The following is a 56937-nucleotide window of genomic DNA, read 5'->3' on the forward strand; positions in this document are numbered from 1 at the left end:
GGCCAATATGCAGCTGCTGACCTCGGGCACGCTGTATGTTGCCAGGTTCAATGAAGAGGGAAGCGGCGACTGGCTGCCGCTGATCTTCGGGCAGAATGGCCTGGATAAAAGCCACGGTTTTGAAAACCAGGGCGATCTGCTGATTAAAACCCGCCTGGCGGCTGACGTGGTGGGGGCGACGAAAATGGATCGCCCGGAGTGGATAGCCGTCGATCCGCACGCCAGCGGCAGCGTCTACTGTACGCTCACCAACAACAGCGATCGCGGGAAAGAGGGGAAAGCGCCGGTCGATGCCGCCAACCCGCGTGCTAATAACGTGTTTGGTCATATTATGCACTGGCACGAAGAGGGGGCCGATCCTGCCGCCGCACGCTTTAAATGGGATATTCTGGTCATGGGCGGGCGCACGGACAGCGACGATCCGAAGGCCAAAGGCTCTATGCAGGGTGCGGCATTCGGCAGCCCGGATGGTCTGTCGTTCGATCATCAGGGCGTTCTGTGGATCCAGACCGACGTCTCTTCCAGCACGATCAACAAAAAAGCGTATGAGGGGATGGGCAATAACCAGATGGTGGCCACCATTCCGGGCAGCAATGAGTTTCGTCGTTTCCTGACGGGCCCGCGTGGGTGTGAAATCACCGGTATTGCGTTTACGCCGGACAACCGGACGCTGTTTATCAATATTCAGCATCCGGGAGAGGGCGGGGATGACATTACCGACCCGGCCAATCCGCGTGCTGTCTCTAACTGGCCAGACGCCAGCCCGAACGGACGCCCGCGTTCGTCAACGGTGGTGATCGTCAAAGCGGACGGCGGGATCATCGGGTCGTGACGTTAATCCGCCGGGCGCATGCGCTGGCCCGGCGTTAAACTTGCTACCACCAGCATGAAGTGTTAAAACGTGCCCCTTCTAAAAAAGAGACAGGGGTAGGGCGTGAAAGACGCGTCATCCGCTTCAGGCCATGGTAGCGCTGAAGCCTCGTCGGATCAGAATCCGACGCTACAACGTGGTTTGCAAAATCGACATATTCAGTTAATTGCCCTCGGCGGCGCGATTGGTACCGGGTTGTTTCTCGGCATCGGCCCCGCCATTCAAATGGCTGGCCCTGCAGTACTGCTGGGATACGGCATCGCCGGGATTATCGCCTTCCTGATCATGCGCCAGCTCGGCGAAATGGTCGTTGAAGAGCCGGTGTCAGGCTCCTTCGCACACTTTGCTTACAAATACTGGGGCCCGTTTGCAGGCTTCCTCTCCGGCTGGAACTACTGGGTGATGTTCGTGCTGGTGGGGATGGCCGAACTGACCGCCGCAGGCATCTACATGCAGTACTGGCTCCCGGATGTCCCGACGTGGATCTGGGCGGCGGCATTTTTCATCATCATTAATGCCGTTAACCTCGTCAATGTGCGCCTGTATGGCGAAACCGAGTTCTGGTTTGCGCTGATCAAGGTACTGGCGATTATCGGGATGATCGGCTTTGGCCTGTGGCTGCTGTTCTCTGGTCACGGCGGCGAGCGGGCGACCATTGATAACCTCTGGCAGCACGGCGGCTTTCTGGCAACCGGCTGGAAAGGACTGGTTCTCTCTTTGGCGGTGATCATGTTCTCCTTCGGCGGGCTGGAGCTGATTGGTATTACCGCTGCCGAAGCGCGCGACCCGCATAAAAGTATCCCAAAAGCGGTCAACCAGGTGGTGTACCGTATTCTGCTGTTTTACATCGGCTCGCTGGTGGTTCTGCTGGCGCTCTATCCATGGGTGGAAGTGAAATCTGACAGCAGTCCGTTCGTGATGATTTTCCACGATCTGAACAGCAATGTGGTGGCGTCGGCGCTGAACTTCGTCATTCTGGTGGCGTCGCTTTCGGTCTATAACAGTGGCGTTTACTCCAACAGCCGTATGCTGTTTGGCCTTTCCGTACAGGGGAACGCGCCGAAGTTCCTGACCCGCGTCAGCCGTCGCGGTGTGCCGATTAATTCCTTGTTCCTTTCCGGCGCGATTACGTCATTAGTGGTGCTGATCAACTACCTGCTGCCGAAAGCGGCATTTGGCCTGCTGATGGCGCTGGTTGTCGCCACGCTGCTGCTGAACTGGATCATGATCTGCCTGGCGCACCTGCGCTTCCGTGCAGCGATGCGACGCAAGGGACGCGAGACGCAGTTTAAAGCGCTGCTCTACCCGGCAGGAAACTATATCTGTATCGCGTTCCTGGGGCTGATTCTGGTGCTGATGTGCACGATGGATGAGATGCGTCTCTCAGCGATGCTGCTGCCAGTGTGGGTGGTGTTCCTGTTTATTGCGTTTAAATTATCCCGTAAAAAGTAGCACGTTTTTCGCCCGGTGGCGCTTCGCTTACCGGGCCTACATGTCCGGGGCCATTATTATTTTGTAGGCCGGGTCAGGCGAAGCCGCCACCCGGCTTTGAATGTGCGATATCAAATCTGAAACGCTATTCGTTTCCCATTCGGTAACGTCACATCAATGCTCATTTCACCGCCGAGCGCACTGACATAGCGTTTGAGTGTTGAAAGCCGGGGATCGTTTCCCGGCTGTTCGATTTTTGCCACAGTTGGTTGTTTTACCCCCATTGCCGCGGCCAGTTCTGTCTGCGAAATATTGAGCTCTTCCCGCAGTTGGTTCAGGGCAACAATTCTGCGTATTACATCAACTTTAGCCGCAATACGCTCCTGACTTTCCGCGCTCTGTTGTGCCATGAGTTCTTTTAGCGTTGCCATATGGCCTCCTTATCCGCCAGATGTCTGCTGTACTCAACGTCAGCCAGCGTAATCATTTCGTTATAAAACCGTTTTTGATTGCAACCGGTTTTGTCTCCAGCACAGAGCACAATTGCCTTACGGTCAGGATCAAAAGCAAAAAAAGCTCTGATGGGATTTCCCGCATGTTGAATCCGTAATTCCTTCATGTTCGCATAGGCTGAAGCCTTCACGGTATCTACGTATGGCCGCCCAAGCGTTGGGCCAAACTCAGCAAGAATATGCATCATCGCTAGCACATCTTCTTTTAATGCTGTTGTTTGTTCGAAGTACCATTGATCAAATATGTCCGTTGTCTCGACATTCCACATCGTTTCTCCTTTAGCTTCCTCGCTATATTATTTTATAGCCTTTAGGCTATAGTGACAATCAGAACGCCTCGTTTTGTCATACATCGACCTTTATCGTGACCCCCCTCCCAATTCTGTTTCGATCCACAGGATCTTTGTTTTGTAATCGATTACTTTTTATTTGCTGTCATTTGTAATCGATTACTTTTTCCGGGTGAGGCTTATCATGGTGTCAACTGAAAGTAGTGAAAAGGCGATAACACAGCACCGGCTGCTGGTGCCGCGTCTGTCGTTGATGATGTTTCTGCAGTTTTTCATCTGGGGTAGCTGGTCAGTCACGCTTGGCCTGGTGATGACCCGGCACAACATGTCTCTGTTAATTGGCGATGCGTTCTCCGCCGGGCCCATCGCCTCCATTCTCTCGCCGTTTGTGCTCGGCATGCTGGTGGATCGTTTCTTTGCCTCGCAGAAGGTGATGGCGGTGATGCACCTGGCGGGCGCGGCAATTCTCTGGTTCGTGCCGGGGGCGCTGATTGCCGAAAACGGCGCGCTGCTGATTGGCCTGCTGTTTGGTTACACGCTCTGCTATATGCCAACGCTGGCGCTGACCAACAACATCGCATTTCACAGCCTGGCGAACGTTGATAAAACTTTCCCGGTGGTGCGCGTGTTCGGCACCATCGGCTGGATCGTGGCGGGAATTTTCATCGGCGTGACCGGCGTGGCGTCCAGCGTCACCATCTTCCAGGTGGCGGCAGCCAGCTCCCTGCTGCTCGCACTCTACAGCCTGACGCTGCCGCACACGCCAGCGCCAGCGAAAGGGCTACCGGTGCAGGTGCGCGATCTCTTTTGTGCCGATGCCTTTGCGCTACTCAAAACCCGCCATTTCTTTGTCTTCTCCGTCTGCGCGATGCTGATCTCCGTCCCGCTTGGCACCTATTACGCCTATACCGCCTCGTATCTGGCGGATGCCGGTATTGCAGACGTCAGCACCGCCATGTCCTTCGGGCAGATGTCAGAGATCTTCTTCATGCTGGTCATTCCGCTGCTGTTCCGCCGTCTGGGGGTGAAAGTCATGCTGCTGATCGGCATGCTGGCGTGGTTCGTGCGTTATGCCATGTTCGCGCTGGGCGTCAGCGAGGAAGGACGCATCCTGTTGTACCTGGGGATCCTGCTGCACGGCGTCTGCTACGATTTCTTCTTCGTCGTCGGCTTTATCTACACCGACCGCGTGGCGGGTGAAAAGGTGAAAGGACAGGCGCAAAGCATGATTGTCATGTTCACCTACGGCATCGGCATGCTGCTGGGCTCTCAGATTTCCGGCGCGCTTTATAACCGTCTGGTGGCCGGGCAGACCGTGCCGCAGGCATGGGTGACATTCTGGTGGATCCCGGCGGTGGCTGCCGCGGCGATCGCGCTGATTTTCCTTCTCACGTTCAGGTATGACGATGACAAGGCGTAATGTTCAGGAGGGGTTATGAGGACGATGAAAGGACCGGGCATTTTTCTGTCGCAATTTATTGGCGAGAAAGCGCCGTTCAACACGCTCGACGGACTGGCAGGCTGGGCGGCGGCGAAGGGTTACAAAGCGGTGCAGATCCCCTGCAACCATCCGCCTGTTTTTGATGTGGAAAAAGCCGCTGAGAGTCAGGCCTACTGCGATGAGGTCATCGATAAGCTGGCCAGGCATGGGCTTGCGATCAGCGAGCTCTCGACTCATCTGGAAGGCCAGCTTGTGGCGGTGAACCCTGTTTACAGCGAGGCGTTTGACCACTTCGCCCCCGCCGCTGTGCGCGGTAATGATACGGCTCGTCGGGCATGGGCAAAGGAAAAGCTAAAGCAGGCGGCAGTCGCCTCGGCCAGACTCGGCCTGAAAGCGCACGCCACCTTCTCCGGCTCGCTGGCGTGGCCGTTTTTCTATCCATGGCCGCCGCATAACGAGCAGCGTTTTCAGGCGGCATTCGAGGAGCTGGCAAATCGCTGGCGACCGATTCTGGATACCTTTGACGAACAGGGCGTGGACGTCTGTTTTGAGTTGCATCCGGGCGAAGACTTGCACGACGGCGTGAGCTTCGAGCGTTTTCTGGCGCTTCTGGATAATCACCCGCGCTGCAATATCCTTTACGACCCGAGCCACATGCTGTTACAGCAGATGGATTACCTGACCTTCATCGACATTTACCACGCGCGCATCAAAGCCTTCCACGTCAAAGATGCCGAGTTCCGTCCTAATGGGCGCAGCGGCGTGTACGGTGGTTACCAGCCGTGGATCAACCGCGCCGGGCGCTTCCGTTCGCTCGGCGACGGACAGATCGACTTCAAAGGCATTTTCAGCAAGCTGACCCAGTACGATTATGACGGCTGGGCGGTGCTGGAGTGGGAGTGCTGCCTGAAAGACGGTGATACCGGCGCAAGTGAGGGAAGCGAGTTTATCCGCCGCCACATCATCCCGGTATCCGGGCGTGCGTTTGATGACTTCGCGGCAGGGGGCAGCCATGATTAACGTCGGGATTGTCGGCAGCGGGTTTATCGGCCCGGCGCATATCGAGGCGCTGCGGCGTCTCGGGTTTGTGCAGGTGGTGGCGCTCTGCGACGGCACGCTTGCCAACGCGCAGGAAAAAGCACGCCAGCTTAACGTGCCCCACGCCTGCGCCAGCGTGGCGGAACTCCTCGCACTTCCTGACCTGCACGTGGTGCACAACTGCACGCCCAATCATCTGCATGCGGAGATTAACCGTCAGATCCTGCGCGCGGGAAAACATGTCTTTTCTGAAAAACCGCTCTGCATGACGTCGGACGAGGCGCGTGACCTGGTGGCGCGGGCGGAGCAGGCTGGCGTGGTGCACGGCGTGAGCTTTGTCTATCGCCAGTTTGCGATGGTGCGCCAGGCGGAAAGCATGATGCGCGCGGGTAGCCTCGGGCGGCTATTCGCCTCACACGGCAGTTATTTACAGGACTGGATGCTGCTGGAAACCGACTACAACTGGCGGGTGGATGCCGCGCTTGGCGGGGCTTCGCGCGCGGTGGCGGATATCGGCTCCCACTGGTGCGATACGGTGCAATTTGTGACCGGCAGGCGCATTACCGAGGTCATGGCCGATCTCTCCATCGTCTGGCCGACGCGTAAGGCCAGCATGGGCGGTCATCAGACTTTCTCCCACGATGAGGCGGCGGCGTATACCAACACACCGGTCAGTACCGAAGACTTTGGCTCAGTGCTGTTCCGCTTTGACGATGGCAGCAAAGGTTGCTTTAGCGTCTCGCAGGTGAGCGCCGGGCGTAAAAATCGCCTGACGTTTGAGATTAACGGCAGCGAGCAGTCAGTGGCGTGGGATCAGGAGGTGCCGCAACAGCTGTGGATCGGCCATCGCGCGCTGGCAAATCAGACGCTCACCGACGATCCAGGCTTGATGAACCCTGACGTGGCCAGCAGCGCACACTTCCCCGGCGGGCACATCGAAGGCTGGCCTGATGCCTTTAAAAATATGATGATGCAGTTCTACCGCGCCGTGCAGGCGGGAGCGATGCCGGAGGCACCGCAGTTTGCGACCTTCCACGATGGCGCAAACGTGATGTATATCATTGATGCCATAGTGAAAAGTCATCAGCAGCAGCGTTGGGTACGCGTGGCGCAATGACGTGTTGCCCGGTTCGCCGGGCAACAAATTTATGGTAGCCTGCACAAAACGCTAACCGCAGGATGTGTCGTCGCTATGTCAATTCAGAAAATCGCTCAGCTGGCCGGGGTCTCCGTGGCGACGGTCTCCCGCGTGCTTAATAACAGCGACACCGTGAAGGCAAAAAACCGCGAGCGCGTCCTGCAGGCCATCAAAGAGAGCAACTACCAGCCTAATTTACTGGCCCGTCAGTTACGTACTGCCCGGAGCTATATGATCCTGGTGATGGTCTCAAACATTGCCAACCCGTTCTGCGCCGAAGTGGTGAAGGGCATTGAAGAAGAGGCGGAGAAAAACGGCTATCGGATCCTGCTGTGTAACTCCGGGTCGGACATCGAACGTTCCCGTTCGGGCTTAAGCCTGCTGTCGGGCAAAATCGTCGACGGCATTATCACCATGGACGCTTTCTCAAAGCTGCCGGAACTGGCCGCGCTGATTGGCTCCGCACCGTGGGTGCAGTGTGCCGAATATGCCGATGCCGGCGCGGTTTCCTGCGTGGGGATTAACGACGTTGATGCGTCGCAGCATGCCGTCAGCCAGCTTGCCGACGGTGGACGCAAACGCATCGCGATGATCAACCACGACCTGAGCTATAAATATGCCCGTCTGCGCGAGCGCGGCTATAAGAGCGTGATCCACCTGAAAGATCTGGAGTATCAGGCGGTTGAATACGCCAGCGATCTCAGCTTCCGCGCGGGGATGGTGGCGATGCAAAATCTGTTGCAGGATAATCCACCGGATGCGGTGTTTGCCGTCTCCGATACGCTGGCGGCGGGCGCACTGCGCGCCATTCAGCAGGCCGGGCTGCGGGTGCCGGAGGATATTGCTGTTGTGGGATTTGACGGCACCGAGCTGGCGGACATGATTTCGCTGACCACCATCGAACAGCCGTCGCGGGATATCGGGCGCAAGGCGGTCGACCTGCTCTTAAATAAAATCGACAACCCCGAGGCGCCCACGGAAAGAGTGATGATGGACTGGCGCTTTATTTCCCGCGCCAGTACCTGATTATTGCGCTATAACCCCTGCCAGGGAGCGAATATCGTTCCCGGTAGGTGACTGATGAATACGCAGACCAAACTCCTCCACCACCGCAAAAATATGATCGAAGATGTCAGCCTGAATCTCCTCATATTCTGCCCAGATCACCGTGTTGGTGAAAGCGTATATTTCAATCGGCAGGCCGTTGGCATCCGGTGCCAGCTGACGCACCATTAACGTCATATCTTTGCGAATGCGCGGGTGGTTACGCAGATATTCATTCAGGTAGGCGCGGAAGGTACCAATATTGGTCATTTTGCGCAGGTCTAATACCGATTCACCTTCGCCATTTTTCCGATTCCACAGGCTAATTTCCTCATGTCGTGCGGCCAGATACGGCTTGAGCAGTTTCGCCTGAATCAGCTTCTGCTGCTCCTGCTCGTCCAGGAAGTGAATGCTGGTGGTATCGATATTCAGGCTGCGCTTAATGCGTCGGCCGCCGGAGGCCGACATGCCGCTCCAGTTGATAAAGGCGTCAGAGACCAGCGCCCACGTTGGGATCGTGGTGATGGTGTTATCGAAGTTGCGCACTTTAACGGTGGTCAGGCCGATGTCCGTAACCGTGCCGTTGGCACCGTATTTCGGCATCTCCAGCCAGTCGCCAAGCTTGAGCATGTCGTTGGCGGAAAGCTGGATCCCGGCGACCAGTCCCAGTATCGGGTCTTTAAAGACCAGCATCAGAACGGCGGCCATAGCACCCAGGCCGCTAATCAAAATGGCCGGTGACTGACCGATCAGCAGAGAGATAATTAAGATCCCCACCAGAATCGCGCTCACCAGCTTGATGCCCTGGAAGATCCCTTTCAGCGGCAGCTGTGAGGCGGTCGCCATTTTCTGCGACAGATTGAATATGACGTCCAGCAGCGAGAAGAAGGAGAGCAGGGCATACACCATCACCCACAGCTTCGCGCAGGTGGTGAGCATTTCTGCAGCTTCGCTCCCTTTTTGCAGCCAGAGAACGGCCTGAACGTTGACGATTATCCCCTGAAGGGTAAATGCCAGACGGTGAAATAATTTATTCTGGGTAATGATCTGCAACCATAAATGGCTGCTGGCCCGGGCGCGTTTCTCGAATGCGCGCAGCACGACTTTGTGCAGAATAAAATGAACGATGATGGCAGTAAGAAAAATAATACCAAAGATAATCACTAAAGAGGTGGTGTGATTAATTTCAATGCCTAACTCTTCAACCTGAGCAATTAATTCCTGCATAACGTCTCCTGTATTGATGCAGCCCCATAATGGCGGCTGCGGATCTATTATGCAAATACCTCAGGCTTATTTGCTGGCCTGGCAGACCTTCACGACGGGTAAACACAGCCGATGACGGATGCGCAGCGTTGCCAGCGCCAGGATGACCATCAGGCCGGTTTCCACCGTCAGGAAAAGGTTAATCGCCTGGGCGTAATCCCCGTGATGATGTTGCAGCCCGTGCAGCAAAATCGCCCCGAAAATGGCCGGGCCAAGCCCCAGCGCGGCCTGCTGCAGGGTGCTTAAGATGGCGCTGGCGGCCCCTGCGTCATCAGGCTGAATATCGCGCATCCCGATGCGGTAGAAGCTGTTCACAATCAGCGCCTGACCGTAGCCTACCAGCCCGGTGGCTGGCGCCAGCGTCAGCGCCGTATTTTGCACTCCCCAGTAGCGGAACGTGGCGATCAGCGCCAGCAGGCCGATTATCTGGATTGCCAGGCCGGTGAGCAGAATCGTGCTGGTGCTGTAGCGCGCAATCAGCCGCGGCGCGAACCACGCGGAGATAAAATAGGTCACCCCGAGGGCGATAAAACTGTTCCCGGACTGCCACGGCGCCATCCCCAGACCCGTTTGCATGGTCAGCGCCATACAGAACATAAACCCGGACCAGACGCTGAAAAAGAGCAGCGCAATCACGATGCCAAAGCGAACGCTGCGGAGCTGAAGCAGACGCGGTGGGATCAGCGGATGGGCATTTCCACGCTCTTTTTTGCGCGCATTCTGTGCCATCAGCCATGCCAGCGGAATAATGGCGAGAAGCATAACCTTTAGCGACCACGGCCAGTGCCACTGTGGGCCGAGCGCCATCGGGAACAGCAGACAGCAGAGCATGATGGCCAGCAAGACGGTCCCTGCCCAGTCGATGCGCGACGGCGTTTCACGGCGGGTTTCCGGCACGTAGCGACGGCTCAGCGCCAGCACCACCAGGCAGATAGGGACGTTAATAAAGAAGGCGTTACGCCAGCCCAGTCCGGCGATATCCGCCGATACCAGCCAGCCGCCGCCCATCTGGCCGACGATAAACGCAATCCCCCCAATGCCGCCGAACAGGCTAATCGCCTTCGCGTGGGCGGTGCCTTTTAACGTGACGTGCAGCGTGGCAAGAATTTGCGGCATGATCAGGGCGGCACCCGCCCCCTGAACAATACGCGCGGCCAGCAGTTGTTCAATGTTCCCCGCCATTCCGCACAGCAGCGAGGCCAGGCCAAAGATTGCCACACCCCACATAAACAGGCGACGGCGGCCAAGATTATCTCCCAGCTTGCTGCCAAGTGCGAGGCAGACGGCAAACGCCACGCCATAAAGCGCGACAATCAGCTCCAGCTCGGTGGCGGTAGCGTGCAGTGAATGGGTAATGGCGTCCAGCGCCACGTTAGTGATTGAGGTATCAATCATGGGTAGCATCTGGCCGGTTAAAAGCAATATCAGGCCTGCGCGACCCGGTGAAACAACTGACGTATTCATGGTAACTCCATTGCGTCATTCATCAGATGGTCGTAGCATCAACCATCTGATAAACGGGTACCAGTTCTTGCTTATACTGGTACTGGTACTGGCACTACCATGCAGGGGGATTTATGGCGTTGATGTCTGAACCCGTCGCCTCACTTCAGGATGACACGCGAAAACAGCTGGGCGCATTTTTACGCGCCCGGCGTGAAAGCCTCGATCCGCAGCGTCTCGGTTTGCCGCGCAGCGGACGCCGCCGCACGCCGGGTCTGCGCCGCGAAGAGGTGGCGATGCTCGCCGACGTGGGTGTGACCTGGTATACCTGGCTTGAGCAGGGCAGGGACGTCAATCCGTCCAGCGCGGTGATGGCAGCCATAGCGAAAGCCCTGCAGTGTACTCCGACCGAAGCCCGGCATCTTTTCGTGCTCGCCGGTTTGCCGCCGGGCGAAGCACCGCAGGCGGTCTGCTGCGAGGGGATCAGCGAAGGCACGCGTCGCCTGCTGGATACGCTGATGCCAAAACCTGCCAGCATCCAGAAACCCAATTTCGATATCGTGGCGTGGAACGACAGTTTTGGGCATCTGATGGGCGTTGATTTCAATGAAATCCCGCCGGAGGACCGCAACTGTATTTACCTGTTTCTCACCCATCCCGCGTGGCGCGCGCGGCTCGGCAGACGCGATGATGTGCTGCCGATTTTTGTCTCCTATTTCCGCGCGGCGATGGCCGAGCACCGGGGCGACCCGCTGTGGGAAGCTAAACTGGCGCGCTTCTTTGCGGTGTCTGAGGAGTTCAAAACGCTGTGGCACCAGCGCAACGACGTGCGCGGCGTGGAGAACCAGCTCAAGCTGTTTACCCATCCCGAGCTGGGGGATTTTACGCTGCAGCAGATGTACTGGTACTCCGCACCGCGAAACGGGTCGCGGCTGCTGGTCTATTTACCGGTGGACGAGGCGGGGGAGAGGGCGATGGCATGGCTGGCGGAACAGGCTAAATAATTTTTTTGCGAGACGTTTTCAGGGAATCAGCACGGATCCTGCCGTGTCGGTTCACATTGCGTAAGATAAGGTCTGAATGAGACCAACCTGCTGAATCTACATCATTTAGATGAGTAGTGAAGTGGACTATACTTACGCGATGAGAAACCACCGATGTCGCCACTGATGATTGATTCCGCAGAATTTAGCCAAAAACTTGGGCTTATCACTCAAAACGTTGAACATACTGAAGCGTTTCTGTTGCGGGGCACGGTGGATTTTCATCTGCCAGGTTTTTTGTTGCCTGTGGGGTATCGGCTTCTGAAGTCGCGCTATAGCGATGAATACCGTCTCGTGACCACCGACGACGGTAAGCCTTATACGGCATATGCCGTGAAGCTGACGTTTCATAAAGAAATTACCTTTCCTCACGGTGCCGCCACGCAAGTGATGGTCTGGCGTACGCCCCGCGCGGTCCATCAATCCGTTATCAGCGGGTTGCCACAACTTTTCTTTCAGTGGGTGCTCAGCGAATACGATATCGTGGTCTCAGACAGCGAGCAAACGGGAGACGGGCAGCGGTTTTGGTTGCGGATGATAGACTGGGCGTTCAGCATGAATTACCAGATAAGCGTGGCGGACGGTACGGTAGGCGCAGAGTGGGAATTAACACCAGTGAGTTCATACGCTGAACTGGAAGAACGCTGGATTGCTTTTGCCTGGGGAAACGATCGTGATGTTCATCCGCATCGCAGACTGGTCATCAGTAAAACGTAACGGGCCGCGCGCGGCGGCCCGTCGGGATTAGCACTCGGTCACAATCGTGCTCAGCGGCAGGCGAGACTTCGGCAGCGTGGCGTTGAAATCTTCCACGCTGTGATGGCCAACCGGCACCACCACTACGCTGGTGAAGCCTTTCTCTTTCAGGCCAAACTCTTCGTCGAGGATCGCGGCATCGAAACCTTCGATTGGCACTGCATCCAGACCCATGGCACCCACGCCCAGCAGGAAATTACCGACGTTCAGGTAAACCTGTTTCGCCATCCACTGGTCATCATCTTTCAGATCCACACGGTGCATATCGGCGAAGTAAGTCCGGCCCTTATGGTTCGCGGCTTTGGCTTCTGGCGTGTTAAAACGACCATCGGCTTCTTCCTGATCCACGACGCGCTCAAGCCAGGCATCGTCCATCGCGGTTTTCGCGCAGAACACCACCACGTGAGAGGCGTCCAGCATTTTGCGTTCGTTGAACACATAGGTCCCTGCGGCGGATTTCGCCACGCGCGCTTTACCTTCCTCGGTGCTGGCCACAATAAAGTGCCACGGCTGGGAGTTGGTGCTGGACGGGCTGTACTGCAGCAGGGTTTTGATTTTTTCTGCTTCTTCAGCGGTCAGTTTTTTAGTCGGGTCGAACGCCTTCGTGGAGTGGCGTTTCAGGGCGACAGAAATGATATCCATAACTACTCCTGGTAATGAAATTCGCCCGTACGCGGGCGCGAAAGGAGAGCAGATTACCGCGCAAAGCGGCAAAAGATAAGTGCATTTCGAGCGCTTAATCTGTTCGTCTCAGACGAACAATCAGGCGGGGCGTATCCACTTCTGGTCTTTCTTAGGCAGTTTATCAACGACCAGATTCCAGGAATCTGCAATCAGGTCGGCAACCAGTTCCGGGGTGATGTCCTCGGTGCCGTAAAGGGAAATCCAGTGTTTTTTATTCAGATGGTAACCAGGCTCAACGCCCCGGTAGATCTGCTGATTTAACAGCGACGTTTCCGGATCGGATTTCAGGCTAACGTGCGGCCGTCCGTGTGCGGTTGCCATCAGCATGAAAATTTTCCCGCCGACCTTGAAGACGTCGTACTCCGGGCCGAACGGCCAGCAGTGTTCGGTAAAAGGCATCTCCAGCGCGACGCGCTTCGCGTGTTCCTGCAAGGATTTACTGTCCATCGCTCTCCTCCTGAGCCAGTCCGCGCCACATCACCTCAAAACCCAGGGCTTTAAAATCGACGGCGCGGGACGGATCGCGGGTGGCAAATTCCATTGTGCTTTCGGCCAGCGATAAAAACAGCGCATCGCCAAACGTTTTGAATTCATCCGACATAAACACCGGGCGCACCGAACGACGGCACAGTTCATGCAGTTCCGGGAACATCTCTTTTACCGCCATTTCCGTTTCGGCGCTCAGCTTTTCACTGACCCCAATCTGGCGAATAGCCGCATGCGCCACGGGGTTACGAATCCCCCAGTCCACATAGCTGTTCCAGATATTGCGGGTATGTTCTTTCGGCAGCGTGATGGTGCGATCGAGGTTCGCCAGCATGGTCTGGCAGAGATCCTGCTTCAGGTGCAGATAGAGGGCATTCAGCAGATCGTCTTTGGTAGCAAAGTAGCGGAACAGGGTGCCTTCGGCGACACCCGCCTTACGGGCAATGAGCGCCGTTGAGGCGGCAATACCTGACTGTGCAAATGCCGCCGTTGCGGCGTCCAGTAAGGCCTGTTTTTTATCTTCACTCTTCGGACGTGCCACTAAATTTTTCCCCCTTTCACTGATAAAAACCCCGATTGAAACACGTGCTTTGACACGCTGCAACGCGGAATGTCAAAGATCGAAAACGTCTTGACGACTTTCTCATCATATCTATAATGAGTGCTTACTCACTCATAATCAAGTTTACCCCACGCAAACCATCGGATGGCTCGCGTTTTCGGGTCAGGATATGAAAAAAACTCTCTTCATCTGCGTGGTGTTCGTCATGATTATTGCTTCAGCTGCGAGTTTACCGTTTGTTCTGAATGCCGGTTTTGGCCAGCCACCGCAGGGTGCGCAGCTCACGGAAGTGGAAGCGTCTCCGCACTACTACGAGGGGAAATTCCACAATACGCTCCCGACGCCTGGCTTTACCGGCCAACAAAATATGCTGGTGGCGTGGTGGCAATTTCTGACCCGTAAAACCGAAAACGCCCGCCCGGCTCAGCCGCTGCCGCTGGTGAAAACCGATCTGGCGAGCCTGCCGCTGGAGCAGGACACGCTGGTGTGGCTCGGCCACTCCTCCTGGTATCTGCAGCTGGCGGGAAAACGCATCCTGATCGACCCGGTCCTTGGTAACTATGCCGCGCCGTTTTCGTTTCTCAATAAAGCCTTTGCGGGGGAGTATCCGTGGCGCGCGGCGAACATGCCGGAGATCGACCTGCTGATTATCTCTCACGATCACTACGACCACCTGGATTACGCCACCATCAGGGCGTTATTGCCGAAGGTGAAACGCGTGGTGACGCCGCTCGGGGTAGGGTCACACCTGCGCTACTGGGGGATGAAGCCAGAGATTATCGACGAACGCGACTGGAACCAGTCGGTGCACATCAGCGATGCGCTGACGGTTCACCTGTTGCCCGCGCGTCACTTCTCCGGGCGAGGCATTAAACGTGACCAGACGCTGTGGGGCAGCTTTATGTTTGTCACCCCAGAGCAGAAGATCTACTACAGCGGAGATTCTGGCTACGGCCCGCACTTTAAGGCAATCGGCGAGCAGTTTGGTGATGTGGATTTAGCCATCATGGAAAACGGCCAGTATGACCAGGACTGGAAGTACATCCACATGCTGCCAGAGGAGACGGCTCAGGCGTCGGTCGACCTGAATGCAAAGGCGGTGGTGCCGGGGCATAACGGTCGTTTTGTGCTGGCGAAACACACCTGGAACGACCCACTGATCCAGCTGGCAAAAGCCAGCAAGGATAAAAACTATCGACTGCTCACGCCGGAACTGGGCGAGCCCGTTCGGGTGAGTGATACCACACAAACTTTTCGTCAGTGGTGGGAATAATGTTTAAGCAAGAAGCAGAAGGGGAGAGCAGTATGACCATTTCCGCTCAAGTCATTGATACGATCGTCGAATGGATCGACGACAACCTGCACCAGCCGTTACGCATTGAAGACATTGCCCGCCATGCGGGTTACTCCAAATGGCATTTGCAGCGGCTGTTTATGCAGTATAAAGGTGAAAGCCTGGGGCGCTATATTCGCGAACGCAAGCTGTTGCTGGCGGCGCGGGATCTGCGTGAATCGGACGAGCGCGTTTATGAGATCTGCCTGCGCTACGGGTTTGAATCGCAGCAGACGTTCACGCGCATCTTTACCCGCACCTTCCATCAGCCGCCAGGGGCGTACCGCAAGGAAAACCACAGTCGGACGCACTGAAACTGACAACACACAGGCCGGGTAAGGCGAAGCTGCTACCCGGCTTTTTTATGCATTCATGACGCCAGTGAAAACCAGCGGCGCCAGACGAAACGCAGCACGACGAATTCGATAGCGCCAAGCAGTAAAAACCACACGCAAAACAAAATGGTGTAAAGCTGGTTCAGATCGACCATGTGAAAGGTCGTCATCAGCTTTTGCGCCAGCACCAGGCCCAGCGACGGCGCGGGCAACAGCAGGCAAGAGATCAGCGCCAGTAATAAAATGCCCCCGGCAGTCAGCAGCGATTCTAACGGATGTTTCATCGTAATGTTAATCGTCAGTTAAAAATGTCATTGTCCGGCATCCTTTAACGTAAAGCAATATCAACCTGCCTGGGCTTTTTTAATGAAATAATCACCTTCTCCGGCAAATAAAGCGCGTAAGGAGAATGATTTAATCGTGGTAATTAAATTAATATTGTGCCATGTAAATAAATGTCTGCATCATGAAAATAATTTTACAAAACTATATGTGCTATATCCAATTAACGTCGCAATAACAATGGCTGCGACAATGTATAACGCCAGGCGTCGTTCGCGATAAATACCAAACATGCTTCCCCCTCGTTTAGCATTGGTTTAGAAATATTTTGTAAAAATCAGCTTGTCGAAATAATCGTAATTAATTTTGAATAACCCAGCGGTAAATATATTGCGGTAGATCAATTTTAGCCGCAAGACTTAAAAATGAATAAATTAAAGCCCGAAAGGAATTCAGGCTTCTGTTCACCGGATATTGAAGGAAAAATACGATGACCGAAAAAAAATTATCCCCAAACATGCCGCCTTCCGGCGGGCTGGCATACCAGCAGACTTTAGAGCAGGTGCTGGCTCATACGCAGAGCCAGGTGAGCGGTCTGGACCGCGCAGAGGCGCAGGCGCGTCTGCAAAAACATGGCCCGAATGCATTGCCGGAGAAAAAAGGCAAGCCGGGCTGGCTGCGCTTTCTCGCGCATTTTAACGATGTACTGATTTACGTCCTGCTTGCCGCCGCGGTATTAACGGCGGTCATGGGGCATTGGGTTGATACGCTGGTTATTTTAGGCGTGGCGGTTATCAATGCCTTAATTGGTCATATTCAGGAAAGCAACGCGGAAAAATCCCTGAAGAGTATTCGTAACATGCTCTCCAGCGAAGCGCGCGTCATTCGTAATGGCAATCATGAAACGCTCCCCACAACTGAAATAGTCCCGGGCGATATTATTGTATTACGCGCCGGGGATCGTATTCCGGCGGATATGCGTTTAATTGAGGCGCATAATTTACGCGTGGAAGAGGCGATTCTGACCGGTGAATCCACCGTGGTGGATAAACATACTCAGCCGCTGAACGGTGAGCTGCCGCTGGGCGATCGCACCAACCTGGTCTTCTCCGGCACTACCGTGAGCGCGGGCGGTGGCGTGGGCGTGGTTATTGCCACCGGGCAGGAGACCGAGCTTGGCCATATCAATCAGATGATGGCGGGCATTGAAAAACACCGCACGCCGCTGCTGGTGCAGATGGACAAGCTGGGTAAGGCGATCTTCGCCATTATTCTGGCGATGATGGCCGCGCTGTTTGTCTTCAGCCTGGCATTCCGCGAGATCCCAATGGGCGAGCTGCTGCTCTCCCTCATCAGCCTGGCGGTCGCCTCCGTACCGGAAGGTCTGCCTGCAATTATCTCCATTATCCTTTCCCTGGGCGTGCAGGCGATGGCGCGCAAGCGGGCGATCATCCGCAAGCTGCCGACGGTTGAAACTCTGGGCGCGATGACCGTGGTCTGCTCGGATAAAACCGGCACCCTGACCATGAACGAGATGACGGTCAAAGCCATCATCACCGCCGACACCTGCTACCGCGTGGACGGCAACAGCTATGAGCCGGTGGGCAACATTTATCTGGAAGGCAGCGATGAGCCAGTGCAGATCCAGCCGGGCACCGTGCTGGAGCAGTACCTGCGCACTATTGACCTCTGTAACGACAGCCAGCTGATTCAGGACGAGCGCGGCCTGTGGGGCATCACCGGGGGGCCAACCGAGGGCGCGCTGAAGGTGCTGGCGGCGAAAGCCAACCTCGCGCCGGTAACAACGACGCTGGTTAACAAGATCCCGTTTGACTCGCAGTACAAGTACATGAGCACCCACTATCAGATTGGCTGCGAGGAGCAGATCCTGATCACCGGCGCGCCGGACGTCATTTTCGCCCTGTGCGCGCAGCAGCAAACCCGCCACGGTGCAGACGCTTTCAACCGCGCGTACTGGGAAAACGAGATGGAGCGCTATGCGCGTCAGGGACTGCGCATGGTTGCGGCGGCGTTTAAGCCAGCCAATGGCGAAACGGCGCTCACGCACGACGATCTGAGCCACGGGCTGATCTTCCTCGGCATTGCCGGAATGATGGATCCGCCGCGCCCGGAGGCGATTGATGCCATTAACGCCTGTCAGCAGGCGGGGATCCGCGTGAAGATGATCACCGGGGATCACCCGCAGACGGCGATGAGCATCGGCCAGATGCTGGGGATCACCAACAGCGAGCAGGCGGTGACCGGCTATCAGCTTGAGAAGATGAACGATGCCGAGCTGGCGGATGCGGCGGTGACCTATGACATCTTTGCCCGTACCAGCCCGGAGCATAAGCTGCGCCTGGTGAAAGCGCTGCAGGAGAAAGGTGAAATCGTCGGTATGACCGGCGACGGCGTGAACGATGCCCCGGCGCTGCGTCAGGCGGATGTCGGCATCGCAATGGGCATCAAAGGCACGGAAGTGACCAAAGAGGCGGCGGACATGGTCCTGACGGACGATAACTTCGCCACCATCGCCAGCGCGGTGAAAGAGGGGCGTCGCGTTTACGACAACCTGAAGAAGACCATCCTGTTCATCATGCCGACCAACCTGGCGCAGGGGCTATTGATTGTGATTGCGCTGCTGGCGGGGAACATCATTCCGCTGACGCCGGTGCTGATTCTGTGGATGAACATGGCGACCTCCGCCACGCTCTCCTTCGGTCTGGCCTTTGAAGCCGCCGAGCGCAATATCATGCGCCGTCCACCACGTCAGACCGGGCAGCACGTGATGGACGCCTACGCGGTGTGGCGCGTGGCCTTTGTCGGCACCATGATTGCCATTGCCGCCTTTGCGCTGGAGGCCTGGCTGGCCCCGCGCGGCCACAGCGCGGAGTTCATCCGCACCGTGCTGCTGCAGATGCTGGTCTGCGCCCAGTGGGTGTACATGATTAACTGCCGCAACACTGAAGGGTTCTCCCTGAACCGTGGTCTGCTGGCGAATAAAGGCATCTGGCTGGTCACGGGCGTGTTGTTCCTGCTCCAGGCCGCCATCATCTACCTGCCGTTTATGCAGATGCTGTTTGGCACCGAAGCGCTGCCGCTCCGCTACTGGTTTGTGACGCTGGCGGTTGCAATGGGAATGTTCTTCGTCGTCGAAATCGAGAAGCGACTGACCCGCAGGTTCCGTAAGGCTGCATAACAAAACCTTACCCCTCACCCTAACCCTCTCCCACAGGGAGAGGGAACTCTGACCTCCCTCGCCCTGTGGGAGAGGGCGGGGTGAGGGGGAAATCACGCTGAGGTACTTCCATGAAATTCCCACTCCTGTTCGCACTCCTTGCCTGCACCCTGCAACCCGTCTTCGCCGCCATTCCCGTGCGCGTCGCCAACGTGGAGCAGACCGCCCACGCCGCCGAGCGTCAGATCCCGGGGCGCATTGAAGCCATCCACACCGTTGAGCTGCGCGCCCGCACGGAAGGTGTTATCACTAAAATCCACTTTCGCGACGGGCAGTATGTGAAAAAAGGGGATGTGCTGTTTGAGCTGGACGATGCCGAGCCGCGTGCCGCCGTGCGTCTGGCGCAGGCCGAAGTCAACAGCGCTGAAGCCACGCTGCGCCAGGCGCAGCAGCAGCTTTCCCGCTTTGAAAGCCTGGGCAGCAGCAAGGCCATCAGCCGTCATGACGTGGACAACGCGCGTATGCAGCGCGACGTCGCCCGCGCCGCGCTGGAGCAGGCCAAAGCCCGGCTCGACGCACGCAACGTCACCCTGAACTACACCCGCATCACCTCGCCGATTGACGGTCGCGTGGGGCACATCAACTTCCACGCAGGTAGCCTGGTCAACCCCGCAAGCGGCGTGCTGGTGGAGGTAGTACAGCTTGATCCGATCCGCATCGCTTTTGCGCTGGAAGAGGGCGCCTTTGCCACCAAAGCCGGACAGCATGCAGATATCAGCGCCATGAAACAGGCGTGGCAGGTATTCATTGACAGCAACGGACAGCGTATCCGCGGTGAACTGACCTCGGTGGATAACCGCATCGACCCGCGCACCGCTAGCGTGATGCTGCGCGCCGGGTTTGCGAACCCGCGCCATCAGCTGTTGCCCGGCGGCAACGTAAATGTGACGCTGCGCCCGGCCAGCGAGCAGCCGGTACTGACGCTCCCTGCCGCTGCGGTCCAGCAGAATGGCGATGGATTCTTTGCCTGGGTGGTGAGTGCCGACGGAAACGCCGAAAAACGCCCGCTAAAAATTGCCGGGCAGGTTGGGCAGCTGTTCCAGATTGCTTCCGGTGTTAAGCCTGGTGAGCGAGCGATCACTGACGGTGCACAGCGTGTACAGCCCGGTGCTGCCGTCCAGATACTGAATTAAGGAGCCATCATGCTGACGTTTTTCATCAAACGCCCGCGCTTTGCGATGGTGATAGCGCTGGTCATTACCCTGCTGGGGGCCATCGCGCTGAAGATTATCCCGGTGGAGCAGTATCCGCAGATCACGCCGCCGGTGGTGAATGTCTCTGCCAGCTGGCCGGGGGCCAGTTCGGCTGACGTGGCGGAGGCCATCGCCACGCCGCTGGAGACGCAGCTTAACGGCGTGGATCACATGCTGTACATGGAGTCCACGAGTTCGGATGAAGGCACCTACAGCCTTAACATCACCTTTGCCGCGGGGACCGATCCGGATTTAGCCGCCATCGACGTGCAAAACCGCGTGGCGCAGGCCGTGGCGCAACTGCCAGCGGAGGCGCAGCAAAACGGCGTGCAGGTGCGCAAACGCGCCACCAATCTGATGATGGGGGTAAGTCTTTACTCACCTGACAATACCCACACGCCGCTGTTCGTCAGTAACTACGCTAGCACCCAGGTGCGCGAGGCGCTGTCGCGCCTGCCGGGCGTCGGTCAGGTGCAGATGTTTGGCGCGCGCGACTACAGCATGCGCATCTGGCTGCGTCCGGACCGCATGAACGCCCTGAACGTTACCACGGACGACGTGGCGCAGGCGCTGCGCGAGCAGAACGTGCAGGGAGCGGCGGGCCAGGTCGGCACGCCGCCGGTGTTTAACGGCCAGCAGCAGACCCTGACCATCAACGGGCTGGGGCGCCTGAACCAGGCTGATGATTTTGCTGACATCATTATCCGTGCCGGCGAGATGGGCCAGCTGGTGCGCCTGAAGGACGTCGCCACCATCGAGCTTGGCTCGCGTAGCTACAGCTCCGGCGCGCAGCTGAACGGACACGACTCCGCCTACCTCGGCATCTACCCGACACCGTCCGCCAACGCCCTGCGCGTGGCCGACGCGGTGCGCGCCGAGCTGGAGCGCCTCGCGTCGCGCTTCCCGGACGACCTGGTCTACGAGGTGAAATTCGATACCACCACCTTCGTTGCGGCCACCATCAAGGAGATCGGCGTCTCGCTGGCGCTGACGATGCTGGCGGTCGTTGTTGTTGTATCCCTGTTCCTGCAAAGCTGGCGTGCGACGCTGATTGTTGCGCTCGCCATTCCGGTGTCGCTGGTGGGCACGTTTGCGGTGCTGTACACGCTGGGCTACTCCGCCAACACGCTCAGCCTGTTCGCCATCATTCTGGCGCTGACGATGGTGGTGGATGATGCCATCGTGGTGGTGGAGAGCGTCGAAACGCTGATGGAGGAAGGGCAGAGCCGCACGGCGGCGACCGCGCTGGCGCTGCGCCAGATTGCCGGGCCGGTGATAGCCACGACGCTAGTGCTGCTGGCGGTATTTGTGCCGGTGGCGCTGCTGCCGGGGATTGTCGGTGAGCTTTACCGCCAGTTCGCGGTCACGCTTTCCACGGCGGTCACGCTCTCAAGCCTGGTGGCGCTGACCCTGACGCCCGCGCTCTGTGCAATGCTGCTGCGCCCGCGTCCGGCACAGCCCGCTGCGATTTTTCGCGGATTCAACCGCGGGCTGGATGCCACGCGCAATCGCTATACCCGGATCGTAAGCGTATTCACCCTGCGCCCGTGGCTGGCGCTGCTGGCCACCGCAGGCGCGGCGGCCGTGGTGGCGTTCAGCTTTACGTCGATGCCAAAAGGCTTCCTGCCACAGGAGGACCAGGGCTACTTCTTTGCCAGCGTTCAGCTGCCGGAAGCCGCCTCGCTGGAGCGCACCGAAGCGGTAATGACTACCGCACGCGAATTAATCGCTAAAAATCCGGCGGTGGAAGACGTGATTCAGGTCTCCGGCTTTAACATTCTTAACGGCACCAGCGCCTCCAACGGCGGGTTTATCTCCATCATGCTCAAAGACTGGAGCGAGCGCCCGCCGCTGGACGAGGTGATGGCTACCCTGCAGCGTCAGCTGCTGGCCCTGCCGGAAGCGACCATCATGACCTTCGCGCCGCCGACCCTGCCGGGGCTGGGCAACGCCTCCGGCTTCGATCTGCGCATACAGGCGCAGGCGGGGCAAAGCCCGGCGGAGCTGGAGCGCGTGACGCGCGGGGTGCTGATGAAAGCCAATCAGCACCCGCAGCTAAGCCGCGTGTTCACCACCTGGAGCAGCAACGTCCCGCAGCTGACGCTGACCGTCGATCGCGAGCGTGCGGCCCGTCTCGACGTGCCGGTATCGCGCATCTTCAGTAGCCTGCAAACCGCCTTTGGCGGCACGCGCGCCGGGGATTTCAGCATCAACAACCGCGTCTACCACGTTGTCATGCAGAACGAAATGCAGTGGCGCGAGCGCGCTGAGCAAATCAGCGAGCTGTTTGTGCGCAGCAACAGCGGCGAGCGGGTGCGCCTGAGCAACCTCGTCACCATCACGCCGGGCGTTGGCGCGCCGTTCCTGCAGCAGTACAACCAGTTTCCGTCCGTGTCGGTGAGCGGCTCGGCGGCGGAAGGGGTGAGCAGCAGCACCGCGATGGCGGTGATGAGCGAAATTCTGGCAGAGAGCCTGCCTGCCGGATACGACTACGCCTGGAGCGGCATGTCGTATCAGGAGCAGCAGACCGGCAATCAGGCGATATGGATTGTGCTGGCAGCAGTGGTGATGGCGTGGCTGTTTCTCGTCGCCCAGTATGAGAGCTGGACGCTCCCGGCGAGCGTGATGCTCTCGGTGCTCTTCGCCCTCGGCGGGGCGCTGGTCTGGCTGTGGATGGCGGGCTACGCCAACGATGTCTACGTGCAAATTGGTCTGGTATTGCTGATCGCGCTGGCGGCCAAAAACGCGATTCTTATCGTGGAGTTCGCCCGCGCCCGGCGCATGGACGGAATGACGATTGTCGATGCGGCGAGGGAAGGGGCATCGCGCCGCTTCCGCGCGGTGATGATGACCGCCGTGTCGTTTATTATCGGCGTCATGCCAATGATGCTGGCGACCGGGGCGGGTGCCCAGAGCCGTCGCATCATTGGCACCACGGTGTTCAGCGGTATGCTGGTGGCGACCGTCGTGGGGATCGTGTTCATCCCCGCGCTGTTCGTGCTATTCCAGCGTCTGCGTGAGTGGGGCCACGGCCTTACGGACTCGTCGCCCACAGCTCGCAGTGCTTCTGAACCAGAGAAATAAGCGAGCCGCCGTCGGCAATAAAGTCCCGCATGCGCTGCGCCTCGCTCTTGCCCTGCTTTAACAGCAGGGCAATTTCAGTGATTGCGCTTGTCGCGCCGAGCTTCTCGGCCGATGGCGCAACCTGTTCCAGCAGCCAGGCGATATCTTCCGCCACGGTTTTCTGTTCGCCGGTATGCACGTCCGTCAGAATCCCCTCCAGCCCGTAGCGACAGGCCTGAAAACGGTTAAATCGGTACAGCAGAAAATCCTTCTCCTGATGCTTATATGGCCGCGTGGTCAGCAGCCAGTGGGAGGTTGCCTGGATCAGCCCGGCAATGTTTATCGCGTGGCCGAGTGTCAGCGGCGTATCCATCACCCGGACTTCCACCGTACCAAAGTGCGGGCTGGGGCGAATGTCCCAGTGCAGGTCTTTAATGCTGTCGATCATGCTGGTGGCGCTCAGGCGGCGGAACAGCCCCTCGAACGCCTGCCAGTTGTTGACCCACGGCATCTGGCCGTTATCCGGAAATCCCGAAAAAATATTCAGACGCGATGAGGCGAACTTCGTGTCCGTGCCCTGCATGTAGGGTGACGCGGCGGCGAGGGCGATAAAGTGCGGCACAAAGCGCGACAGACCGTGCAGCAGGTAAATGGCATCGTCCCCGGTTCGACAGCCGACGTGTACGTGCTGGCCGAACACCGTGGCCTGCAAAATCAGGTAGCCAAAGCGCTCCAGCGTGACGTTATAGCGCTCGTCATCGCACACCTCCTGGCGCTGCCATTTCTGGAACGGATGCGTCCCGCCGCCGCAGATCTGGATATGCTGCTCCGCCGCCGCGCGCAGAATACTCTGCTGCATCACCGAGAACTGCGCCGCTGCCTGGTCGATGGTCTGGCATACGCCGGTGGCGATTTCGAGCATGCTTTCGGTGATGTCGTGCTTCACTTCTCCGCCTTTGATGTCGTCTTTGACGGCGGCGATCAGCGCGGAAGAGTCCTGGCTCAGATCGTACCCGGGCGGATTAACCACCTGCAGTTCGAGTTCGATGCCGAGGGTGAACGGTTCAGAGGACGTGAAATCGGGTAAAGGCATGGCGCACTCCGTTGTCAGTTGTGTGTTGAGTATAGACAACGACGTGGCGCTCACTTTTCAGGGTGGTATAACTGTTAGCAGGCTTAGCGAAAAGGGGAGTTAATCATGTCTGACAATCCAGTGATTGCGCTGATAGGTCCCGGTGCGATTGGGACCACCATTGCCGCGGTGCTGCATGATGTGGGCCGCACGCCGCTGTTGTGCGGACGTACCGCACATCCGGAATTACGCCTGCGTTATGACGAGGGCGAAACGATGGTACCCGGTCCGGTCTTAACCGATCCTGCCGTCATTACGCGTCCCGCCGATCTGGTTTTTATCGCGGTAAAAACGACGCAAAATGCCGACAGCGCCGGATGGCTGCGCGCGCTGTGCGATGAAAACACCGTGGTCTGCGCCCTGCAAAACGGCGTGGAGCAGAAAGCCCAGCTTGAGCCGTGGGTCAACGGCGCAACGGTGCTGCCGTCGGTGGTCTGGTTCCCGGCACAGCGCGAGCCGGATGCCTCCGTGTGGCTGCGTGCCAAACCGCGCCTGACGCTGCCGGAGGTGCCGCAGGCGCAGCGGGTGGTGGATGCGCTTCGCGGTACGCGCTGTGAAGTGGAACTCTCGGCAGATTTCGCCACGGTCGCCTGGCGCAAGCTGCTGCAAAACGCGGTCGCCGGGCTGATGGTGCTGGCTAACCGCCGCGCCGGAATGTTCAGGCGTGAGGATATCAGTGAACTTGCGCTGGCCTATCTGCGCGAGGGGCTTACCGTTGCCCGCGCCGAGGGGGAGAAGCTTGACGATGCGGTGGCCGGGGAGATCCTGGCGAACTTTCAGCGTGCGCCTGAAGACCTGGGCACGTCGATCCTGGCCGATCGTCAGGCCAACCGTCCAATGGAGTGGGATATCCGCAACGGCGTGATTCCGCGCTATGGCCGTAAACACGGGATTGCGGTGCCCATCAGCGACGTGGTGGTGCCGCTACTGGCGGCGGGGAGCGAGGGGCCGGGTTAACGGCCGCTGTTTTTCCGTTCGGCAAAATAATGCGCGGGTGTGCTGCCCATCGCTTTTCTGAACATGGTGATAAACGCATTCACGGATTCATACCCAAGCGTTGCCGCCACGTTCTGGACAGGTACGCCGCTGGCCAGCTCCCGCAGGGCAATAATCAAATGCAGCTGCTGGCGCCAACGTCCGAAGCTCAGCCCGGTCTCGCGTTGCATCAGGCGCGCAAACGAGCGCTCGCTGAGGGCGAGCCGTTTCGCCCAGTCTTTCAGGGTGCTTCTGTCCTCAGGGCGGCTGACCAGCGCGTCGGCCATGGCGCGAATTTTCGGGTTGGTCGAGACCGGCAGGCTGAGCTTCTGCTGCGGCATGCTGGCGAGCTCATCCAGCGTGACCCGGGTCAGTCTGGCGGCGTGGCTGTCGGGAGGATAATCCACGCCTTCGCGCGTCAGGCGGTCGACCAGCTCCGTAATCAACGGCGAGATCGCCAGGGTGCAGCACCTCTCCGGCAGCGCCGCCGCGCCGGGCTCAATAAACAAATAGTTCAGGTGCGCGTTCCACGTCGCTTTCGCGCTGTGTGGGATCCCGCCGGGGATCCAGACTGCGCAGTCTGGCGGCACGATCCAGATGTCATTCTCCGCGTAACAGCTGACCGCGCCGTAACGGGCAATAATCAGCTGGCCCTTGCGATGGGTATGCACCGGCACTTCCGCAGCGTAGTCCACAAAGTCCAGATGACGCGCCACGGCAGGAGAGGCGGTAGAGTCAGGGTCATACAGCGTATTAGCGGATTGCGGCTTCATGATTCTGGCAACATTTAGGTATTTTTTGACAGAATAGAGTATTTAAGCGGGTCTGCAAGCCGGTAATAATCCCGGCATGAATAAAATCTTCTCTCATCACGTGCGTCTCCCCGCCACATTGCGAAACGATGCGGGCGCGCTGATCTACTCCGCGAAGAGTTTTGCCGCGGCGATGCTGGCTTACTACCTCGCGCTGTCGATAGGTCTCGAACGTCCCTCATGGGCCATTATTACGGTTTACATCGTATCGCAGACGTCGGTCGGGGCGTCGCTGAGCAGGAGCCTCTACCGGCTGGCCGGGACCGTGGCGGGGGCCAGCGCGACCGTTGTGATCGTGCCCATCTTCGCGAATATGCCGATCCTGTGCAGCGTGGTGCTGACGGGCTGGATCACGTTCTGCCTGTGGCTCTCCCTGCTGGAGCGCACGCCCCGGGCCTATGCCTTCGTGCTGGCCGGTTACACCGCGAGCCTGATTGGTTTTCCCGCGGTATCCGATCCGGGTGGCATTTTTAACGTTACCCTCGTCCGCGTGCAGGAGATCGCAATTGGGATTTTCTGTGCGGGGCTGATTCACCGCTACGTGCTGCCCGCACGCGTATCAGGGCTATTCAACGCGAAATTATCCCAGACGCTACAGGCCGCGCGCGGTCGGGTGGCGGATACCCTGGCGGGTAAACCCGGCGCGGCTTCCGGCCCCCTGCATCTGGCCCTGGCGCTGCAGTTCCTGCAGGGGATAAGCCACCATGTTCCGTATGATTTTGCCCTGTCAGCTCCGGTGCGGCAGGCCAGAAAAGCGATTCACGATCGGCTGGCACGGCTCGCGATCGTCAACTGTGAACTACACGATCGCTTGCTGACGCCCGGAATTCTTCCCGCCGACATGCAGGCATTGCGGGAGGATGTTCAGGCCTGGCTTGCCGCTGAAGACGCGGGGGCCAGCAGCGCGGCTGAGGCGTTGCGGCTCCGCTGTACGCTTCTTATCGATCGGTATGCCGCGCATGCGCAGACGATTGACGACGCGCTGCAGGTCAGTTTTATTCGCTACCTCTCAGAGGCCATCGCGCTTCTGGAGCAGTGCGAGCGTCTTTCCGGGGCTATCCACCACGCAAAACCTGCGTTTGGGGAGATGCAAACCCGCGCGGCAAAAGGCTACGTTTTCCACCGCGATCCGCTTACCGCTGCCCGCACGGCGCTGGGGGCTTTCGTCATCATTCTGAGCGGTTGTCTGGTCTGGATTTTCTCTGCGTGGCCGGATGGCGGTACGGCGGTCTCTTTCCTTGGCGTCTGCTGCACGCTGTTTGGCAGTTTCGACACGCCGGCGCCCCACATCGTGAAATACATCATTGGCTCGTTCTGGGGCGTGGTGATTAGCCTGCTCTACAGCTTTGCGCTGCTGCCGCAGGTAAGCGATTTTCCGGTGCTGGTGGCGGTGCTTGCTCCGGCGTATCTGCTGGCCGGGTCGCTTCAGGCGCGCCCGCCTACCACGTTTATGGCGATGGGCATCACCCTGACGCTGCCCATTCTGTGCGAGCTGGGCGCGCACTACAGCGGCGACTTCGCCGTCGCGGCTAACACCGCCATTGCGTTCTTTGCAGCGACCGGCTTTGCCGTCATCAGCATGAGCCTGATGCAAACCGTGCAGGCGGACGCCGCCATCACGCGTCTGCTGAACCTCTGCCAGCGCGACATTCGCCGCAGCGTGAAAGGCACGCTGCGGGTCGACGAAACGCACTGGATCAACCTGATGATGGACCGAATCGCCCTGTTGCTGCCGCGTTTGCAGCGCAGCGAGCGTGCGCCAGAGCAGGCGCTTGAAAGGCTTTTGCACGCGCTGCGCCTGGGGCTTTCAGTCATGCATATACGCCGCAGTGACACACCGCCCGGCAGGGAGGTTGACGCGCTATTTCATCGGATAAACGCCGCGGACCGCCACGCCTTAGGCGAACGCATTACCGCCATCATCGAGCAAAACCTGCCTGCCGCAGATGAACCTACGCGCCAGTTTGTCTTCAGGCTGGTGGATCTTCACTGTGCATTACGGGGGCCAGACCATGGTTAACGATATTAATATCGGCGGCGTTTTTATTCCGGGGCTGCTGATGGCCGCCCTCGCGACGCTGGTCTGCACGCTGAGCCTCGTCGCGCTTTTCTCTCTCAGCAGGGTCTACCGGCGCTTGCCGTTTCGCCCGCTGATGGATGTTTCAATCTGGATTGTCATCTTTTACCTGCTGATGCAGGGCCTGATCGCGTTGGGGTTATTGTCATGAAATCACTGCTCTCTTTACTGGCTCGCTATGCGCTGACGTTAAGCGCCGTCGCAGCGGCCACGCTGCTGGCGTTTATGATGTGGAAACACTACGCGCAAACGCCGTGGACCCGCGACGGCCGCGTGCGGGCGGACGTGGTGCAGATTGCGCCGGACGTCTCCGGGCCCGTCATCAGCGTGGCCGTGCGGGACAACCAGTGGGTGAACCGGGGCGATGTGCTCTACGCCATCGATCCGCGCTGGCTCAGGCTGGCGGTGGCCAGCGCGCAGGCGGATGTGGAATCGAAACGCCATGAGATGCTGATGCGCCAGGACGCGGCCCATCGCCGCACGCTGATTAAAAACGCCATTTCGAGCGAGGATGTGCAGCAAACCGGCAGCGCGGCGAACGTCGCGGCGGCCAATTATCACGGCGCGCTGGCCGCGCTGGATCTGGCAGAGCTGAATCTGGCGCACGCCACCGTGCGTGCGCCGGTCTCGGGGTACGTTACGCACCTGCGGCTTCGACCCGGAGACTACGCGACGGCGGGGGAGACAAAGGTCGCCATCGTCGATGCCCACAGCTTCTGGGTGGTGGGGTATTTTGAGGAGACTAAACTGCGCCATATTCGCGTCGGGGATGCCGCGCAGATAGTGCTGATGGGATACGATCCGGTCATCACGGGGCACGTGGAGAGTATCGGGCGTGGGATCGGGGACAGCAACGACGAAACGGGCGGGCTGGGGCTGCCCGACGTCGAACCCACCTTTAGCTGGGTGCGGCTGGCGCAGCGCGTGCCGGTGCGTATTCATATCGACAGGTTGCCGGAGGGGGTTGAGCTGGTGGCGGGGCTGTCGGCGAGCGTGGCGGTGGGGCGAAAATCTGGGGATAGTCAGCCTTAAACACATATGCGAAACTTACCGCTTCTGAAAATATGTGGTGGGACCCGCTCAATGTCAGAACCAACTTCGCAGTGCCTTTTCAGTGAAGGTCTGATCGATTTTCCTGAAGGTTATCAGGATCGTACCGTCAACGTCTTCGCGCCGCCCGCAGCGGACGCGCCGGCGTTCAACCTCTCCCGTGATGCCCTCAACGCTGGCGAAGCGCTTGCCGCGTACATCGATCGCCAGCTCGCCCTGATGGAAAAACACATCAAGGGATGGAAGCAGGGGGAGCGTAGCGCCGCTACGCTGGGTGACGGCCTTTCACAGGGTGAAACCGTCCATGCCAGCTACCTGCGCGACGGCAAACGCATCTGGCAGCAGCAGGCCGTGTTTAACGTCGACGGCAATAAAATTCTGGTCTTCACCATGACCTGCACCCGCGCGCCGGGCGATGCTGACCGCGCGCTGTTTGGCGATCTTCTCAGGAGCTTTCGCTTCCACCATTAACATCAGGGACCGTTGTTATGTTTGAAGCTGCACGCGTAGGTGATGATATCGGCCACTCCGGTGCGCTTGCCGGGATGATTGCCGGAACGATTGTCGGCGGCCTGATTGCCGCCGCCGGGGGCATTCTGGCGGGGGCGATGTTTATTGCCGGACTTGGCGCATCCTGCCTGGGCGTGGGCGTCCTGCTCGTCGGCGCGAGCCTGGCCGTGGGGTACTACACCGGGGAGCTGGCGACCGCCGCCCGCGACAGCATCGCGGACGCCGGGGCATCCAGTATGACGAAGAAAGGCGTCATCACTTCCGGCTCGCCCAATGTGTTTATCAACGGTAAACCCGCCGCGCTTGCCACTGATAGCACCGTCGACTGTTCTGACGACGGCTCGCAGCAGATGGCCGAAGGCTCTAAGCGAGTCTTCATTAACAGCCAGCCTGCGTCCCGCATCGGGGATCGTACCACCTGCGACGCGAAGGTGATGACCGGTTCGGACAACGTCATCATCGGCGGCGACCCGCAGCAAACCCTGCCCATTCAGTCTGAAGTCCCCGAGTGGCTGTATAAAGTCTCCGATCTTACCCTGTTGTTCGCCGGCCTGCTCGGCGGGTGGGGCGGTGCCGCTGGCAAAGTTGGGGCGCTGTCTAAGCTGCTGGGGAAAATTCCCGGTATCAATAAGCTGGCCCGTATCGCCTGCCGCGCCGGCACGCTGATGACCGGCGTTGCCGCCGCGGGGATCATCGCCCGCCCGGTGGATATCGTCAGCGGCCAGAAGTTTCTCAGCGGGGATGATGAGCTGGACTTCGTCCTGCCTTCCCGTCTGCCGGTGCGCTGGCAGCGCTACTGGCGCAGCGGCAACCCCGGCGACAGCGTGCTGGGCCGCGGGTGGAGCCTGTTCTGGGAAAGCCGCCTGGAGCCGTATCAGGACGGGCTGGTGTGGCGTGCACCGTCCGGTGATTACATCGCCTTCCCGAATGTCCCGAAAGGGATGCGCACCTACTGCGAAAGCGAAAAAAACTGGCTTGAGCACCACTCTGACGACAGCTGGTCGGTGTATGACGTCAGCGGCGAGCGCTGGCACTACGCGCCGCTTAAGGATGATGCCCCGTCGCTGCTCCAGCGCATCTCTGAACCCTGCGGCAACGCTATCCTCTTCGAGTGGAATGCGAATAATACTCTGCATGCCCTGACCGACAGCGCGGGCCAGCGCGTAGTCTGCCGCTACGACAATGACAGGCTTGCCGGTGCCTGGCTGGATGACGAGATCTGCCTGGTCAGTTACGCTTATGATGAACAGCGCCAGCTGGTCTGTGTGACCGGCCGGGGCGGTAGCGTGCGCCGACGCTTCCGCTGGCAGGACGGGCTGATGAGCGCCCATGAGGACGCCAACGGCCTGCTGAGCGAATACCGCTGGCAGGAGATTGACGGCCTGCCGCGCGTGGTCGGCTTCCGCCACAGCGGCGGCGAACAGCTGACGTTCGAATACGATTTTGATAACGGCACCCGCCGTGCGACCCGCGATGATGGCGCGCAGGCGCACTGGCTGGTGGACGACGACGACAACGTTGCGCGCTTCACGGATTACGACGGTCGTCAGACGACGTTTGTTTACCGCGACGGCGAACTCTGCGACGTCATTCTCCCCGGCGGCGCGATGCGCCGCAGCACGTGGGACAAATACGGCCGCATGACCAGCGAGACGGACCCGGCGGGCCGCCGTACGGAGTATCACTGGTATCGCCTGACCGACCGCATCACCCGGACAGTGTATCCGGACGGTACCTCATCGCAGGCCATGTATGACCTTCGCGGTCGCCTGCTGTCGGAAACGGATCCGGCCGGTAACGCCACCGCGTATGACTATCCCGATGATCAAGAAAACCTGCCGGAGAGCATCACCGACGCCATTGGCGGCGTGGTGCGTCTGGTCTGGAACCACCAGGGGCTGCTGACGCAGCGCACCGATTGCTCCGGCAGCGTGACCCGCTTTACCTACGACCGATTCGGGCAGCTGATTGCCAGCGAGGATGCGGAAGGGAATATTACGCGTCGGGAATGGAGCCGTGCCGGGCTGCTGAGCGCCGTGATCCACCCGGACGGCAGCCGTGAGTCGCTGGTGTGGAACGAACGCGGCCAGCTCACGGGCTGGCGCGACCCGCTGGAAAGCGAAGTGAGCTGGGCCTATAACGCGCTCGGCCTCCCGGTCAGCCTTACCGACCGAATTGGCCGCGTGCGCCAGTGGCGCTATGACCCGCGCGGTAACCTGTTGCGACTCGATAACGGCAACGGGGCGGAATACCGCTTCACCTACGACGCCGTGGGCCGCCCGCTCAGCGAAACGCGCCCGGACGAGACCGTGCGCCATATGGAATGGGACGCGCGAGGGTTCCTCTGCGCGCTCGAAGAGAACGGCCGGCCTGCCGCCGACGGCGGCATCGCCCGTCGCGTCCAGCAGTTCAGCTATGACGACAGCGGGCTGCTGATCGGGCGCACTCAGCGCCACGCGGAGTACCGCTACTTCCGCGACCTGAGCGGCCAGATTACCCGCATCCGCCGCACGCCAACCGCAGAAGGCGTTGCCCTGGGTATCGAAAGCGATGAGATTGTTTACCGGCACGATGCCAACGGGCACGTGCTGAGCGAATCCGGTATTAACGGCGCGGTGGGCTACGAATGGGATGCCCTGAGCAACCTGACCGGCCTGACGCTGCCCGGCGAGCAAAAGCTGGCCTGGCTGCACTACGGCTCCGGCCACGTCAGCGCCATCCGCTTCGGGCAGCAGCTGGTGACCGAGTTCACCCGCGACCGCCTGCACCGCGAGGTGCGCCGCACCCAGGGCGCGCGCGAGCAGCTCCGTCAGTATGACAGCCTCGGCAGACGCACCCTTCAGCGCAGTGAGCTGAGTACGGACGTGACCCTGCCGGAGAAGGCGCTCCTGGAACGCCTGTATCGCTACACCGCGCGCGGCGAGCTTTCCGGCGTCAGCGACACCCTGCGCGGTGAGGTGGATTACGGCTACGACGCCGAAGGTCGTCTGCTGAAGCACTACGAGGCCCGCCAGGGGCACAGCCGCGCGCAGTTCAGCTATGACGCCGCGGATAACCTCGCCGCCAGTGACGATGCGGCACCGGTCACGGATAACCGCCTGCAGCACTGGCAGGCGCTGTTCATGAAATACGACCACTGGGGCAACCTGATCAGCCGCCGCAACGGGCTGTATGAACAGCATTATGCGTATGACGCCGAGAACCGTCTGGTATCCGCGCATGGAACCGGGCCGGAAGGGCGGTTTGAGGCGCGCTATCACTACGACGCGCTGGGCCGCCGCACGCGCAAAATCGTCACTACGACGCACGGCACCACCGAAACGCGCTTCCTGTGGCAGGGCTACCGGCTGCTGCAGGAGCAGCAGGAGAGCGGGCTGTGCAACACCTATATCTACGACCCGAATGAAGCCTGGAGCCCGCTGGCGCGGGTGGATCATCTTCGTGACCAGAACAGCGGTGAGATTTACTGGTTTAACACCGATCTGAACGGCGCGCCGCTGGAAGTGACCGACGAGCGCGGCGCGGTGCGCTGGAGCGGCCAGTACGGCAGCTTTGGCGAGGTGCGCCATCAGAGCGAAGGGTTCTCACGGCTTGTGAATCGCACGGCGATGGCGCACCAGCCGCTTCGCTATGCCGGGCAGTATTCTGATGGTGAGACGGGGCTGCATTATAACCTGTTCCGCTACTACGACCCGCAGGTCGGGCGGTTTATTGTGCAGGATCCGATTGGGTTGGCGGGTGGAAACTTAAATTTATATAACTATGCCCCTAACTCTCTGTTATGGATAGACCCTATGGGTCTGGCATTGAGCGGCGTTGACTTTAGTGGAAGCCCATCACTTTATCCTGTTACTGGGACACAACGAAATATCGTTGAAATTACCCTTCAAGGATCAAGGGGGCGGGATTTCACAGAAGCCTACAAACTTGCAGGCATAAGTGAAGCTGATGCAAGCGAATATACATGGCATCACCTTGATGATTTTGATCCAAAAACAGGTAAGTCAACTATGCAGTTAGTCACGACTGAGGCGCACAAAGCATCTTTCCCACATAAGGGGTCTGTATCTCAGTTCGAAAAACATTTTGGAGTGAAGTATGGCTCTCCTGAAGCTATAAAAATATCTCATAGTAAAGGATGGCTGAGAGGTCGTATTCCTAAACATTGTCAATAGGAGAGAAATGATGATTAAACTTATAGATTCTTCACCTGCTGTATCTGCTAATGAGCTAGGCAAGATCGAAGTTTCGCTGGGCGTAACTTTTCCTAATGCCTTAAAATCTTTATGGCTTATAAGTAATGGTGGCATACTGGACGAAGGTCGTCGTGTTTATCAAAGTGAACACTACGAGAATGATATAAAATATTTCTTACCTATATTACATACTAAAAGTTCAGGCATATTAACTGTTGATGATTACTATAAGGATTTAGTAGTTAACAAAAAAATTCTTGCAGAAAATTTTATACCATTCGCAATTGATGGAGGTGGGTTTCCCTATTGTGTTGGGATAAATGATGGTGCAGTATATTTTTGTGATTTGGAAAATCAGGAGGAGATCTATCTTGAGCCAGATTTTGACAGTTTTATCGGAAAAATAATTCCTGAAGATGAAGCATGGTGATACAGGTTCTTACCCTCGTAAGAGGGTGGCTTTGTTGATCACTACTTTTTACAGGGGGCTTCATTGATGCATTGATGGAGTGCCCAATTATTTCATTAATAACATATTTCCTTTTCTGCTGACTTGGTATAAGAGATGCTAAATCACGTTCAGACTCCAGGCTTTATTAAATCCATTAGTCGGTAAAGAAAATAAACTTTTCCGGCTTTTATTAATTTGTTTTTCAATCCTACCTAAAGAGACGTACATTGTAGTTGATCATAAATGTGACTTAAAGATGCTAAGAATTTTTACGCTGAAATTGTTATGGGAATTAGGAATGAGAAAATGTACTTTTTATGGGGGTGAGTTGAAGAAATGATTAAAGATAACCTGATCTCTAAAATAAGTATCTTTTCTGATGGTAATGTCATTGGGCGGATAGGTGGAAATGTCCCTGAATTCTTTTTAGATAAACTAGGTGATATTCAGGGGCATAAGTTTTATTTGACAGTTCAGAATCCTGATGATGGACATGAGTATATTACGATACTTATTCCTGAAGGGCATGAGGATATGATTGATAACAATATCTACCCCAATTGTTCAGTAAAAGTTTTTACGCATCCGTTTTCTGATGAAAGCAATAATGATGCATTTACGATAAAACATATTAATAAGGCAGTTATTGTTGGGTATGATAAGGTTGAAAAGGAAGAGTTTGACTTTATCACTAAAACCGAAGATGCAAGGTTAATACAATCGGAAGATTATTATTTTGATGCTTTGCAAAAAGATGGTTATGAATTTTTCATGCAGATAGATGAAGATTATTATCCAGATGCATTGCTTGATGGTGATTACATCTTTGGTTACGGTGCTTTGTATTTGTATAAAAATATATCTGGCGGGAATATCGTGGCTGGTTTTTGGCAGTGCTCGTAAAGATAAGTGATTAATAAAAGCTGGATTAATGTTAATTATTTTCGGCTGATATAATACAGGTTGTTTTTTATTCAGAATGCATTTACTTTCTTATTTTTTAATTAGTTCTATAAAAATTTTTTTAATTTAATTGGTTATTGCTGATGGCTATATTTATGGATGCGTCTGATACTATTATTAATGAGATTGAAAAAGCATTAAAACAACTTATTTTCATTTGCAATAAATACTCGCTTTCAGGGATTTTCAGCACCGTCAATGATCTGGACAATGCCTTCCCGTCCAACTTACCTCGTTCGACAGAGGTGGAATTTTTATATGAAAATTATAATCCTGAAAAATTAAAGATTGAAACAGGCTTCACGCCATTTAAAATTCACTCTGTGAGTGAGATCTCGAAGGCTCAAAATGGATATGAGTACTTGCCAAACAATTACCTGGTTATTGGTGATGATTTAGGTGGAGGTAAACCTATAATTGCAGTTGTCGATGAAGATAACACTCCTGTTTATGCAAGTTATGATGTAGTTGAACCTTTTAAAATAGCTGATAGTCTCTCTGGATTTATATTTTCATTAGCTGAGCTTATTGATTTAGTATATGGTAAATACGATATCTTTGATATAGCAGATGATAATGACGAAGTAAAGGATGATTTTATTGATGAGTTGCGGAAAAGAATTGTACCTCTCATCGGTAATGAAAGTTTTAATGCGTTTTATAATTATTTTTATGGGTAAATTCTTTTCGTTCAAAAGAGAGTTAGCGATAATGTTATTTTTTTTTGCGAAGGGGTGCTCTCTGTGATTCTTACAGATATTTTATGCAAGATTTTAAAATGGTTATGCTGTGTATTTATTTAATTGAATTAATTATGATGAATGAAAGGAGAGGGATTATATGCAGACTACGCGAGTAATGGGAGAAGGATATGAACCTTACGTTGAGCAATTAGGCGACAAACTGATTTATTCATTACCTGTTGAATCGGGATTTGTAAGCTTTTATTTTGAGTTTGATATTCGTCAGACCGATCTTGACGTCCTGCTGTCCGATCATTATCGGCGGGCCGTCATGGAAGTGACCGCACACACTCTGCTTCAGCACTCGACGTTGAAGGGACACAAACGATTTACTCAGAACGATTTTGATAACCTTATTGCCACTACCCTTCATGCATCGCAAGAGCATCTTAGCGCATTCATTTCTCAGATTAATCGGGAGCACAATATTTCGATTGAACATTATGTGAATGACATAGTGAATAGACGCATAACTAAAGGATGAAAAGACCGATTCCAGATAAAATCAATATTCATCTTAGAATCACGCTGTAACTACAACTCTTTTCAACCTCTTACTTCCCTAAGAGGCCAAATCGATTTCGTGATAACTGGCGAATGCTGCGAGGTACGTCATCAGAGCAAAGGATTTTCACGGATTGTGAAACACATCAGCCGTTTCGCTATGCCGGGCTATAAGCTGACGGTGAATCTGGACCGTACTATAACCTGTTTCGCTGCTATGACCTACAGGGCGGTCGGTTTATTGTACAGGATCAGTTTTGGTTGAATGGTGGTTGAAACCTTTATCATTATGCGGCTAATCCGTGGGGATGGATTGAGCTGCTGGGTCTTGCCATCGATCCAATCGCTAAGCTTAGTGAGCGTGGATACAGTACTGTTGATCAAATCCCTACAGGTGGGTTGGATTATTTGGGAAGTAATGACTTGTATAATAAAGCTGGCATTAATCCTGTTGTTTCTATTGAATATACCGGAGATTATTTGCAAGATTTCCATGTTGGAAATATAGAGGCTGGATTGAATCAAAAAACTACGCCAAGTGTTTATGTCTGGCACCATCTTGATGATTATAATCCTGAAACTAACAAAGGGACTATGCAGTTGGTTAAACAAAGTGCTCATCAGGGAATTTCGCATACTGGTGGCGTTAGTCAGTACAAGGCTGCCACTGGAAATGCCTATACTCATCCAGCTAGAAACCGTGCCCGCAGAACCGTTGGAGGAAAATGCTAATGTATCTTACTGATTCAGAAAATAAACTGACTGTAGACGAAATAAACGCGTTCAATGCGTACTTTGATCACCATCTTCCCGCATCATTTCTTGATTTTTATCTTAAAAATAATGGTGGGTATCCTCATGATAATGAAGAGGGTAATCCTTTTATGCTTGGCGGTTTTAACCCTATAAAATATGGTGACCTGCCAATTGAGCAACTCTATCATGATCTTATCGAGTCGTTTGGCGAGTTAAAGAATATGGTTCCTTTTGCTTATGATGACGGTGGGAACACTTTTCTATTATCTCTCAAATCTGATGATTCATTAGGGAAGGTGTTTATTTTTCTGATGGATGATAAAGAGGTTGAGTTGGTCGCTGATTCGTTCTCGGAATTTTTAGAAGAATTATTTGCATGAAAGTAAAGAGGCTGTTTCTAAAATTATCGGTGGTGAGGTTGTCTTTTTGAAAGCTCAAAGTCAGAGTCTGGCTTAAATATTTAAGTTCAGTCATTAATTTAAGAGTTTCTAGATTTATAACCCGGATTATGCCGGCTTTATTAATAGGCTATGGTAACTATTAAATTTTCATATCCGATAACAGCTTTGCCTCAAAGAACTGATGCATAACCTAATATTATTTATGGTTATGCAGAGCCGTTTCGTGCAGAGGGCACAATTGTTGAGCCAACTTCAACGGCGAACAGAATAGCTGCGTCACTTTTTTACTTAACACCTGGTTGAATTCCATCCTAATCAATTCCCCACAAATGTCCCTACCGGCACTCCAAAACGCTTCGCCAGCTCGCGCATATGCTCCAGCGTTAATGTCGGGGTCGTGCTCGACAGTGGGCATTACCTCGACGGAATTCTTTTTAATAAGCGCCGATTAAATAGCGCGCTTCATCATCACGTAATCGCCAAAGATAACATCTGGCTCCCAGCCATCGTTTTTATAAAACGCAAGGGCAGGCACATTTTTTTGATAAACACCCAGCTTCAGCGTTTTAATATTTAACGCATTGGCTGCCTGATAAAGTTGCGCCATTATACGTTTAGCCAGGTGTTGTCGCCGATATGACGGAGCAATAGCAATCGTTAACTCAGGACCCGAAATCCCAGGTTTGTCCCCTTCGGGGAAATTCCTGAGCCAGGCAGCCCCTGCTGGAGTTCCATCTGTGGATTCCGCAATAATACCCACCTCGCCCGCTTCAGGGAAATTTTCTATATATGCATATGAATGGGGAAAATTTTCAATATTATCTATATCAAATGTTTGTTCAGAGGCTATCGTTGCCTCATAAAGCATCTGCACCATAAAAGGGCGATCTTCTGCTGTAATTAATCTAAATCTAAAATCCATTATCAGTATCTTCCATAACGTATTGTACACAATTGGCTTAAGGCGCAAACGATACATGCCATCTGTGATGAGCTCAACGTATAAGAAGGTTATTTACAATCAGCTGGCGGTTTGAGACCAAATGGCATTAGCGTTGCTGATTAACGCTGTAACGTTTTCGTTAGCATCTCACTCCAGCCCTTCAATATTCGACTTAACTGCCTTCAGCGTTCTTTTACGGATCCAGCCGCTGCCTGCCCGAATGACCAGCCAGTAAGCTGTCATTTTTAGCTGAGTGCTTCTGTCGGAACAATAAACAAAGGTTTCCGTGGAGAGCTCATGTTGGCCTGGTGCGCGTTCCGTTACCTGATAGCGCAGCAGCAGCTTTGCTTTACCCGCAGCGACTGGCGTCTGAAAAGCGCTTGCATCTGGCATGTTTTCAAGGTTGAAATCTGTACGCCAGAATTGTCCTCTTAACCCGTAACAGATCTCTGACGCTGATTGGGTCAAAAGGGTAAAACTGTGCAACCCAAAGTTGCTCATCGACCCGGCCTGTTTATTCCGTAATAATTTTTTCGGTATTTGCCGCAAAGACATTAACCGCCGAATCACGGCATCCTGACGGATGTCAAAGTTTGCAATCAACGGCAGAATATTTTCAGGGTGGGAAGTGTGGATGACCGTTTGGTGTTTTTCATGAAACTGGAACTGGGGGAGAAAATCGGGAACATCCTGCCAGTTAGCAAGCGCTTTGCGGGTAACGAATCCTGGGTTCAGCATCGCTTATCCTTGTCATTCCTTGAGTTCAGCCAGAGTAACAGATGGTGTGCCGTAGACAATTACCAGGAAAAGGGAGTGGGGAAAGCGTTACGATGTCATCATTAATTCCCTGTCACCTTAACCTGCTTTCGCTCAATTCCCCACAAACGCACTCACTGGCAATCCAAAACGCTTCGCCAGCGCGCGCATATGATCCAGCGTTAACGTGCGCTGTCCGTTGAGGATCCGACTCACCAAAGACTTCTTGCCAATCTCATTCTCAAAGTCGCTCTGAGTGAGTTGGTACTGATCCATCAGCGTTCTCAACAGTGCAACTCCAGATGGAATGCTGGCAAAGCGCGCGTTAAATTCTGCAAACTCCGCAGACTCGTTTTCGTATTTATCGATTTTGGCGGTGAGCAATTCTACCAGCGGGCTATCGGGGTCATGCTCAATCAGATACTCCACAAGTGTCAGCGCATCCTCATAATCTTGTCGTGACGGGCTTGATCCCAGGAAAGGGAGCTCGTTTGTCAGATCATTTGCCGCTTTGATGGCTGCTGCATAATTCATTCTTTCGTTCTGCGGTAGAGGTCCGTGAGCTTGTCACACTCTGCGTGTGTGCTGATGTGTTTGATGAAGATCTTTCCCCGCTCAAAATCAGCAAAAAACATTACTCTTAGATGCCCGCCACCCACATCAATGACCCACCATTTTTACTGAAATTTCATCCAGCTAGGCTAGGTAAGAGCTTTCGCATGTCGTCTGGTGACGGGTAGTGCTCCTTTTTTGTATTCGGTAAAGATCGTCCAGAGCGAGTGCATGATTGGGAAATTGTCTGGTCGCTGTGTCGAAAGGCGCTCTTGAGACTGCGAGCATCCTTGCTCCATGTTTCCAGATTGGAACCACTATAGGCGGTGGTTGGCGGGTTGAGAACGTGGAAATGGTCATGAACTGTAGTTTTCATATGCTCGTGATAACGGCGCTCATTAAATGAGTGCGAACATTATATGGGGTGATTGTGTAAGATATGTCCGCTTTGTGCCAGAAGCGGACAAGTCCATATCTGTATGTTAAATCCTCTAATGCATCAGAAAGTGAATGTTAAACGGATGCGTTCACTTCTGAGTGTCTTAACCACTCATTCACTGATATCGAATACAGAAGGCTTGGAGGCGCATCTTTAACATCATGAATCTCTTTGACATATTTTAACCCCGACTTCTGGAGCACTTTCTGTGACGCCATATGATTCTCTCGAACAACAGCTGAAATCTCGGTTAATTTAATACTATCAAATCCAAATTTTATCGCGTATAGGGCAAATTCTGTGGCCAGGCCTTTACCCCAAGCCTCTGTTGATAAGCGATATCCAAGATTATTGATAACAATATCGTCATAATTACGAATCCCCAGCCCGCCAAAACCGATAATTTGAACAGGATTAGTAAGAAGTGAAATTGCCCAGTTTCCAAACCCATGAGCTTGCCAATGGTCGAGCCAGCGATTCATAACCATTTGTGCATGACCAATGTCCGGATATGGTCCCGCAGGATTAAACGTATTAGTAGCGGGATCACCGTAAATTTTGAATAGATCATTTACATCTGATGAGATTACAGGCCGAAGGTACAATCGATTTGTTTGAATTATCAACTTTATCTCCTAACGAATCATGCCATCAATATGCTTTATTAGATGGATCCTTTTGATTTAAGCACACTTTACGTGGGAGTAACTGGCGAATACATTGACAGTTATATCCGCTCCTCGCTCTTAACAGACATTCAACATACACCGTTGTATTTTGCATAAGGCCGAAATCCTGCATCTTATCCAGCAGAACCCTGGCCCCATCACCTGCCTCAGTGCGCCGTTATATAAGGCTCCTTCACAAACTCCGCCAGCAGCCAGACCATATCATGCAGCAGCCCGGTGAGTTCTTTCTCCAAGCTCGAAGGCAACGTCCCACCCATCACCGCCAGCGTTAACGCTACGGCATAGTCCACTTGTAGCGTCGTCTCGTGCCAGCAATCCGGCACGCAGGAGGTCATCTTTTCCCCTGCTATCAACTGTTCAACCAGATACGACGGCAGTTCAGCATCACAGCACTCCCGCAGCCGTTTCAACGCAGCCAGCAATCGCTTACAGAGTGTGGCAAATGTCACCGCATCGTCAGTTTCCACCAGCACGCTGACATACGCGGTACAGGTATCGACCAATTCAAAGAGATCCGCAGAATCGGAAATTGAAGTATTGATAAGGTGATGAACTGCGCTTTCTTCACAGAACGTGTAAGAAACTTCAGGGGTAGTAGCCATTTAGCATCCTCTATGTGCAAAAAAACGTCATGTTATGCTAACGGGTTCCTACGCCCGGTTACGGATGTGCCGCAACGCAGGCACTTTAAAACCGCGAAGAAGGGAAGAAAAGCGATACGCCTGGATTACATAAGGTTGCTTGCAGGTTTGCGAGGCGGCTTCCAGAACAACATTGCCGGGTGGCGGCTACGCCTTACCCGGCCTACAAAACCAAAAACCAAACAACCCCCACCGCGACACGAACCGTAGGCCCGTGCAAGCGCAGCGCCGCCGGGCATAGCCGCGCTGCCGCTACCCCTCACTCATCATCGTCAAAAACCGCTTCACCGTCCGCGAACGCTCAAACCGACGCCAGCAGAGCGCGATATCGGTATAAAGTTCCGGTGAGTTCAACGCATGATAGGTGACATTCGGTGGAGAAATGGCCGCCATCGATTTCGGCACCAGCGCGAATCCGCCGCCCGCGGAAACCATGCTCAGCGAAGATGAAAGCTGTGACGCCTGCAGCGCATGTTGGACGTTAATGCCGGCCCGCTCGCAGTAGCTGTAAACCCGGTCATACAATCCCGGCGCGACCTCCTGCGGGAACAGCACCACCGGTGTATCCCGCAGTTGCTCTAAGGCCAGCGAATCGCTCTCCGCCAGCGGATGGTCGCGGTGCAGCGCCACCATCATCGGCTCGCGGTCGAGAATTTTGATTTCAAACATCTTGCTGCTTTCGCACGGCAGGCGCACGAAGGCGATATCCAGTTCACCGTCCGCCAGCATCGTCGTCAGCGACGACATATTGGCTTCTACCTGATGAACCTGCACCGCCATGTTCTGCACCTGAAACTGACGGATTAGCGCGAAAATCTGAGGATGAAAAGCGTCGGAGCTGGTGATGCCTATCGACAGGCTGCCGTTCAGCCCGCGCGCGATGCCGCGCGCTTTCTCCAGCGCGGCGTCGCTCAGCGCCAGGATCTTACAGGCGTCCTCATAGAAGGCTTCTCCCGCCTCGGTCAGCTCTACGCCCCGCGTCAGACGCCTGAACAGAGGGGTGCCCACTTCCTCTTCGAGCCGTTTGATCTGCTGACTCAGAGGTGGCTGTGAAATGCCCAGCGCTTTGGCTGCTTTGGTGAAGTGTCGCTCGCGTGCAACCGCGACAAAATACCGCAGATAACGAAGTTCCATATCTAAAACGTCTCAAACCAGCATGGTTTCTATATTGGAACTCTCTGCTGAATCGGGTCAACATTTATTTAACCTTTCTAAATAAAGTTGAAGAGGACGAGCATGATGATGCATTCATCTGCCTGCGACTGTGAGGCCAGCTTGTGCGAGACCCTGCGTGGGTTCTCCGCCCAGCATCCTGACAGCGTGATCTATCAAACATCGCTAATGAGCGCCCTGCTAAGCGGCGTGTACGAAGGTGAGACCACCATCGCCGATCTGCTGGCACACGGTGATTTTGGCCTGGGTACGTTCAACGAACTGGATGGCGAAATGATTGCCTTCAGCAGCCAGGTATACCAGCTGCGTGCCGACGGCAGCGCCCGGGCCGCGAAGCCGGAGCAGAAAACGCCGTTCGCGGTGATGACCTGGTTTCAGCCGCAGTACCGTAAAACCTTTGATACGCCGGTCAGCCGTCAGCAGATCCACGATGTGATCGACCAGCAAATCCCGTCCGATAACCTGTTCTGTGCGTTGCGTATCGACGGTAATTTCCGCCACGCCCACACCCGCACCGTACCGCGCCAGACGCCGCCGTACCGGGCGATGACCGACGTGCTGGATGACCAGCCGGTGTTCCGCTTCAACCAGCGCGAGGGCGTGCTGGTCGGGTTCCGCACCCCGCAGCATATGCAGGGCATTAATGTGGCCGGTTATCACGAGCATTTTATTACTGACGACCGTCAGGGCGGGGGACACCTGCTCGACTATCAGCTTGAGAGCGGTGTGCTCACCTTCGGCGAAATTCACAAGCTCATGATTGACCTGCCTGCCGACAGCGCATTTTTACAGGCCAACCTTCACCCCAGCAATCTGGATGCAGCGATCCGTTCCGTCGAAAACTAACAGGAGAACTACCGTGAACAGTGAGAAACAGTCACGTCAGTGGGCGCATGGCGCCGATATGGTTGTCGGCCAGCTGGAAGCGCAGGGCGTGAAGCAGGTGTTCGGGATCCCGGGGGCGAAAATCGACAAAGTGTTTGACTCCCTGCTGGACTCCTCCATCGAGATCATTCCCGTGCGTCACGAAGCGAATGCGGCGTTTATGGCGGCAGCGGTAGGGCGGTTGACCGGTAAAGCCGGGGTGGCGCTGGTGACCTCCGGTCCCGGCTGTTCCAATCTGATCACCGGCATTGCCACCGCCAACAGCGAGGGCGACCCGGTGGTCGCCCTGGGCGGGGCGGTCAAACGCGCGGATAAAGCGAAGCTGGTGCACCAGAGCATGGATACCGTCGCCATGTTCAGCCCGGTGACCAAATATGCCGTCGAAGTCAGCTCGCCGGACGCGATTGCCGAGGTGGTATCGAACGCGTTTCGCGCCGCCGAGCACGGCAGGCCGGGGGGCGCGTTCGTCAGCCTGCCGCAGGATATCGTCGACCAGCCTGCGACGGGGGCGATTTTACCCGCCAGCGGTGCGGCGCTGATGGGTCCGGCACCGGAGTCTGCGATTAACGACGTGGCGAAGCTTATCGAAAACGCTAAAAACCCGGTCATTTTACTTGGCCTGATGGCCAGCCAGCCCGCGAACAGCGATGCCCTGCGTAAGCTGCTGGAGAAAAGCCGTATCCCTGTCACCAGCACCTATCAGGCCGCCGGGGCGGTGAATCAGGAGCACTTTACCCGCTTTGCCGGGCGCGTCGGCCTGTTCAATAACCAGGCGGGCGACCGGCTGCTGCATCTGGCGGATCTGATTATCTGCATCGGCTACAGCCCGGTGGAGTACGAGCCGTCTATGTGGAACAGCGGCGACGCCACGCTAGTGCACATTGACGTGCTGCCTGCCTATGAAGAGCGTAACTACGTGCCGGATCTTGAGCTGGTGGGGGATATCGCCGGAACGCTGAACCTGCTTGCCAGCCGGATCGAGCATAAGCTGGAGCTGAGCCAGCGCGCCTCTGAAATCCTGGTCGATCGTCAGCATCAGCGGGATCTGCTCGATCGTCGCGGCGCCTCGCTCAACCAGTTTGCCCTGCACCCGCTGCGCATCGTGCGCGCCATGCAGGACATCGTCAATAACGACGTGACCCTGACCGTGGATATGGGCAGCTTCCACATCTGGATCGCCCGCTACCTCTACAGCTTCCGCGCGCGTCAGGTGATGATCTCCAACGGCCAGCAAACCATGGGCGTTGCCCTGCCGTGGGCGATTGGTGCCTGGCTGGTGAACCCGGGCCGCAAGGTGGTATCGGTCTCCGGTGACGGTGGCTTCCTGCAGTCGAGCATGGAGCTGGAAACCGCGGTGCGCCTCAACGCCAACGTGCTGCACATCATCTGGGTGGACAACGCCTACAACATGGTGGCGATCCAGGAAGAGAAAAAATACCAGCGCCTTTCCGGCGTCGAGTTCGGCCCGGTCGATTTCAAAGTCTATGCCGATGCCTTCGGCGCGAAAGGCTTTGCCGTGGAGAGTGCTGAAGCGCTCGAACCGACGCTGCGCGCGGCGATGGATGTCGATGGCCCGGCCGTGGTGGCCATTCCCGTCGACTACAGCGATAACCCGCTGCTGATGGGCCAGCTCCATCTCAGCCAGATTTTGTGACTCAATATAAGGACAGAGAAATGCAAAAAGTTGCTCTCGTAACCGGCTCAGGCCAGGGGATTGGTAAAGCGATTGCGCTGCGCCTGGTGAAGGATGGCTTTGCCGTTGCCATTGCCGACTATAACGATGAGACGGCAAGAGCCGTCGCCGATGAAATCATCCGCAACGGCGGCAAGGCTGTCGCCGTGAAGGTGGATGTCTCTGACCGCGAGCAGGTGTTTGCGGCGGTGGAAAAAGCGCGCACCGCGCTGGGCGGATTTAACGTCATCGTTAATAACGCCGGGATTGCGCCGTCCACGCCTATCGAATCCATCACGCCAGAGATTGTCGACAAGGTCTACAACATCAACGTGAAAGGGGTGATCTGGGGTATTCAGGCTGCCATCGACGCGTTCCGCAAAGAGGGGCACGGCGGGAAGATCATCAACGCCTGCTCCCAGGCAGGCCACACCGGCAACCCGGAACTGGCCGTGTACAGCTCCAGCAAGTTCGCGGTTCGCGGCTTAACCCAGACCGCAGCGCGAGACCTTGCTCCGCTGGGCATCACCGTTAACGCCTATTGCCCGGGCATTGTCAAAACGCCGATGTGGGCGGAAATCGACCGTCAGGTCTCCGAGGCGGCGGGCAAACCGCTTGGCTACGGGACGGAAACTTTTGCCAAACGCATCACGCTGGGTCGTTTGTCCGAGCCGGAAGATGTCGCCGCCTGCGTTTCATACCTCGCCGGGCCGGATTCTGATTACATGACCGGGCAATCCTTATTGATTGATGGTGGGATGGTGTTCAACTAAATACTAATAAGCTCTGACATGAGTTTTCCCCTGCCCCCGTGCAGGGGCTTTTTTTTGTCTCCTTAGCCATTGTGCATTACACTGCGCGCTGCAAAACTTTAGTCATTACGATCTGACAGGCGGTAACAGCGATGAACGGAACAATCACAACGTGGTTTAAAGATAAAGGCTTTGGATTTATCAAAGATGAAAACGGCGATAACCGCTATTTTCATGTGATTAAGGTCGCCAACCCTGATCTGATTAAGAAAGATGCGGCGGTGACGTTCGAACCGACGACGAATAACAAAGGCCTTTCCGCCTATGCGGTGAAGGTGATCCCCGAGAGTAAACACCTCTATATTGCGGGCGAGCGCGTGAAGCTCACCTCGATCAAATCCTTCGTGGTGTTCAGCGAAGAAGAGCCGGTTGAAACCAAAATCGACAAAGAAAACGCGGTGCTGTCGGTGGGTCTGCTGATGAACAGCATTAAACCGAAATCCGAGGTAAAATCGGGTGAAATGCGCACCGTGAAGAAGCTGGCGATCACGACCTTCCAGAACACGACGCTGATCTTTACCGAAGATGAAATTGACATTGACGCTACGGTCAAGCTGCTGAAGTGATTTGTTGCCGGGTGGCGGCGATGCCTTACCCGGCCTACGAAAAACCCTCAACGCGGCACGAAACGTAGGCCCGGTAAGCATCGCGCCACCGGGCACAGCCGCACCCGTTTACCCCATCCTGTGCTCGCCCCGTAACATCGCCTCCCGATCAAACACCTTCTGGATCTCCCCGTGTGCCATAAATGCCGCCCGGTCGGACATATGGGCAATCACGTCCGCATCGTGGCTCACCAGCAGATAGGTCATGTCGTGGGCGGCTTTCAGGCGGTTGAGCAGGTTCAGAATTTCCGCCTGCACGGACATATCCAGTGCCGAGGTCGGTTCATCCAGCAGCAGAAGCTGCGGGCGCAACAGCAGCGCACGGGCAATCGCCACGCGCTGACGCTGGCCGCCGGAAAGCTGGTGCGGATAACGTTTCCCCGCATCGGCAGACAGGCCCACCTGCTTAAGCGCATCCGCCACCTTTTCCGCAATATGCGTTTCGCCATGGATGTTCAACGGCTCCGACAGCGTGCGTGCAATGGTGTGGTTCGGGTGCAAAGACGCCCACGGATCCTGAAACACCATCTGCACGTTGCGACGCAGCGTGCCTTGAAAACGTCGCCCGGGCGTTAACGTCTCTCCCAGTAGCGTAATGTTCCCGCGCCACTCGCGCTGCAGCCCCGCCAGCACGCGCAGAAGGGTCGATTTCCCGCAACCGGATTCCCCGATCAGGCTGAAGGTTTCGCCTTTCGCGATGGTAAAGCTGGCGGCAGAGACCGCCGTCTTTTCCCCGAAGGTGACCTGAACCTGGTTAACCTCAACGAGCGCCATCGTTCGCCTCCTTCCACGGCTGAGAACGGTCGAGCGTCGGCAGCATCTGCCCAAAGGTATTGGCATTTGGCCTGCAGGTCCACAGGGTGCGCGTATACGGATGCGTTGCCTGAGGGAGTTGGCTTGCCGCCATCTCATCTACCTTTTCGCCCTGATACATCACCAGCACGCGGTCGCAGTGTTCCGCCACCAGCGGCAGGTCATGGCTGATTAACAGCATCGCCATCTGGCGCGCTTCACATTGCTGCACCAGCAGTTCGAGGATCTGGTTGCGCAGGCGAGCGTCCAGCGCTGAGGTCGGTTCGTCGGCAATCAGCACCTGCGGGTTGTTGATGAGCGCAATCGCAATCATCACCCGCTGGCCCATGCCGCCGGAAAGTTCGCCGGGATAACGCTGAAGCACATGTTCGCTCAGTCCGACAGCGCGAATGATGTCGTGAATGCGCGCCACGCGTTCTGAACGGGGCAGGCGCTGATGCAGCGTGAGCGCCTCGTCAAGCTGGGCGGCAACGCTTTTCACCGGATTGAGCGCGTAGCGCGGGTCCTGCAAAACCATCGTAATCCCGTTGCCGCGCAGCGCTTGCCAGCGGCGGGCGTTCAGGGTCAGCAGATCGTTGCCCAGCACGTTAAGTTGCCGGGCGCTCACCATGCCGGGCTTACGTACCAGCCCCATCAGGGCGCGGGCAGACATCGATTTACCCGAGCCGGATTCACCCACCAGCGCCAGACGCTCGTTGCCAAGCGTAAAGCTCAGGTTGTTGACCACGCGTGCGGCGGGGTAGTCGATATTCAGCGCATCGACGATAACGCGATGTTCAGTCATGTTGCGGCTCCAGTACGTCACGCAGGCCATCGCCTAGCAGGTTAAAGGCCAGGCTGGCAAACAGAATGGCTCCGCCGGGAATGGCGGCGATCCACCACTGGTCGAAAATCACCTGCATGCCGTCAGCAATCATTGCCCCCCATTCAGCCATTGGCGGACGGGCGCCAAGGCCGAGGAAACCGAGCCCGGCGGCGGCCAGAATAATGCCGGCCAGATCCAGCGCCAGCCGCACAATCGCAGACGGCAGACACAGCGGCAGAATATGGCCGACCAGCAGGCGCGGGCCGCGAATTCCCATCATCTCGGCAGCGGCCAGATAATCACTGTGGCGCAGACGCTGAATTTCACTTCGCGCCTGACGTGCATAAGCAGGCCAGGTGGTTAAGGCCAGCGCCAGCGCGCCGTTGACCAGCCCCGGACCCAGCATCGCCACAAACGCGAATGCAAGGATGAGGCGCGGCATCGACATCACCACGTCGGTAAAGCGCATCAGGAGGCGCTCCATCCAGCCGCCGTAGTAGCCGGACAGGATCCCCACCAGCAGCCCGGTGGGCAGGGTAATGACCGTCACTAAGGCCACCAGCCCGAGCGCCGGACGGGTACCGTAAATCAGGCGCGAGAGCAGGTCGCGCCCGTAGCTGTCGGTGCCGAGCCAGTGCTGGCTATTCGGTGCCTGCAGGCGCGAGGCGGCGTCCTGCCAGTTCGGGTCAACCGGTGCAAGCCAGGGGGCGAACAGGGCGATCACCATCAGCAGCACGATGGCAATCAACCCGCAAAAGGCGGCAGGCGAACGGCGCAGGCGACGTATAAAGAGATAAAACGGCATCAGCGCACCCTGGGATCGGTTGCCTGCACAAGCAGGTCGGTAAGGTTATTGATCAGCACAAAACAGATGCCAATCAGCAGCGTGCCGCCCATGACGGCGGTAGTGTCTCCGGCGAACAGGGCGGTGGTGAGGTAGCGTCCGATGCCTGGCCAGGAGAAGACGGTTTCCGTTAATACCGCACCTTCCAGCATGCTGGTGTAGGCCAGCGCAATCACCGTCAGCAGGGTGCTGCGAATGTTCGGCAGCACGTGGTGCAGCAGAATAGTCATCTCCCCGGCCCCCTTGGCGCGAGCGAGCAGGATGTACTCTTTGTTCATTTCGCTCAGACAGGCGGAGCGCGTCAGGCGGGTAATGCTTGCGAGCGAGTAATAGGCCAGCAGCAGCACCGGCAGCACAAGGTGGCTGAGGGCATTGCGAAACGCCTCGCGATCGCCAGAAAGCCAGGTATCCACCAGCGCAAAGCCGGTGCGTGGTTCTACGGTGAACTGCCAGATGTCATCCAGCCTGCCGGGACCCGCGCTCCACTGCAGCTTCGCGTAGAACAGGGCCAGCATCAGCAGGCCAAGCCAGAAAATCGGCACCGAGTTGCCGAGCAGGGTGAGCGTTCTGAGCGTTAAATCAAGCGGCGAACCGGCATAGCGGGCGCACAGCACCCCGGCAATCACGCCGAGCACGGCGCCGATGATTAAGGCCAGCGTAGCCAGTTCGAGCGTGGCGGGAAAAGCGTGCAGCAAGTCCTGCAACACCGGCTGGCCGGTGGCGCTGGCAGTGCCCAGATCACCGTGGGCAAGGTCTTGCAGGTAGTGCCAGAACTGCACGGGCAGGGGGCGATCTAACCCGAGCTGGTGGCGAACCTGATCGTAGGTGGACTGGCTGGCGTGATCGCCGACGATCTGCAGCACGCGATCGACCGGTGAAAATGCCGAGAGCGCAAACGTGACGAGCAGCAGCCCGAAAAGCGTGAGCAGCAGAGTCAGCAGAGCCTGAAGCACGCGGGTGGAAAGATGTGGCATGGGAAATCTCTTCATGCCGGGTGGCGGCTTCGCCTTACCCGGCCTACAAAACCGAGAACACAGGCCGGGTAAGCGCAGCGCCACCCGGCAACAAAGGCTACTTCGTGACGCGATCGTACCAGACCATGTCCGCGTTCAAGCCCTGCTGATATCCCTTCACGTTATCGCGCACCACGATCTGGGTTTTGCCCTGATCGACGAATACATACGGCGAGCTATGTTGCAGCTGTTCCTGCATTTTCTTGTACAGATCCAGACGTTTCGCCGGATCCGGCTCGGCAACCGCCGCGAGCGTGGCTTTGTTAAGCTCGGGAATATTCCAGCTATTCAGACCGGCTACGGTACTGGATTTGCCATCGTTCCACGCAAAGGCGCTAGCGTTAGAGTGCGCATCAAAGTAGTCCGGGATCCACAGACGAATCGCCGCCTGATGCTGCTTTGCGCGCACGCGGGCATAGACCTGGCTCCCGGCAGCGGGCAGCAGATCGACCTTCACGCCCCCCTGAGCAAAGCTCGCCTGCATGGACTGGGCGATGGTGATAAACGGCGGCTTGTTCTCCACGTCCAGCGTGAAGTGCGCGTCTTTAATGCCCGCTTTGGCGAGAATTTCTTTCGCCTTAGCCGGGTCAAACGTGAATGGATTCGCTTCCAGCGCGCCCGGCAGACCGACCGGCAGGAAGCTCTGATGCACAAAATACTGGCCTTTCAGCAGGTTTTTGGTAATGCCTTCATAATCAACCAGCCAGCGTGAAGCCTCCCAGAACGCCGGGTTGTTGAGCAGCGGGTTAGCGCTGTTGCCGGTGTTAAACACCAGATAATTTTGCTCGGCGGACGGAATGCTCAGCACCTTCACGCCCGGCTTGCCCTCCAGGGCGCTAATCTGGTCTGCACCCAGATCGCGCGCCACGTCGGCATCACCCTGCTGGATCAGCAGGCGACGGGAAGCCGGATCGGGAACGTTTTTAATGATGATGCTTTTAAGCTTCGGCGCGCCGCCGGGAGCCGATTCATTGGCTTCCAGCACGATAGCCTGATGCGGCTGATAAACGCGCATTTTGAACGCGCCGCTGCCTGCCGAGTGCATTTTCAGCCAGGCGTTGCCGAAGTCGTTGTCCTTCACGTTCGCCACCACCTGCTTTTCATCGACGATGGAGGCAATCGGCGTGGAGAGAATATTCAGCGCCACCGACGGGCTAACGTCCGCCGTCCAGTGAAGCTGGAGGGTATGGTCATCCACTTTTTTCAGCTGGCTGGCGATGTTGCTCGCGTCCCAGCCCAGCACGTTGAGGATAAACGCCGGGGATTTGTTCAGCGTCACGGCGCGGGTATACGAGAAGATCACGTCTTCCGGGCGCAGTGGGTTTCCGGAAGCGAATTTCGCATCGGGCTTAAGCTTGATGGTCAAGGTTTTTGCTGCCGCGTCGGCTTCCCAGCTTTCCGCCAGAATCGGCGTGATTTTTTCCGGGTTATCGCGGTCCGGTTGCACCAGACGCTGATACAGGCTCGGTACGGTCTGGATGCTGGAGAGCTCGTTGGCTTCGGCCGGGTCGAGGCTTACGATGTCATCAAGCCCCTGGGCAACCACCAGCGTATTCGGCGGAGTAGCGGCGTGGACTGCGTTTGAGAGCGCGGCCAGCACCAGTAACGGCAACAGTTTTTTTGTCATAGCGATCCCTGAAATAACTCTATTGTGATTGTTTTATGCTCCGCTACGTTAGGTCGACTAAGACATTCCGCAAAGTCGAAATTCAGCTTTGCTTATGCCTTCCGGGAATAACGCATACGCTAAGGCTATTAGAATGCGCTGCTTTTCGTCCGCTTTTTAACCTGCTATAACAAACTCCTTACCTTTCAGGGAGTCACCGCCGTGCCCGAAATCAATCAACATGGTCAAACCGTTAACGATATTGTTCCAGACTGGAAATGCGCCCAGATCTTAACCCGCACCCCACTTACCGGTCAGTATTGCCGACTGGAGCCGCTGGATACCGATCGCCATTCGGCTGATTTATACGAAGCCTACGCGCTGGGTGATGACAGTGACTGGACGTGGCTTGCCAGCACTCAGCCGGAAAGCGTTGAGGCCACTGCGCACTGGGTGCTGGGAAAGGTGATGGATGACGATCTGGTGCCCTTTGCCGTAATCGATTTACGCACTGAACAGGCTGTAGGGCTGGTGAGTTACATGGCGATTGAGCGGTTTCTCGGCTCGGTGGAAATCGGGCATGTCACCTGGTCGCGCAAAATGAAGGGCACGCGTTTGGGTACCGAGGCGGTGTGGCTGCTGCTGAAAAATGCCTTTGAGCATAAGTACCGTCGACTGGAATGGAAATGCGATTCAATGAACATTGCCTCGCGCAATGCGGCGGAGCGGCTGGGTTTTGTCTGGGAAGGTCGCCTGCGTCAGAAACTTGTGCGCAAAGGGCGTAACCGCGACAGCGATATGCTCTCCATTATTGATGGCGAATGGCCGCAAAGAAACGCGGAGCTGTGCGCCTGGCTGGCTGCGGAGAATTTTGACGCAGAAGGGCGGCAGATTCAGCGGCTTGAGGCATTTCGGTTATAAGTTTTGTATGTAGGGTACAGCTGGAACGGATAATTACTCTGAGGAAATGGCAATTTCAATCAGGTTGGTTTCTCCGGACTGGACACCCATGGCGTGGCCTGGACCGCTGGCGGTATGCAAATTGATAAAGCCCGTTTTGCCGAGGCTTTGGCATAGCCGTCGGCAATGGCAACCACGCTGCTCTTCTGGAGTGCCAAATATATTTTCTATGTCTTCTCTTTCCAGAAGTTCAAGGAAAATATCGGCACCCGTCCGCATATTTCAATCTGATATAGACGTTAATGATTTAATCATGATGACACCTCATTTAGCGTTATTTAAGGCATGCTAAAATTCTTCCTGCGTCGGACGAACCACAATTTCATTAATATCAACGTCGCCAGGCTGTTCAATGGCAAATAAAACGGCTCGGGCAATGGCGTCAGCCGGAATAGCCTGCTTATAGAATTCGTGCAAAAACGCCAGGCTGTCTTTATCAGAACTGCCGAACTGCAGTTCGCTTTCGACGGCGCCGGGGGAAATAAGCGTCGTGCGGATGGTTTTCCCCGCCTCCTGACGTAACCCTTCGCTCAGGGCGCGAACGGCAAATTTAGTGGCGCTGTAAACGACGCCGCCGGGGGCAAGCACTTTGATACCCGCAACGGAAGCCACGTTAATAAAGTGTCCGCTACCCTGACGCTGGAACACCGGTAACGCCGCGGCAATGCCGTACAGCACGCCCTTCAGGTTAGTATCAATCATCTTGTCCCACTCGTCGGTTTTGCGCTCGCTGATGGGGGCTATCGCCATGTAACCGGCGTTATTGATCAGTACGTCCACGCGCTGGTAGGCCGTCACAGCGGCATCGATGGCGGCCTGAACCTCTTCCTGACGGGTGACATCGGCCTTCACGGCAATCGCCTTGCCGCCCTGCTGGATAATCTGATCCACCAAGGCATTAATTCTGTCGAGGCGGCGCGCCACCAGCACCAGCGAAAAGGCCTTATTCGCTAAATACAGGGCAATGGCCTGACCGATGCCGCTGCTGGCGCCGGTGATAACGACAACGTTGTTTGCACTGTTATTCATGATCTTATCTCGCTGTTGAGTAATGCAAAAAATAAAAGGCAGGGAGGTGTTAATGAATAATGATAAATTCATTAACGCGGATTTTTGATATATTGTGTATCGGAAATAAAATGATGGCTGTTTAAAACTTAATGGAGTGTGGAAGATTCTGTCAATATCATATTTTTAATATTTAAACGGATTGCATGCCTAATGTTTATTTCTTATATGTAAGCGAGAATAGTATAAAAAGAAATGGGGTGACGGTGGAGGCCCTGCGAACAAGGCCTAAGGATTAGATTTTGCCACTATAAAGCACCGGGCCTGTTGGCAAGCCAGTGGGTGATCCGCCCTCTGGTTCAAGGCTTATCGCTATCGTGGCGCCAGGAGGAAGCGTTGTGTTCCTGAGGGTCACCTTCGTCGGTATGCTGCTATGCAGCAATCCCAGCGAGACAGGGTTCTGTCCGGTCGGAATCAGCCAAAGCTGCAGGCTGTGCTGCGCCGGGACGGCGGCAGGTCCGAGAGGAGCAATACTCAGCTGCTGACGGCGGCTGTCCGCACTCACGACCCACTGCCCGTGCTGTTGGGCATCGTTGAGCACCATCAGCGGTGCGAGCGTCGGCGCGCGGGTGGAATACCACGTCACGACGCTAAAGGCGGCAAGACCGGCTGCCACCATCCAGCCGAGGTAAGGTCGATGGTTGCGCAACGGCTGTTTAGACGGCAGTTCGAGGGCAATTTTTTTCCACACCGACTCAGGGGGAGGAATGGGGACAAGATGGCTATCGAGCGTGCTGAGCATTTCCTGCCAGTACGCTACGCGGGCGGCCAGAGCGGGCTCATTGGCAAGCCTTTTCTGGAACTGAAGCCGCGCGCCTCCCCGCAGGGTGCCGAGGGCATATTCTGCTGCCAGCATGTCGTCGCGTTTTTCTGCGTTATTCATAGCCCCACACACTCCCGGAGATGATCCATTGCGCGACGTATCCAGCTTTTCACTGAGCCTACAGGCTGCTGGAGCCAGTCGGCAATATCACTGTGAGACATCCCCTGATAGTAGGCGAGCGTAATGCTCTGGCGCTGCTCGCTACTCAAATGCTCGAGACAATGCCTGAGCCGTTCTGCCTGCACATCGTCGTGCCAGTTGTTCTGCTCGTCATTCTCGCTCGGCAGAAGCGCGTCGGTATACGGCGTCTCGCGGTCGGCTGCCCGGGTTTGCCCACAACGCAGCCAGTCAATACAGCGGTTGCGAACAATATGCGTAAGCCAGGTCATCGGGGAACTGAGGGCGGCGTTATAGGTTTCGGCTTTACTCCAGACCGTGAGAAAACAGTCGTGAAGGATCTCTTCTGCCCATGCCCGGTCACGCAACATACGCAGCGCGACGGCAAACAGATGCGGCGAGGTGAGTCGGTAGAGTTGTTCAAATGCACGGCGATCGCCTTTCGCGACCGCCTGCATTAATTTCTGCTGCTGTTCAGCCAGCGCGTTATCCATGTTTTTCCCGAAAGGCAACGGCACACTTCCGAAGTATAGACAACTACTTAGGCATCAGAACGGTATCAATGACATCGATTACGCCATTTTTTTGATGAACGTCGTAGGTGCTGATGTTTGCCACATTGCCCTGACCATCCTTAAGCTGAATATTGTGCAGGCCGTTGCTCATGATCCACAGCGGCTGACCGTTAACGGTCTTCAGCTCCGCGCGACCACCACCCTGTTTAATTTTCTGCTCCAGCGCTTTCATATCGTAATTACCGGCAACCACGTGATAGGTCAGGATGCTGGTTAGCAGTGCTTTGTTTTCGGGTTTGACCAGGTTATCGACCGTGCCGGCGGGTAATTTCGCAAACGCCGCATTGGTCGGCGCAAACACGGTGAACGGTCCTTTGCTCTGTAGCGTATCCACCAGTCCGGCAGCTTTGACAGCGGCCACCAGAGTCGTGTGATCTTTCGAGTTCACGGCGTTTTCAACAATATTTTTGCTCGGGAACATTGCCGCTCCGCCCACCATCACGGTGTCAGACGTCATGGCTGCTGATGCGCCTGCACAGAAGAGTAAAGCGCTGGTTACGAATGCAACACGGGTTAGCTTTTTCATCATCATTCCTCGGATTGGGGAGCAAAGGGGTTGCTCACATACCCATATACGAAGGCAGGGTGGAAACTGGATGCAGGGAAATGAAAATAAATTTAGGAGACGTTTATTCCCTCTCCCCTGTGGGGAGAGGGTAAGGGTGAGGGGGCACCCTCAGCGGCGAACCGGCGCCCCGTTCGCGACATAATACGCGGCCGTGCTCTTCGCCAGCGGTTCGCGCCCGCGAATGGCGTCTGCAATCTTCTCGCCAATCATGATGGTGGTGGCGTTCAGGTTACCGGTGATGATCTGCGGCATGATCGACGCATCCACCACGCGCAGCCCTTCCAGCCCGTGAACGCGGCCTTCGCAGTCGACAACCGCCATCTCGTCATAGCCCATCTTACAGGTACCGCACGGGTGGAAGGCGGTTTCGGCGTGGTTGCGCACGAACTCGTCCAGCTGTTCGTCGGTCTGGCACTCGACGCCCGGGCTGATCTCGCGACCGCGGTACTTGTCCAGCGCAGGCTGGTGCATGATCTCGCGGGTGATACGGATCGCGTCGCGGAACTCCTGCCAGTCCTGCTCGTGGGACATATAGTTGAACAGGATCGCCGGATGCTGA

56 protein-coding genes and 1 pseudogene (2 of these 57 running past the window's edge) are annotated in these 56937 nt (G+C 56.2%); 30 read left to right on the forward strand and 27 right to left on the reverse strand.

Going from position 1 to position 56937, the window contains the following annotated elements:
- Both AAER43_RS05445 and pheP read left to right on the forward strand, forming a co-directional pair.
- Window positions 1-832 carry the final stretch of a PhoX family phosphatase gene (locus AAER43_RS05445; protein WP_050862672.1) on the forward strand. Its footprint begins 1142 nt before the window's first position, so the window shows 832 of its 1974 coding nt (coding positions 1143-1974); the start codon falls outside the window, past its left edge; the stop codon is at window positions 830-832.
- Between the two features lie 102 nt (window positions 833-934).
- The gene (gene pheP, locus AAER43_RS05450) at window positions 935-2323 is read left to right on the forward strand and encodes a phenylalanine transporter (RefSeq protein WP_014882862.1); all 1389 of its coding nucleotides are present in this window, start codon (window positions 935-937) and stop codon (window positions 2321-2323) included.
- A 110-nt stretch (window positions 2324-2433) separates the two neighbouring features.
- On the opposite strand, the gene AAER43_RS05455 is transcribed toward pheP, so the two are convergent.
- A complete protein-coding gene (locus tag AAER43_RS05455; RefSeq protein WP_014882863.1) occupies window positions 2434-2733 on the reverse strand; it encodes a helix-turn-helix transcriptional regulator in 300 nt (99 codons plus the stop codon).
- Window positions 2721-3083: a type II toxin-antitoxin system RelE/ParE family toxin gene (locus tag AAER43_RS05460; protein WP_045281668.1), complete on the reverse strand. Its 363-nt coding sequence runs from the start codon at window positions 3081-3083 to the stop codon at window positions 2721-2723. The genes AAER43_RS05455 and AAER43_RS05460 overlap by 13 nt, the downstream gene beginning before the upstream one ends.
- A gap of 205 nt (window positions 3084-3288) precedes the next feature.
- Here AAER43_RS05460 and AAER43_RS05465 point away from each other — a divergent pair, with 205 nt between their 5' ends.
- From AAER43_RS05465 to AAER43_RS05480, 4 genes are all read left to right on the forward strand, one after another.
- Window positions 3289-4524, forward strand: a complete 1236-nt coding sequence (locus AAER43_RS05465; protein ID WP_023332295.1) for an MFS transporter — start codon at window positions 3289-3291, stop codon at window positions 4522-4524.
- A gap of 15 nt (window positions 4525-4539) precedes the next feature.
- Window positions 4540-5565, forward strand: coding sequence for a sugar phosphate isomerase/epimerase (locus AAER43_RS05470; RefSeq protein WP_050862671.1), 1026 nt, complete (start codon window positions 4540-4542; stop codon window positions 5563-5565).
- The gene (locus tag AAER43_RS05475; RefSeq protein WP_014882867.1) at window positions 5558-6700 is read left to right on the forward strand and encodes a Gfo/Idh/MocA family oxidoreductase; all 1143 of its coding nucleotides are present in this window, start codon (window positions 5558-5560) and stop codon (window positions 6698-6700) included. The genes AAER43_RS05470 and AAER43_RS05475 overlap by 8 nt, the downstream gene beginning before the upstream one ends.
- A gap of 75 nt (window positions 6701-6775) precedes the next feature.
- Entirely contained in the window at window positions 6776-7747 is a 972-nt protein-coding gene (locus AAER43_RS05480; RefSeq protein ID WP_014882868.1) for a LacI family DNA-binding transcriptional regulator, read from the forward strand.
- On the opposite strand, the gene AAER43_RS05485 is transcribed toward AAER43_RS05480, so the two are convergent.
- Together AAER43_RS05485 and AAER43_RS05490 are read right to left on the reverse strand one after the other, a co-directional pair.
- Window positions 7748-8992, reverse strand: a complete 1245-nt coding sequence (locus AAER43_RS05485) for a mechanosensitive ion channel family protein (protein ID WP_023336853.1) — start codon at window positions 8990-8992, stop codon at window positions 7748-7750.
- Between the two features lie 66 nt (window positions 8993-9058).
- Window positions 9059-10495 (reverse strand): MFS transporter, encoded by a 1437-nt coding sequence (locus AAER43_RS05490; RefSeq protein ID WP_023336854.1) that lies wholly within the window; start codon window positions 10493-10495, stop codon window positions 9059-9061.
- A 113-nt stretch (window positions 10496-10608) separates the two neighbouring features.
- Here AAER43_RS05490 and AAER43_RS05495 point away from each other — a divergent pair, with 113 nt between their 5' ends.
- Complete coding sequence (locus tag AAER43_RS05495) at window positions 10609-11478, forward strand: helix-turn-helix transcriptional regulator (RefSeq protein ID WP_014882871.1); 870 nt, start codon at window positions 10609-10611, stop codon at window positions 11476-11478.
- 153 nt (window positions 11479-11631) lie between these two features.
- The gene (locus AAER43_RS05500) at window positions 11632-12234 is read left to right on the forward strand and encodes a hypothetical protein (RefSeq protein ID WP_023336855.1); all 603 of its coding nucleotides are present in this window, start codon (window positions 11632-11634) and stop codon (window positions 12232-12234) included.
- 27 nt (window positions 12235-12261) lie between these two features.
- Here AAER43_RS05500 and nfsB read toward each other — a convergent pair whose 3' ends face one another.
- The 3 genes from nfsB to AAER43_RS05515 form a co-directional block, all read right to left on the reverse strand.
- Window positions 12262-12915 carry an oxygen-insensitive NAD(P)H nitroreductase gene (gene nfsB, locus AAER43_RS05505; RefSeq protein WP_014882873.1) on the reverse strand — a complete coding sequence of 218 codons (654 nt, stop codon included), beginning with the start codon at window positions 12913-12915 and terminating at the stop codon, window positions 12262-12264.
- Window positions 12916-13035: 120 nt separating this feature from the next.
- Window positions 13036-13404, reverse strand: coding sequence for an MmcQ/YjbR family DNA-binding protein (locus AAER43_RS05510; RefSeq protein WP_014882874.1), 369 nt, complete (start codon window positions 13402-13404; stop codon window positions 13036-13038).
- The gene (locus tag AAER43_RS05515) at window positions 13394-13984 is read right to left on the reverse strand and encodes a TetR/AcrR family transcriptional regulator (RefSeq protein ID WP_014882875.1); all 591 of its coding nucleotides are present in this window, start codon (window positions 13982-13984) and stop codon (window positions 13394-13396) included. Before AAER43_RS05515 ends, AAER43_RS05510 begins: the two co-directional genes overlap by 11 nt.
- Window positions 13985-14174: 190 nt before the next feature.
- Between AAER43_RS05515 and AAER43_RS05520 the strand changes: the two genes are divergently transcribed.
- Together AAER43_RS05520 and AAER43_RS05525 are read left to right on the forward strand one after the other, a co-directional pair.
- Window positions 14175-15278 carry a RomA family MBL fold metallo-hydrolase gene (locus AAER43_RS05520; protein WP_050862670.1) on the forward strand — a complete coding sequence of 368 codons (1104 nt, stop codon included), beginning with the start codon at window positions 14175-14177 and terminating at the stop codon, window positions 15276-15278.
- 32 nt (window positions 15279-15310) lie between these two features.
- The gene (locus AAER43_RS05525; protein WP_014882877.1) at window positions 15311-15652 is read left to right on the forward strand and encodes a RamA family antibiotic efflux transcriptional regulator; all 342 of its coding nucleotides are present in this window, start codon (window positions 15311-15313) and stop codon (window positions 15650-15652) included.
- A gap of 56 nt (window positions 15653-15708) precedes the next feature.
- On the opposite strand, the gene AAER43_RS05530 is transcribed toward AAER43_RS05525, so the two are convergent.
- Window positions 15709-15957 carry a DUF1158 domain-containing protein gene (locus AAER43_RS05530; RefSeq protein WP_014882878.1) on the reverse strand — a complete coding sequence of 83 codons (249 nt, stop codon included), beginning with the start codon at window positions 15955-15957 and terminating at the stop codon, window positions 15709-15711.
- A gap of 488 nt (window positions 15958-16445) precedes the next feature.
- Between AAER43_RS05530 and AAER43_RS05535 the strand changes: the two genes are divergently transcribed.
- The 3 genes from AAER43_RS05535 (at window position 16446) to AAER43_RS05545 (ending at window position 23470) form a co-directional block, all read left to right on the forward strand.
- The gene (locus tag AAER43_RS05535; protein WP_050862669.1) at window positions 16446-19154 is read left to right on the forward strand and encodes a cation-transporting P-type ATPase; all 2709 of its coding nucleotides are present in this window, start codon (window positions 16446-16448) and stop codon (window positions 19152-19154) included.
- A gap of 110 nt (window positions 19155-19264) precedes the next feature.
- Window positions 19265-20326: an efflux RND transporter periplasmic adaptor subunit gene (locus AAER43_RS05540; RefSeq protein WP_050862668.1), complete on the forward strand. Its 1062-nt coding sequence runs from the start codon at window positions 19265-19267 to the stop codon at window positions 20324-20326.
- A gap of 9 nt (window positions 20327-20335) precedes the next feature.
- Window positions 20336-23470, forward strand: a complete 3135-nt coding sequence (locus AAER43_RS05545) for an efflux RND transporter permease subunit (RefSeq protein ID WP_050862667.1) — start codon at window positions 20336-20338, stop codon at window positions 23468-23470.
- Here the strand turns inward: AAER43_RS05545 and AAER43_RS05550 are convergent.
- The gene (locus AAER43_RS05550) at window positions 23421-24542 is read right to left on the reverse strand and encodes a YbdK family carboxylate-amine ligase (RefSeq protein ID WP_014882882.1); all 1122 of its coding nucleotides are present in this window, start codon (window positions 24540-24542) and stop codon (window positions 23421-23423) included. The genes AAER43_RS05545 and AAER43_RS05550 overlap by 50 nt on opposite strands.
- A gap of 105 nt (window positions 24543-24647) precedes the next feature.
- Here AAER43_RS05550 and AAER43_RS05555 point away from each other — a divergent pair, with 105 nt between their 5' ends.
- Entirely contained in the window at window positions 24648-25538 is an 891-nt protein-coding gene (locus AAER43_RS05555; protein ID WP_050862666.1) for an oxidoreductase, read from the forward strand.
- On the opposite strand, the gene AAER43_RS05560 is transcribed toward AAER43_RS05555, so the two are convergent.
- On the reverse strand, window positions 25535-26329 hold the full coding sequence (locus tag AAER43_RS05560) for a helix-turn-helix transcriptional regulator (RefSeq protein WP_032637249.1): 795 nt from the start codon (window positions 26327-26329) through the stop codon (window positions 25535-25537). The two genes, AAER43_RS05555 and AAER43_RS05560, sit on opposite strands and share 4 nt — an antisense overlap.
- Before the next feature lie 76 nt (window positions 26330-26405).
- On the opposite strand from AAER43_RS05560, the gene AAER43_RS05565 reads away from it, so the two are divergent.
- From AAER43_RS05565 to AAER43_RS05615, 11 genes are all read left to right on the forward strand, one after another.
- Window positions 26406-28388 carry an FUSC family protein gene (locus AAER43_RS05565; protein ID WP_057058049.1) on the forward strand — a complete coding sequence of 661 codons (1983 nt, stop codon included), beginning with the start codon at window positions 26406-26408 and terminating at the stop codon, window positions 28386-28388.
- Window positions 28381-28596, forward strand: a complete 216-nt coding sequence (locus AAER43_RS05570; protein WP_014882886.1) for a DUF1656 domain-containing protein — start codon at window positions 28381-28383, stop codon at window positions 28594-28596. The genes AAER43_RS05565 and AAER43_RS05570 overlap by 8 nt, the downstream gene beginning before the upstream one ends.
- Complete coding sequence (locus tag AAER43_RS05575; protein WP_023332311.1) at window positions 28593-29477, forward strand: HlyD family secretion protein; 885 nt, start codon at window positions 28593-28595, stop codon at window positions 29475-29477. Before AAER43_RS05570 ends, AAER43_RS05575 begins: the two co-directional genes overlap by 4 nt.
- A gap of 51 nt (window positions 29478-29528) precedes the next feature.
- On the forward strand, window positions 29529-29966 hold the full coding sequence (locus AAER43_RS05580) for a DUF1795 domain-containing protein (protein WP_023336862.1): 438 nt from the start codon (window positions 29529-29531) through the stop codon (window positions 29964-29966).
- Window positions 29967-29983: 17 nt separating this feature from the next.
- Window positions 29984-34180: an RHS repeat-associated core domain-containing protein gene (locus tag AAER43_RS05585; RefSeq protein WP_057058050.1), complete on the forward strand. Its 4197-nt coding sequence runs from the start codon at window positions 29984-29986 to the stop codon at window positions 34178-34180.
- A 7-nt stretch (window positions 34181-34187) separates the two neighbouring features.
- The gene (locus AAER43_RS05590; protein WP_032628744.1) at window positions 34188-34631 is read left to right on the forward strand and encodes an SMI1/KNR4 family protein; all 444 of its coding nucleotides are present in this window, start codon (window positions 34188-34190) and stop codon (window positions 34629-34631) included.
- Between the two features lie 357 nt (window positions 34632-34988).
- The gene (locus AAER43_RS05595) at window positions 34989-35555 is read left to right on the forward strand and encodes a hypothetical protein (protein ID WP_050863423.1); all 567 of its coding nucleotides are present in this window, start codon (window positions 34989-34991) and stop codon (window positions 35553-35555) included.
- Between the two features lie 155 nt (window positions 35556-35710).
- Window positions 35711-36295, forward strand: coding sequence for a hypothetical protein (locus AAER43_RS05600; RefSeq protein WP_080361091.1), 585 nt, complete (start codon window positions 35711-35713; stop codon window positions 36293-36295).
- A gap of 160 nt (window positions 36296-36455) precedes the next feature.
- A complete protein-coding gene (locus tag AAER43_RS05605; protein WP_014882892.1) occupies window positions 36456-36842 on the forward strand; it encodes a hypothetical protein in 387 nt (128 codons plus the stop codon).
- A 428-nt stretch (window positions 36843-37270) separates the two neighbouring features.
- Window positions 37271-37594 (forward strand): HNH endonuclease, encoded by a 324-nt coding sequence (locus tag AAER43_RS05610; protein ID WP_224955177.1) that lies wholly within the window; start codon window positions 37271-37273, stop codon window positions 37592-37594.
- Entirely contained in the window at window positions 37594-37998 is a 405-nt protein-coding gene (locus AAER43_RS05615; RefSeq protein WP_050862755.1) for an SMI1/KNR4 family protein, read from the forward strand. Before AAER43_RS05610 ends, AAER43_RS05615 begins: the two co-directional genes overlap by 1 nt.
- A 469-nt stretch (window positions 37999-38467) precedes the next feature.
- Here AAER43_RS05615 and AAER43_RS05620 read toward each other — a convergent pair whose 3' ends face one another.
- From AAER43_RS05620 to AAER43_RS05650, 7 genes and pseudogenes are all read right to left on the reverse strand, one after another.
- Window positions 38468-38941, reverse strand: coding sequence for a GNAT family N-acetyltransferase (locus AAER43_RS05620; protein WP_014882896.1), 474 nt, complete (start codon window positions 38939-38941; stop codon window positions 38468-38470).
- 168 nt (window positions 38942-39109) lie between these two features.
- Window positions 39110-39700 carry a hypothetical protein gene (locus tag AAER43_RS05625; RefSeq protein WP_050862756.1) on the reverse strand — a complete coding sequence of 197 codons (591 nt, stop codon included), beginning with the start codon at window positions 39698-39700 and terminating at the stop codon, window positions 39110-39112.
- A 132-nt stretch (window positions 39701-39832) separates the two neighbouring features.
- Window positions 39833-40252: a helix-turn-helix domain-containing protein gene (locus tag AAER43_RS05630; RefSeq protein WP_050862757.1), complete on the reverse strand. Its 420-nt coding sequence runs from the start codon at window positions 40250-40252 to the stop codon at window positions 39833-39835.
- Window positions 40249-40558: pseudogene (locus AAER43_RS05635) on the reverse strand (type II toxin-antitoxin system HigB family toxin). The gene AAER43_RS05630 and the pseudogene AAER43_RS05635 overlap by 4 nt, the downstream one beginning before the upstream one ends.
- A gap of 225 nt (window positions 40559-40783) precedes the next feature.
- Window positions 40784-41335 (reverse strand): GNAT family N-acetyltransferase, encoded by a 552-nt coding sequence (locus tag AAER43_RS05640; RefSeq protein ID WP_071978111.1) that lies wholly within the window; start codon window positions 41333-41335, stop codon window positions 40784-40786.
- A 209-nt stretch (window positions 41336-41544) separates the two neighbouring features.
- Complete coding sequence (locus AAER43_RS05645) at window positions 41545-42000, reverse strand: hypothetical protein (RefSeq protein WP_057058052.1); 456 nt, start codon at window positions 41998-42000, stop codon at window positions 41545-41547.
- Window positions 42001-42291: 291 nt separating this feature from the next.
- A complete protein-coding gene (locus AAER43_RS05650; RefSeq protein WP_050862760.1) occupies window positions 42292-43173 on the reverse strand; it encodes a LysR family transcriptional regulator in 882 nt (293 codons plus the stop codon).
- A 105-nt stretch (window positions 43174-43278) separates the two neighbouring features.
- Here AAER43_RS05650 and budA point away from each other — a divergent pair, with 105 nt between their 5' ends.
- The 4 genes from budA (at window position 43279) to AAER43_RS05670 (ending at window position 47147) form a co-directional block, all read left to right on the forward strand.
- The gene (gene budA, locus AAER43_RS05655; protein WP_014882917.1) at window positions 43279-44058 is read left to right on the forward strand and encodes an acetolactate decarboxylase; all 780 of its coding nucleotides are present in this window, start codon (window positions 43279-43281) and stop codon (window positions 44056-44058) included.
- A gap of 13 nt (window positions 44059-44071) precedes the next feature.
- The gene (gene alsS / locus AAER43_RS05660) at window positions 44072-45751 is read left to right on the forward strand and encodes an acetolactate synthase AlsS (protein ID WP_048997055.1); all 1680 of its coding nucleotides are present in this window, start codon (window positions 44072-44074) and stop codon (window positions 45749-45751) included.
- Between the two features lie 20 nt (window positions 45752-45771).
- The gene (locus AAER43_RS05665) at window positions 45772-46542 is read left to right on the forward strand and encodes a (S)-acetoin forming diacetyl reductase (RefSeq protein WP_014882919.1); all 771 of its coding nucleotides are present in this window, start codon (window positions 45772-45774) and stop codon (window positions 46540-46542) included.
- A gap of 131 nt (window positions 46543-46673) precedes the next feature.
- On the forward strand, window positions 46674-47147 hold the full coding sequence (locus tag AAER43_RS05670) for a cold shock domain-containing protein (protein ID WP_014882920.1): 474 nt from the start codon (window positions 46674-46676) through the stop codon (window positions 47145-47147).
- 108 nt (window positions 47148-47255) lie between these two features.
- Here AAER43_RS05670 and AAER43_RS05675 read toward each other — a convergent pair whose 3' ends face one another.
- The 5 genes from AAER43_RS05675 to AAER43_RS05695 form a co-directional block, all read right to left on the reverse strand.
- Window positions 47256-47960 carry an ABC transporter ATP-binding protein gene (locus AAER43_RS05675; RefSeq protein ID WP_050862761.1) on the reverse strand — a complete coding sequence of 235 codons (705 nt, stop codon included), beginning with the start codon at window positions 47958-47960 and terminating at the stop codon, window positions 47256-47258.
- Window positions 47947-48783, reverse strand: a complete 837-nt coding sequence (locus tag AAER43_RS05680) for an ABC transporter ATP-binding protein (RefSeq protein WP_057058053.1) — start codon at window positions 48781-48783, stop codon at window positions 47947-47949. Before AAER43_RS05680 ends, AAER43_RS05675 begins: the two co-directional genes overlap by 14 nt.
- Complete coding sequence (locus AAER43_RS05685; RefSeq protein ID WP_023332327.1) at window positions 48776-49609, reverse strand: ABC transporter permease; 834 nt, start codon at window positions 49607-49609, stop codon at window positions 48776-48778. The genes AAER43_RS05680 and AAER43_RS05685 overlap by 8 nt, the downstream gene beginning before the upstream one ends.
- A complete protein-coding gene (locus AAER43_RS05690; RefSeq protein ID WP_050862763.1) occupies window positions 49609-50622 on the reverse strand; it encodes an ABC transporter permease in 1014 nt (337 codons plus the stop codon). The genes AAER43_RS05685 and AAER43_RS05690 overlap by 1 nt, the downstream gene beginning before the upstream one ends.
- Before the next feature lie 97 nt (window positions 50623-50719).
- Window positions 50720-52288, reverse strand: coding sequence for an ABC transporter substrate-binding protein (locus AAER43_RS05695; RefSeq protein ID WP_050862764.1), 1569 nt, complete (start codon window positions 52286-52288; stop codon window positions 50720-50722).
- Between the two features lie 201 nt (window positions 52289-52489).
- Between AAER43_RS05695 and AAER43_RS05700 the strand changes: the two genes are divergently transcribed.
- Entirely contained in the window at window positions 52490-53188 is a 699-nt protein-coding gene (locus AAER43_RS05700; RefSeq protein WP_047027608.1) for a GNAT family protein, read from the forward strand.
- Between the two features lie 327 nt (window positions 53189-53515).
- Here the strand turns inward: AAER43_RS05700 and AAER43_RS05705 are convergent, their stop codons facing one another.
- From AAER43_RS05705 to betA, 5 genes are all read right to left on the reverse strand, one after another.
- Window positions 53516-54256, reverse strand: a complete 741-nt coding sequence (locus AAER43_RS05705) for an SDR family oxidoreductase (RefSeq protein WP_023332331.1) — start codon at window positions 54254-54256, stop codon at window positions 53516-53518.
- Window positions 54257-54530: 274 nt separating this feature from the next.
- Window positions 54531-55178: an anti-sigma factor gene (locus AAER43_RS05710; RefSeq protein WP_047027606.1), complete on the reverse strand. Its 648-nt coding sequence runs from the start codon at window positions 55176-55178 to the stop codon at window positions 54531-54533.
- Complete coding sequence (locus AAER43_RS05715; RefSeq protein ID WP_023332333.1) at window positions 55175-55729, reverse strand: sigma-70 family RNA polymerase sigma factor; 555 nt, start codon at window positions 55727-55729, stop codon at window positions 55175-55177. Before AAER43_RS05715 ends, AAER43_RS05710 begins: the two co-directional genes overlap by 4 nt.
- A 43-nt stretch (window positions 55730-55772) precedes the next feature.
- Window positions 55773-56336, reverse strand: a complete 564-nt coding sequence (locus tag AAER43_RS05720) for a fasciclin domain-containing protein (protein WP_014882930.1) — start codon at window positions 56334-56336, stop codon at window positions 55773-55775.
- Window positions 56337-56486: 150 nt separating this feature from the next.
- Window positions 56487-56937: the final stretch of a choline dehydrogenase gene (gene betA / locus AAER43_RS05725; protein WP_050862766.1), read on the reverse strand. The gene runs 1214 nt beyond the window's last position; 451 of the gene's 1665 nt are visible here — the last part of the coding sequence; the start codon falls outside the window, past its right edge — the gene reads right to left on this strand; the stop codon is at window positions 56487-56489.

The organism is Enterobacter sp. FUJ80071 (genome assembly GCF_038739915.1).
GTDB classification, from domain to species: domain Bacteria; phylum Pseudomonadota; class Gammaproteobacteria; order Enterobacterales; family Enterobacteriaceae; genus Enterobacter; species Enterobacter kobei.

Coding starts and splice junctions, on each gene's coding strand:
- AAER43_RS05455 (WP_014882863.1), bottom strand. CDS start 2,733: ATGGCAACGCTAAAAGAACTCATGGCACAACAGAGCGCGGAAAGTCAG.
- AAER43_RS05460 (WP_045281668.1), bottom strand. CDS start 3,083: ATGTGGAATGTCGAGACAACGGACATATTTGATCAATGGTACTTCGAA.
- AAER43_RS05465 (WP_023332295.1), top strand. CDS start 3,289: ATGGTGTCAACTGAAAGTAGTGAAAAGGCGATAACACAGCACCGGCTG.
- AAER43_RS05470 (WP_050862671.1), top strand. CDS start 4,540: ATGAGGACGATGAAAGGACCGGGCATTTTTCTGTCGCAATTTATTGGC.
- AAER43_RS05475 (WP_014882867.1), top strand. CDS start 5,558: ATGATTAACGTCGGGATTGTCGGCAGCGGGTTTATCGGCCCGGCGCAT.
- AAER43_RS05480 (WP_014882868.1), top strand. CDS start 6,776: ATGTCAATTCAGAAAATCGCTCAGCTGGCCGGGGTCTCCGTGGCGACG.
- AAER43_RS05485 (WP_023336853.1), bottom strand. CDS start 8,992: ATGCAGGAATTAATTGCTCAGGTTGAAGAGTTAGGCATTGAAATTAAT.
- AAER43_RS05490 (WP_023336854.1), bottom strand. CDS start 10,495: ATGAATACGTCAGTTGTTTCACCGGGTCGCGCAGGCCTGATATTGCTT.
- AAER43_RS05495 (WP_014882871.1), top strand. CDS start 10,609: ATGGCGTTGATGTCTGAACCCGTCGCCTCACTTCAGGATGACACGCGA.
- AAER43_RS05500 (WP_023336855.1), top strand. CDS start 11,632: ATGTCGCCACTGATGATTGATTCCGCAGAATTTAGCCAAAAACTTGGG.
- nfsB (WP_014882873.1), bottom strand. CDS start 12,915: ATGGATATCATTTCTGTCGCCCTGAAACGCCACTCCACGAAGGCGTTC.
- AAER43_RS05510 (WP_014882874.1), bottom strand. CDS start 13,404: ATGGACAGTAAATCCTTGCAGGAACACGCGAAGCGCGTCGCGCTGGAG.
- AAER43_RS05520 (WP_050862670.1), top strand. CDS start 14,175: ATGAAAAAAACTCTCTTCATCTGCGTGGTGTTCGTCATGATTATTGCT.
- AAER43_RS05525 (WP_014882877.1), top strand. CDS start 15,311: ATGACCATTTCCGCTCAAGTCATTGATACGATCGTCGAATGGATCGAC.
- AAER43_RS05530 (WP_014882878.1), bottom strand. CDS start 15,957: ATGAAACATCCGTTAGAATCGCTGCTGACTGCCGGGGGCATTTTATTA.
- AAER43_RS05535 (WP_050862669.1), top strand. CDS start 16,446: ATGACCGAAAAAAAATTATCCCCAAACATGCCGCCTTCCGGCGGGCTG.
- AAER43_RS05540 (WP_050862668.1), top strand. CDS start 19,265: ATGAAATTCCCACTCCTGTTCGCACTCCTTGCCTGCACCCTGCAACCC.
- AAER43_RS05545 (WP_050862667.1), top strand. CDS start 20,336: ATGCTGACGTTTTTCATCAAACGCCCGCGCTTTGCGATGGTGATAGCG.
- AAER43_RS05550 (WP_014882882.1), bottom strand. CDS start 24,542: ATGCCTTTACCCGATTTCACGTCCTCTGAACCGTTCACCCTCGGCATC.
- AAER43_RS05555 (WP_050862666.1), top strand. CDS start 24,648: ATGTCTGACAATCCAGTGATTGCGCTGATAGGTCCCGGTGCGATTGGG.
- AAER43_RS05560 (WP_032637249.1), bottom strand. CDS start 26,329: ATGAAGCCGCAATCCGCTAATACGCTGTATGACCCTGACTCTACCGCC.
- AAER43_RS05565 (WP_057058049.1), top strand. CDS start 26,406: ATGAATAAAATCTTCTCTCATCACGTGCGTCTCCCCGCCACATTGCGA.
- AAER43_RS05570 (WP_014882886.1), top strand. CDS start 28,381: ATGGTTAACGATATTAATATCGGCGGCGTTTTTATTCCGGGGCTGCTG.
- AAER43_RS05575 (WP_023332311.1), top strand. CDS start 28,593: ATGAAATCACTGCTCTCTTTACTGGCTCGCTATGCGCTGACGTTAAGC.
- AAER43_RS05580 (WP_023336862.1), top strand. CDS start 29,529: ATGTCAGAACCAACTTCGCAGTGCCTTTTCAGTGAAGGTCTGATCGAT.
- AAER43_RS05585 (WP_057058050.1), top strand. CDS start 29,984: ATGTTTGAAGCTGCACGCGTAGGTGATGATATCGGCCACTCCGGTGCG.
- AAER43_RS05590 (WP_032628744.1), top strand. CDS start 34,188: ATGATGATTAAACTTATAGATTCTTCACCTGCTGTATCTGCTAATGAG.
- AAER43_RS05595 (WP_050863423.1), top strand. CDS start 34,989: ATGATTAAAGATAACCTGATCTCTAAAATAAGTATCTTTTCTGATGGT.
- AAER43_RS05600 (WP_080361091.1), top strand. CDS start 35,711: ATGGATGCGTCTGATACTATTATTAATGAGATTGAAAAAGCATTAAAA.
- AAER43_RS05605 (WP_014882892.1), top strand. CDS start 36,456: ATGCAGACTACGCGAGTAATGGGAGAAGGATATGAACCTTACGTTGAG.
- AAER43_RS05615 (WP_050862755.1), top strand. CDS start 37,594: ATGTATCTTACTGATTCAGAAAATAAACTGACTGTAGACGAAATAAAC.
- AAER43_RS05620 (WP_014882896.1), bottom strand. CDS start 38,941: ATGGATTTTAGATTTAGATTAATTACAGCAGAAGATCGCCCTTTTATG.
- AAER43_RS05625 (WP_050862756.1), bottom strand. CDS start 39,700: ATGCTGAACCCAGGATTCGTTACCCGCAAAGCGCTTGCTAACTGGCAG.
- AAER43_RS05630 (WP_050862757.1), bottom strand. CDS start 40,252: ATGAATTATGCAGCAGCCATCAAAGCGGCAAATGATCTGACAAACGAG.
- AAER43_RS05645 (WP_057058052.1), bottom strand. CDS start 42,000: ATGGCTACTACCCCTGAAGTTTCTTACACGTTCTGTGAAGAAAGCGCA.
- AAER43_RS05650 (WP_050862760.1), bottom strand. CDS start 43,173: ATGGAACTTCGTTATCTGCGGTATTTTGTCGCGGTTGCACGCGAGCGA.
- budA (WP_014882917.1), top strand. CDS start 43,279: ATGATGCATTCATCTGCCTGCGACTGTGAGGCCAGCTTGTGCGAGACC.
- AAER43_RS05665 (WP_014882919.1), top strand. CDS start 45,772: ATGCAAAAAGTTGCTCTCGTAACCGGCTCAGGCCAGGGGATTGGTAAA.
- AAER43_RS05670 (WP_014882920.1), top strand. CDS start 46,674: ATGAACGGAACAATCACAACGTGGTTTAAAGATAAAGGCTTTGGATTT.
- AAER43_RS05675 (WP_050862761.1), bottom strand. CDS start 47,960: ATGGCGCTCGTTGAGGTTAACCAGGTTCAGGTCACCTTCGGGGAAAAG.
- AAER43_RS05680 (WP_057058053.1), bottom strand. CDS start 48,783: ATGACTGAACATCGCGTTATCGTCGATGCGCTGAATATCGACTACCCC.
- AAER43_RS05685 (WP_023332327.1), bottom strand. CDS start 49,609: ATGCCGTTTTATCTCTTTATACGTCGCCTGCGCCGTTCGCCTGCCGCC.
- AAER43_RS05690 (WP_050862763.1), bottom strand. CDS start 50,622: ATGCCACATCTTTCCACCCGCGTGCTTCAGGCTCTGCTGACTCTGCTG.
- AAER43_RS05695 (WP_050862764.1), bottom strand. CDS start 52,288: ATGACAAAAAAACTGTTGCCGTTACTGGTGCTGGCCGCGCTCTCAAAC.
- AAER43_RS05705 (WP_023332331.1), bottom strand. CDS start 54,256: ATGAATAACAGTGCAAACAACGTTGTCGTTATCACCGGCGCCAGCAGC.
- AAER43_RS05710 (WP_047027606.1), bottom strand. CDS start 55,178: ATGAATAACGCAGAAAAACGCGACGACATGCTGGCAGCAGAATATGCC.
- AAER43_RS05715 (WP_023332333.1), bottom strand. CDS start 55,729: ATGGATAACGCGCTGGCTGAACAGCAGCAGAAATTAATGCAGGCGGTC.
- AAER43_RS05720 (WP_014882930.1), bottom strand. CDS start 56,336: ATGAAAAAGCTAACCCGTGTTGCATTCGTAACCAGCGCTTTACTCTTC.